At 64.1% G+C, this 57,671-nt stretch carries 45 protein-coding genes, 2 tRNA genes and 1 pseudogene (1 of these 48 cut by a window edge); 29 read left to right on the plus strand and 19 right to left on the minus strand.

The features are described 5' to 3' along the window. On the plus strand, positions 1-599 hold the 3' end of the coding sequence (locus V9L17_RS07240; RefSeq protein WP_337350948.1) for an ATP-dependent helicase. 2,911 nt of this gene lie to the left of the window's left edge; only the last 599 of its 3,510 coding nucleotides appear in the window; its start codon lies off the left edge, out of view; it ends in the stop codon at positions 597-599. Here the strand turns inward: V9L17_RS07240 and V9L17_RS07245 are convergent. Then, positions 586-1,917 carry a macrolide 2'-phosphotransferase gene (locus V9L17_RS07245; RefSeq protein ID WP_337350949.1) on the minus strand — a complete coding sequence of 444 codons (1,332 nt, stop codon included), beginning with the start codon at positions 1,915-1,917 and terminating at the stop codon, positions 586-588. The genes V9L17_RS07240 and V9L17_RS07245 overlap by 14 nt on opposite strands. Positions 1,918-2,065: 148 nt before the next feature. Between V9L17_RS07245 and nudC the strand changes: the two genes are divergently transcribed. From nudC to V9L17_RS07260, 3 genes are all read left to right on the plus strand, one after another. Next, on the plus strand, positions 2,066-3,088 hold the full coding sequence (nudC, locus tag V9L17_RS07250) for an NAD(+) diphosphatase (protein ID WP_337350950.1): 1,023 nt from the start codon (positions 2,066-2,068) through the stop codon (positions 3,086-3,088). Positions 3,089-3,151: 63 nt separating this feature from the next. Further along, complete coding sequence (locus tag V9L17_RS07255; protein ID WP_337350951.1) at positions 3,152-5,299, plus strand: ATP-dependent DNA helicase UvrD2; 2,148 nt, start codon at positions 3,152-3,154, stop codon at positions 5,297-5,299. Continuing rightward, positions 5,296-5,949 (plus strand): M48 family metallopeptidase, encoded by a 654-nt coding sequence (locus V9L17_RS07260; protein ID WP_337345734.1) that lies wholly within the window; start codon positions 5,296-5,298, stop codon positions 5,947-5,949. The genes V9L17_RS07255 and V9L17_RS07260 overlap by 4 nt, the downstream gene beginning before the upstream one ends. A gap of 21 nt (positions 5,950-5,970) precedes the next feature. Here the strand turns inward: V9L17_RS07260 and V9L17_RS07265 are convergent, their stop codons facing one another. Beyond that, entirely contained in the window at positions 5,971-7,437 is a 1,467-nt protein-coding gene (locus tag V9L17_RS07265) for a zinc-dependent metalloprotease (protein ID WP_337345735.1), read from the minus strand. Between the two features lie 135 nt (positions 7,438-7,572). Between V9L17_RS07265 and V9L17_RS07270 the strand changes: the two genes are divergently transcribed. From V9L17_RS07270 to V9L17_RS07280, 3 genes are all read left to right on the plus strand, one after another. After that, positions 7,573-8,781 (plus strand): YlbL family protein, encoded by a 1,209-nt coding sequence (locus V9L17_RS07270; RefSeq protein ID WP_443198015.1) that lies wholly within the window; start codon positions 7,573-7,575, stop codon positions 8,779-8,781. Positions 8,782-8,938: 157 nt separating this feature from the next. Continuing rightward, on the plus strand, positions 8,939-11,923 hold the full coding sequence (locus V9L17_RS07275; protein WP_337351035.1) for a UPF0182 family membrane protein: 2,985 nt from the start codon (positions 8,939-8,941) through the stop codon (positions 11,921-11,923). A 175-nt stretch (positions 11,924-12,098) separates the two neighbouring features. Beyond that, positions 12,099-12,172 (plus strand) — tRNA-Met (locus tag V9L17_RS07280). 91 nt (positions 12,173-12,263) lie between these two features. Here V9L17_RS07280 and V9L17_RS07285 read toward each other — a convergent pair. After that, positions 12,264-13,358: a CobW family GTP-binding protein gene (locus tag V9L17_RS07285; protein WP_337350952.1), complete on the minus strand. Its 1,095-nt coding sequence runs from the start codon at positions 13,356-13,358 to the stop codon at positions 12,264-12,266. Between the two features lie 141 nt (positions 13,359-13,499). Here V9L17_RS07285 and V9L17_RS07290 point away from each other — a divergent pair. Together V9L17_RS07290 and V9L17_RS07295 are read left to right on the plus strand one after the other, a co-directional pair. Further along, positions 13,500-13,576: transfer RNA gene (locus tag V9L17_RS07290), tRNA-Met, on the plus strand. 137 nt (positions 13,577-13,713) lie between these two features. Beyond that, the gene (locus V9L17_RS07295) at positions 13,714-14,646 is read left to right on the plus strand and encodes a cytochrome b/b6 domain-containing protein (protein ID WP_337350953.1); all 933 of its coding nucleotides are present in this window, start codon (positions 13,714-13,716) and stop codon (positions 14,644-14,646) included. Here V9L17_RS07295 and V9L17_RS07300 read toward each other — a convergent pair. The 3 genes from V9L17_RS07300 to V9L17_RS07310 all read right to left on the minus strand — a co-directional run bounded on the left by V9L17_RS07300 (position 14,643) and on the right by V9L17_RS07310 (position 19,182). Further along, positions 14,643-16,082 (minus strand): cryptochrome/photolyase family protein, encoded by a 1,440-nt coding sequence (locus tag V9L17_RS07300; protein ID WP_337350954.1) that lies wholly within the window; start codon positions 16,080-16,082, stop codon positions 14,643-14,645. The two genes, V9L17_RS07295 and V9L17_RS07300, sit on opposite strands and share 4 nt — an antisense overlap. Before the next feature lie 146 nt (positions 16,083-16,228). Then, positions 16,229-17,023 (minus strand): PspA/IM30 family protein, encoded by a 795-nt coding sequence (locus V9L17_RS07305; RefSeq protein ID WP_337350955.1) that lies wholly within the window; start codon positions 17,021-17,023, stop codon positions 16,229-16,231. A 110-nt stretch (positions 17,024-17,133) separates the two neighbouring features. Continuing rightward, positions 17,134-19,182, minus strand: coding sequence for a TPM domain-containing protein (locus tag V9L17_RS07310; RefSeq protein ID WP_337350956.1), 2,049 nt, complete (start codon positions 19,180-19,182; stop codon positions 17,134-17,136). A 288-nt stretch (positions 19,183-19,470) separates the two neighbouring features. On the opposite strand from V9L17_RS07310, the gene V9L17_RS07315 reads away from it, so the two are divergent. From V9L17_RS07315 to V9L17_RS07330, 4 genes are all read left to right on the plus strand, one after another. Further along, positions 19,471-21,165 carry a S1C family serine protease gene (locus V9L17_RS07315; RefSeq protein ID WP_337350957.1) on the plus strand — a complete coding sequence of 565 codons (1,695 nt, stop codon included), beginning with the start codon at positions 19,471-19,473 and terminating at the stop codon, positions 21,163-21,165. A 248-nt stretch (positions 21,166-21,413) separates the two neighbouring features. Further along, complete coding sequence (locus V9L17_RS07320) at positions 21,414-22,214, plus strand: electron transfer flavoprotein subunit beta/FixA family protein (RefSeq protein WP_337351036.1); 801 nt, start codon at positions 21,414-21,416, stop codon at positions 22,212-22,214. A 14-nt stretch (positions 22,215-22,228) separates the two neighbouring features. Further along, positions 22,229-23,182, plus strand: a complete 954-nt coding sequence (locus tag V9L17_RS07325) for an electron transfer flavoprotein subunit alpha/FixB family protein (RefSeq protein WP_337350958.1) — start codon at positions 22,229-22,231, stop codon at positions 23,180-23,182. A gap of 4 nt (positions 23,183-23,186) precedes the next feature. Further along, positions 23,187-23,966, plus strand: coding sequence for a PIG-L deacetylase family protein (locus V9L17_RS07330; protein WP_337350959.1), 780 nt, complete (start codon positions 23,187-23,189; stop codon positions 23,964-23,966). A 76-nt stretch (positions 23,967-24,042) separates the two neighbouring features. Here V9L17_RS07330 and V9L17_RS07335 read toward each other — a convergent pair whose 3' ends face one another. From V9L17_RS07335 to V9L17_RS07350, 4 genes are all read right to left on the minus strand, one after another. Continuing rightward, positions 24,043-24,909: an anti-sigma factor gene (locus V9L17_RS07335; protein ID WP_337345744.1), complete on the minus strand. Its 867-nt coding sequence runs from the start codon at positions 24,907-24,909 to the stop codon at positions 24,043-24,045. A 1-nt stretch (position 24,910) separates the two neighbouring features. Beyond that, on the minus strand, positions 24,911-25,519 hold the full coding sequence (locus tag V9L17_RS07340; RefSeq protein WP_337350960.1) for a sigma-70 family RNA polymerase sigma factor: 609 nt from the start codon (positions 25,517-25,519) through the stop codon (positions 24,911-24,913). A 242-nt stretch (positions 25,520-25,761) separates the two neighbouring features. Next, the gene (locus V9L17_RS07345; protein ID WP_337345935.1) at positions 25,762-26,229 is read right to left on the minus strand and encodes a tRNA (cytidine(34)-2'-O)-methyltransferase; all 468 of its coding nucleotides are present in this window, start codon (positions 26,227-26,229) and stop codon (positions 25,762-25,764) included. Between the two features lie 22 nt (positions 26,230-26,251). Next, positions 26,252-27,214 carry a J domain-containing protein gene (locus V9L17_RS07350; RefSeq protein ID WP_337345745.1) on the minus strand — a complete coding sequence of 321 codons (963 nt, stop codon included), beginning with the start codon at positions 27,212-27,214 and terminating at the stop codon, positions 26,252-26,254. A gap of 314 nt (positions 27,215-27,528) precedes the next feature. Here V9L17_RS07350 and V9L17_RS07355 point away from each other — a divergent pair, with 314 nt between their 5' ends. Next, positions 27,529-28,212 carry a hypothetical protein gene (locus V9L17_RS07355; protein ID WP_337350961.1) on the plus strand — a complete coding sequence of 228 codons (684 nt, stop codon included), beginning with the start codon at positions 27,529-27,531 and terminating at the stop codon, positions 28,210-28,212. Here the strand turns inward: V9L17_RS07355 and V9L17_RS07360 are convergent. Beyond that, entirely contained in the window at positions 28,190-29,119 is a 930-nt protein-coding gene (locus V9L17_RS07360) for a DMT family transporter (protein WP_337350962.1), read from the minus strand. The two genes, V9L17_RS07355 and V9L17_RS07360, sit on opposite strands and share 23 nt — an antisense overlap. A gap of 40 nt (positions 29,120-29,159) precedes the next feature. Between V9L17_RS07360 and V9L17_RS07365 the strand changes: the two genes are divergently transcribed. Further along, complete coding sequence (locus tag V9L17_RS07365) at positions 29,160-30,392, plus strand: cysteine desulfurase family protein (protein ID WP_337350963.1); 1,233 nt, start codon at positions 29,160-29,162, stop codon at positions 30,390-30,392. Here V9L17_RS07365 and V9L17_RS07370 read toward each other — a convergent pair. Continuing rightward, complete coding sequence (locus V9L17_RS07370; protein ID WP_337350964.1) at positions 30,368-31,636, minus strand: NAD(P)/FAD-dependent oxidoreductase; 1,269 nt, start codon at positions 31,634-31,636, stop codon at positions 30,368-30,370. The genes V9L17_RS07365 and V9L17_RS07370 overlap by 25 nt on opposite strands. A 151-nt stretch (positions 31,637-31,787) precedes the next feature. On the opposite strand from V9L17_RS07370, the gene mnmA reads away from it, so the two are divergent. From mnmA to V9L17_RS07405, 7 genes are all read left to right on the plus strand, one after another. Continuing rightward, positions 31,788-32,921 (plus strand): tRNA 2-thiouridine(34) synthase MnmA, encoded by a 1,134-nt coding sequence (gene mnmA / locus V9L17_RS07375; protein WP_337345750.1) that lies wholly within the window; start codon positions 31,788-31,790, stop codon positions 32,919-32,921. A gap of 245 nt (positions 32,922-33,166) precedes the next feature. Continuing rightward, on the plus strand, positions 33,167-34,804 hold the full coding sequence (locus V9L17_RS07380) for an ABC transporter substrate-binding protein (RefSeq protein ID WP_337350965.1): 1,638 nt from the start codon (positions 33,167-33,169) through the stop codon (positions 34,802-34,804). Between the two features lie 96 nt (positions 34,805-34,900). Further along, positions 34,901-35,983: an ABC transporter permease gene (locus V9L17_RS07385; RefSeq protein WP_337350966.1), complete on the plus strand. Its 1,083-nt coding sequence runs from the start codon at positions 34,901-34,903 to the stop codon at positions 35,981-35,983. 17 nt (positions 35,984-36,000) lie between these two features. Next, entirely contained in the window at positions 36,001-36,996 is a 996-nt protein-coding gene (locus V9L17_RS07390; protein ID WP_337350967.1) for an ABC transporter permease, read from the plus strand. Further along, the gene (locus V9L17_RS07395; protein WP_337350968.1) at positions 36,993-38,702 is read left to right on the plus strand and encodes an ABC transporter ATP-binding protein; all 1,710 of its coding nucleotides are present in this window, start codon (positions 36,993-36,995) and stop codon (positions 38,700-38,702) included. Before V9L17_RS07390 ends, V9L17_RS07395 begins: the two co-directional genes overlap by 4 nt. Before the next feature lie 139 nt (positions 38,703-38,841). Next, entirely contained in the window at positions 38,842-39,312 is a 471-nt protein-coding gene (locus tag V9L17_RS07400; RefSeq protein WP_337350969.1) for a chorismate mutase, read from the plus strand. 50 nt (positions 39,313-39,362) lie between these two features. Continuing rightward, positions 39,363-40,412: a hypothetical protein gene (locus V9L17_RS07405; RefSeq protein WP_337345936.1), complete on the plus strand. Its 1,050-nt coding sequence runs from the start codon at positions 39,363-39,365 to the stop codon at positions 40,410-40,412. 40 nt (positions 40,413-40,452) lie between these two features. Here V9L17_RS07405 and V9L17_RS07410 read toward each other — a convergent pair whose 3' ends face one another. From V9L17_RS07410 to V9L17_RS07435, 6 genes are read right to left on the minus strand one after another with little or no spacing between them, the layout of a single operon-like run. Continuing rightward, a complete protein-coding gene (locus V9L17_RS07410) occupies positions 40,453-41,166 on the minus strand; it encodes a DUF4166 domain-containing protein (protein ID WP_337351037.1) in 714 nt (237 codons plus the stop codon). Between the two features lie 45 nt (positions 41,167-41,211). Then, on the minus strand, positions 41,212-42,504 hold the full coding sequence (locus V9L17_RS07415; protein ID WP_337350970.1) for a DUF58 domain-containing protein: 1,293 nt from the start codon (positions 42,502-42,504) through the stop codon (positions 41,212-41,214). Positions 42,505-42,509: 5 nt separating this feature from the next. Continuing rightward, positions 42,510-43,505: an AAA family ATPase gene (locus tag V9L17_RS07420; protein WP_337350971.1), complete on the minus strand. Its 996-nt coding sequence runs from the start codon at positions 43,503-43,505 to the stop codon at positions 42,510-42,512. Then, positions 43,502-44,713: a DUF4350 domain-containing protein gene (locus tag V9L17_RS07425; protein WP_337350972.1), complete on the minus strand. Its 1,212-nt coding sequence runs from the start codon at positions 44,711-44,713 to the stop codon at positions 43,502-43,504. Before V9L17_RS07425 ends, V9L17_RS07420 begins: the two co-directional genes overlap by 4 nt. After that, positions 44,710-45,351: a DUF4129 domain-containing protein gene (locus tag V9L17_RS07430; protein WP_337350973.1), complete on the minus strand. Its 642-nt coding sequence runs from the start codon at positions 45,349-45,351 to the stop codon at positions 44,710-44,712. The genes V9L17_RS07425 and V9L17_RS07430 overlap by 4 nt, the downstream gene beginning before the upstream one ends. After that, the gene (locus V9L17_RS07435; protein WP_337350974.1) at positions 45,341-46,585 is read right to left on the minus strand and encodes a DUF7847 domain-containing protein; all 1,245 of its coding nucleotides are present in this window, start codon (positions 46,583-46,585) and stop codon (positions 45,341-45,343) included. The genes V9L17_RS07430 and V9L17_RS07435 overlap by 11 nt, the downstream gene beginning before the upstream one ends. A gap of 212 nt (positions 46,586-46,797) precedes the next feature. Here V9L17_RS07435 and mtrA point away from each other — a divergent pair, with 212 nt between their 5' ends. The 7 genes and pseudogenes from mtrA to secA all read left to right on the plus strand — a co-directional run bounded on the left by mtrA (position 46,798) and on the right by secA (position 57,093). Further along, positions 46,798-47,472: an MtrAB system response regulator MtrA gene (mtrA, locus tag V9L17_RS07440; protein WP_337345761.1), complete on the plus strand. Its 675-nt coding sequence runs from the start codon at positions 46,798-46,800 to the stop codon at positions 47,470-47,472. 100 nt (positions 47,473-47,572) lie between these two features. Then, positions 47,573-49,399 (plus strand): annotated as a pseudogene (gene mtrB / locus V9L17_RS07445) (MtrAB system histidine kinase MtrB). Then, on the plus strand, positions 49,396-51,114 hold the full coding sequence (locus tag V9L17_RS07450; protein ID WP_337350975.1) for an LpqB family beta-propeller domain-containing protein: 1,719 nt from the start codon (positions 49,396-49,398) through the stop codon (positions 51,112-51,114). Before mtrB ends, V9L17_RS07450 begins: the two are co-directional and overlap by 4 nt. A gap of 214 nt (positions 51,115-51,328) precedes the next feature. Further along, entirely contained in the window at positions 51,329-52,138 is an 810-nt protein-coding gene (locus V9L17_RS07455; protein ID WP_337350976.1) for a ComF family protein, read from the plus strand. Between the two features lie 143 nt (positions 52,139-52,281). After that, positions 52,282-53,007 carry a ribosome hibernation-promoting factor, HPF/YfiA family gene (gene hpf, locus V9L17_RS07460; protein ID WP_337345765.1) on the plus strand — a complete coding sequence of 242 codons (726 nt, stop codon included), beginning with the start codon at positions 52,282-52,284 and terminating at the stop codon, positions 53,005-53,007. A gap of 32 nt (positions 53,008-53,039) precedes the next feature. Further along, positions 53,040-54,308: a winged helix-turn-helix domain-containing protein gene (locus tag V9L17_RS07465; protein WP_337350977.1), complete on the plus strand. Its 1,269-nt coding sequence runs from the start codon at positions 53,040-53,042 to the stop codon at positions 54,306-54,308. A gap of 46 nt (positions 54,309-54,354) precedes the next feature. Further along, on the plus strand, positions 54,355-57,093 hold the full coding sequence (gene secA, locus V9L17_RS07470; protein WP_337350978.1) for a preprotein translocase subunit SecA: 2,739 nt from the start codon (positions 54,355-54,357) through the stop codon (positions 57,091-57,093). A gap of 105 nt (positions 57,094-57,198) precedes the next feature. On the opposite strand, the gene V9L17_RS07475 is transcribed toward secA, so the two are convergent. Beyond that, positions 57,199-57,663 carry an Rv3235 family protein gene (locus tag V9L17_RS07475; RefSeq protein WP_337345768.1) on the minus strand — a complete coding sequence of 155 codons (465 nt, stop codon included), beginning with the start codon at positions 57,661-57,663 and terminating at the stop codon, positions 57,199-57,201. Positions 57,664-57,671: the final 8 nt, after the last annotated feature.

The raw sequence follows: 57,671 nt of genomic DNA on the forward strand, positions 1-57,671 counted from the left end.
CCAGCCACATTTCGGCATCCACGCTCGTCGACCTTGGCGAAGATCCGGCGGCTGTGCTGAAACGCCTTCGGAGGCCCGTTCCCCGGGAACCGGGCATGTCCGCGCGGAAAGGTACCGCCTTCCATTCCTGGGTGGAGGAATACTTCGGTAGCGCCGGAATGCTCGACCTCGGCGACGCACCGGGACCGGACGACCACATTGATGCGGCCTACGACCTCGACGACATGGTGGCCACCTTCCGGGCGTCCGAATGGGCCAACCGTTCCCCGGCATTTGTTGAAGTGCCTGTGGAGACCCGCGTGGGAGACGTGGTGGTCCGCGGCCGGATCGACGCTGTTTTCCGTGACGCGGACGGCCGGTGGGACCTAGTGGACTGGAAGACAGGCCGCCGTCCAGCCGCCGCCCACCTTAAAGCCAGGTCGGTCCAGCTTGCGGCCTACCGTCTTGCCTGGGCAAGGCTGAAGGGCATCGGGGTGGACGAGGTACGGGCAGCGTTCTTCTACGTGGCCGACAACCAGGTGGTCCGCCCGCACGACCTCGCGTCGGCCGCAGAGTTGGAGGCGATGGTGTCGGAGTCCTACTCCGTCACGGCTTCTTGACGTCGATGACGGTGATGGCCGCCGTGGAGGTGTCGTCTGTCGACGGCACCTTTGCCGGCGGTTCAGCCGGGGTAGGCTCCTCGTCCTGCGCGGGTTCGTCCTGCGCGGGTACGTCCTGCTCGGGTACGTCCTGCTCGGGTTCGTCGTCCGGGATCGGTGACACCTGGACGGCAGGCAAGACCGGGGCGGGAATCGGGAGTACCGTCACGGGCTGAACGATCCCAGGCGTTACCCCGGCGACCCCGTGCTGTCCGGCTGCCGGGCCCTGTGCCCTGCAGGGAGCCGCGGCACTGTCCCCGGAGCCGCCGTCGGCCGTGTCCGTCCAGGCTGTAACTGTCCCTGCGGCAGCGGTGCCCGCCGGAGCTGCGGGGGAGGGGAGCGGCTCAACGCTGATGGCCTGCCCACCGTGCTCGGCGATGTCGCTGGCGAGGGTTTCCAGCATGCCCTCCGCCTCGGAAATCATCGCCTCATCGCCAGCCGCGATGCCTTTGACGAGGTACTGCGCCAGGGCGAACTCGGCGGACAGTGCGGCCCTTCGCAGCAGGTGCTTGTCCGGGGCGTCCCGGCGGCTGTCGGTATAGCTGCTCAGGACAGTGTCCACGAAGTCCTGTTCGTTGGAGGCCACCAGCCAGGCGAAGTCATCGGCGGGATCACCGATCCGCAGGTCTGTCCACCCGGTGACGGCTGTTACCCGGTGGCCCTCCACCAGGAGGTTATCTTCGTGCAGGTCGCCGTGGACCACGCAGGGGTTGAAACGCCACAGGGATACATCTTCCAGCGCGTGCTCCCAACGGCGCAGGAGGGACGGCGGGATCTTGCCTGTGGTTGCGGCCTGGTCCAATTCGTTCAGCCTGCGCTGGCGGAATTCGTTGGGTGTGTAGCTGGGCAGGTCCGCATTGCTGACCAGCGCATGGGGCAGGTCGTGGATCGCGGCCAGTGCCACGCCGATTTCACGCGCGAGTTGCTCGGGGCCGGCTGTAAGTTCCTCCACGCTCCGGGTGGAACCGGCCAAGTGGGAGTATACGAAAGTGCTGAGGGCGCCCAAGCGCACGCTACCGGCAACCGTGGGCATGAGAAAGGGCAACTCGGCCCGGATGCCCGGGGCGAACGCGCGCAGGACCAGGAACTCCGTCTCCAGCCGGGCGCTGGCTTCAGCGTGCCGCGGCGACCTCACCCTCCAGCGCTTTCCTTCCGAATCGAGGAGCAGCGCGGTGTCGAAGTCGGCGGCATCATCCGGAGCGGAACTGACCGCAGTTGGAGTCAGCCCGGGGACTGCCGCTGTTGCCACGGCTGCCAGTTCGATCGGTTTTCTTCTCACCGTTCCACGGTAGATTGACACGCGTCCAAGACAACGGTGCGCCAGCGGCGAGTCTCCAGATATGCATCAAATCTCTGCCTGTAGCCACGGGACCTGTCCCTGGCCTCCCTAAATATCAATTGTCGGCCCGAGTCAGTACGGTGGACTCATGAGTCATGCGGAGTCCGCTACACCGGCCTACCGGACACCGGCAGTCCGGTTGCCCGCCAACCACCTGTTCGATACCGTGCTTCCCGTCCGTCCAGCGATGATGGATCGGGGCTCTGCAGCCCGGACACGCCCGGGCATGGTGGATGAGCTGCTTGGCCGAGACGGCACCATGGCGGTGGTTCTGTCGGGTCGGCAGGCCCTCGTGACCGGAAACAGCCTGTACCTGGCTGCCGCCTCCCGGCTGGTAAAGAACCTTGAACACCTTGGAGCCGCGCCGGAGCATGTCATCTATCTGGGCGCCGCCCTGGACGGTTCGGACCTGCCGGAAGGGACCGAGCTTCTCCTGGTGGTGCTGGAAAATGCCGCAGCACCGGGCACTGCGGGAATACCCGCCAATGCCTATTGGGTGGGCTTCCGGGACATTGCTGCCGAACTAAATCCCACGGACACGGCCCTCTTCGTTGAAGCAAGCGCCATCGCCAACTGGCACTCCGGACACACGCACTGTCCGCGGTGCGGCGCTCCCACGGTTGTGGAGTCCGGGGGATGGATGCGCCGCTGCCCGCAAGATAACTCCGAACACTACCCGCGGACGGATCCTGCCATCATCGTCACCGTTGTAGGCCCGGACGGGAGGCTGCTGCTGGGTGGGGGCGGCCCGCTGGATGCCAGGAACTACTCAACCCTCGCCGGGTTCGTTGAACCTGGGGAGTCACTCGAGCAGGCCGTGGTCAGGGAAATCCATGAGGAAGTCGGTGTCAGGGTTTCCGCCTGCCAGTACCTGGGCTCTCAGCCCTGGCCGTTCCCAGCCTCCCTTATGCTTGGATTTACGGCTATCACCGCGGATGCCGAGGCAACGCCCGACGGCGTGGAAGTCACCAGGGCGCGCTGGTTCAGCCGGGAGGAACTCCAGCAAGCAGTGCTTACCGGGGAGATCACCATCTCCAGCCGCCTGTCCATTGCCCGTTCGCTGATTGAGCACTGGTACGGCGGACGAATCCTGGACCGCGCCGACGCCTGAACGCCGGGCAGAATCCACCGACCAGACTCCAGCACCAGGTAGTCGAGACAACAGAGCAGCAGAGTGACTACAGAGAATTTTGACAGTGCAGTGGACAGTTCAGCGTCCCTTGAGGACCGCATCCTGGGTGGCCTGGACGCCGAACAGCGGGAAGTTGCGAGCACACTCAACGGCCCGCTATGTGTGCTGGCCGGCGCCGGTACCGGAAAGACGCGGGCCATCACCCACCGCATCGCCTATGGCGTGCACTCGGGGGTTTACAGCCCGCAACGTCTCCTGGCAGTGACCTTCACCGCCCGCGCCGCCGCCGAAATGCGAAGCAGGCTGCGGGACCTCGGCGTGGGCAATGTGCAGGCCCGGACTTTCCACGCGGCCGCACTCCGGCAATTGCAGTTTTTCTGGCCCCAGGCTGTTGGCGGCACCCTCCCCAATCTCCTGGACCACAAAGCCCAGATGATCGCCGAGGCCGCCCGCCGCCTGCGCCTCAGCACGGACAGGGCTTCGATCCGGGACCTCGCCTCGGAAATCGAGTGGGCGAAAGTTTCCATGCTGACCCCCGCCAACTACTTGGAGAACGCCCAGGACCGGGGTACTCCCGGCGGGTTCGACCTCACCGCCGTGGCCCGGGTCTTCCAGTCCTACGAGGACGTCAAAACCGACCGCAACGTCATCGACTTCGAGGATGTCCTGCTGATCACCGTGGGCATCCTGCAGGAGGACCAGAAAGTGGCCGCCACGGTGCGCGAACAGTACCGCCACTTCGTGGTCGACGAGTACCAGGACGTTTCCCCGCTCCAGCAGCGACTCCTTGAGCTGTGGCTTGGCGGCCGCGACGAACTCTGCGTTGTGGGTGACGCGAGCCAGACCATCTACTCGTTCACTGGCGCGTCCCCGAAACACCTGCTGGGTTTCAAGGCAAGGTATCCGGAGGCCAACGTGGTCAAGCTGATCCGGGACTACCGCTCCACGCCGCAGGTGGTCAAACTTGCAAACGACCTCCTCGCGGGCCGCCGAAGCGGCGGACCCGTGGCGGACGCAGCTTGGGCCGCGCCGCTGCAACTGGTGGCCCAGCGTCCGGCGGGCCCGGTTCCCCAGTTCACGGAGTGCTCCGATGACGAGGCAGAAGCGGCCACGGTGGCGCTTAAGGTGCAGGCACTGCTCGACGCCGGTACGCCGGCAAGCCAGGTAGCTGTCCTCTTCCGCACGAACGGCCAGTCCGAAGCTTACGAGCAGGCACTGGCTGCCGCGGGCATTGGTTATCAGCTGCGCGGCGGTGAACGCTTTTTCGCCCGCAAGGAAGTCAGGGACGCCATCCTCCAGCTGCGGGCTGCAACCAGGGCTGTGGCGGAAACTGGCACTCCGGAACCGTTGGGGCAATTGGTACGGGACATCGTGGCCTCGCTGGGTTATACCGACTCTCCACCGCACAACGGCGGGGCTCTGCGGGAACGCTGGGAGTCATTGGCGGCACTGGTTGCCCTCGCCGACGAACTGGTCCAGGTACGGGGAGACCAATTCAGCCTCGCGGATTTCGTCAATGAACTCCAGGAACGCTCACTCGCACAGCATGCCCCCACCGTTCAGGGCGTCACACTGGCCTCGCTGCACGCCGCCAAAGGCCTGGAGTGGGACGCCGTGTTCCTTGTTGGCCTTTGCGAAGGGCTGATGCCGATCTCCTTTGCGGACACCCCGGAAGCGGTGGATGAGGAACGGCGGCTCCTTTACGTCGGAATCACCCGCGCCCGTGAGCACCTCTTCCTGTCCTGGTCCACGGCGCGGACACCCGGCGGCAGGGCAAACCGGAAGCCGTCCCGTTTCCTTGACGGTCTTCGGCCGGATTCCGTGGCCAGTTCCACCGCCCGCGGCAAGGGAGCTGCGCCCAGCCGGAAAGCTGCCAAGCCTGCCACGTGCCGGGTCTGCGGCAGCATGCTGGCAAGTGGCGCCGAACGCAAGGTGGGGCGCTGCAACGACTGCCCGCCCAGCTACTCGGAACAGACCTTCGACGCCCTCCGGCACTGGCGCAAGGAAGTTGCGCTGTCTGCCGAAGTCCCGGCTTTTGTGGTGTTCACCGACGCCACCCTGACCGCCATTGCCGAGGCCCGGCCGTCGTCGCTGGAGGAACTGGCCTCGCTCGCCGGCGTCGGCCCGTCCAAACTTGAACGCTACGGTGAGGACGTGCTGAAGGTCCTCGTCGAAAGCACCACACTGTGACCCCGCCGTCGAAACACCGAAAGGGACCGCAGCTGACCACGGCGGACGGCGCGCCCGTGGAAGTCCGGCGGTCAGCGCGGCGCACCCGGACCGTCGCTGCATTCTGGGAGAACGGCACAGCTGTGGTGGCAATACCGGCCCGTTTCACGGCTGCCCAGGAATCCGAGTGGGTTCATCGCATGCTGGAGAAGCTGCACCGCCAGGGCACCCGCCGTGCGCAAAAACGCCGGCACCAACCTGCCACGGATGCCGGGCTTGCGGCCCACGCCGCGGACCTGTCCGCCCGCTACTTCGGCGGCCGGGCAGTCCCGACGTCGGTCCGCTGGGTGAGCAACCAGAACTCCCGTTGGGGGTCAGCGACGCCGTCCGAAGGCACCATCCGGCTTTCCGACAAGCTCCGGGCCATGCCACAGTGGGTGATCGACTACGTGCTGCTGCACGAACTGGCCCACCTTCTGGTGGCCGGGCACAATGCCGCCTTCTGGAAGTTGCTGGAGGCTTATCCGGAAACGGCGCGGGCCAAGGCATTCCTGGAGGGCGTCTCGTTCGCCACCTCCCGCGGCCTTGTGGCCGGTCCTGATGGCGGGGTGTCCCACGTGGAGGGCGACACACCAGGCCAGCCCGCCCTGTTGCCGGGCGACGCCGACTAGGTTCGGCCCGGGAGCAGGCTCCTAGCCCTTTGGCTGGTCGCCGCCCTCAGTCTGGCCCTCAGCGTCGTCGCCCTTGCTGCTTTCGTCGCCGGAATCAGTGTCTGTACCACGTCCGGCGTCCTCGCCGCCCTGTTCGGGTGCGGTGTCGAAGCCACCATTGAGCAGCTTCTGCAGGGCATCGTCCACTTCACTGTCGCTGGCTTCGGCCAGCTTGCGACGGCCGCTGAATCCCAGCGGATCGTCGAGGTCCTCGGCAGTGGGCAGGAGGTCGGGGTGGTGCCAGATGGCGTCGCGCCCTTCGATCCCGCGTTCCTTCTTGAGGGCCGCCCACAGAGTTGCGGCCTCGCGCAGCCGGCGCGGACGCAGCTCAAGACCCACCAAGGACGAGAACGCGTGCTCGGCGGGACCGCCGGTGGCGCGGCGCCGACGGACCGTTTCACGAAGCGCGCCCGCTGAGGGCAGGAGCTTCTCGGTAGCTGCGGCGGTGAGTTCATCCACCCAGCCCTCCACAAGGGCGAGGGCAGTTTCAAGCTTTTCCAGTGCCTGCTCCTGGGCCGGCGTCCGTTGCGGCATGAACACGCCTTGCGAGAGTGCCTCCTGGATGCCTTCCGGGTTGCTTGGGTCCAGATCCCGGGCCAGCTCTTCAATCCTGGATGTGTCGATGTGGATGCCGCGGGCGTAGGCCTCGATGGCACCCAGCAGGTGGCCTCGCAGCCAGGGAACCTGGACAAAGAGGCGGGCGTGGGCTGCTTCGCGGACTGCCAGGAACAGCCGAATGTCGTTCTCCGGCAGGCTAAGGCCCTCACCGAACTTGGCCACGTTGGCCGGAAGCAAAGCCATCTCCAGGTCGGCCAGCGGAACGCCGATGTCCGTGGAGCTCACGACTTCGGCTGACAGCGCTCCGATGGCCTGCCCGAGCTGCATGCCGAAGATCGCACCGCCCATGTTCTGCAGCATGGACGAGGCGCCGCCCATCATGGATTTCATCTCTTCGGGCATCTGTTCGGTCATGGCGCTGGACAAGGCGTTGGCGATGCTGTTGGCGACGGGTTCCGTCAGCCGCTTCCACGTTCCCAGGGTTGCCTCCACCCATTCCGCGCGGGACCAGGCGCGGCCGATCAGGCCGGTAGCGGGCAAGTCCGTGACCGGATCCAGCCACAGTTCGGCGAGGCGCAGGGCCTCGTCCACCTCGCGGGACTGCAGTGACGTGACGGACGGGTCAGCGCTGCTCGCTGCAACCCGCCGGGCGTTCTCGTGGGCGAGCTGCCAGTTGACGGGGCCCTCGGAGGGCGCGCTCATCATGGCCTGGACCTGGGAAAACATCTGGGCCAGGAGGTTGGGGTCGTCAGGAAGGCCCGCTGCCTTCGCGAGTTCGGCGGGGTCGATGTTTTCCATGCCCTTGCCGCCCATGAGGTTCTGCAGCATTTCCGTCAACGGATCCTTGGGGGCGTCATCGCCGTTGGACGGATTGAGTGGGTTGGAAGTCATGATTACGCCGATCGTCGGTGTGACTGCTGATCAACTTCACGGTACCCCGGGCGGCGGCGGCTGTCTGCCGGACAGTGCTGACGTTCGCTGTAGGCAAAGAGCTTGCTGCCAGACGGGACGCGTAATGTTGGATGAGTGACTACGACGCGTGGCGACAATCCCCCTGAGGAACGCATAACCGAGCCCGACGCCGGCACAGGACCCTTGGACAAGGGGCCGGATACGTGGCCGGTGGGCGGCGCAACTCCCGGCCCCGTGGAGCCTTACGATAACCCTGCCTCCCGTCGGCCACGGCACGGCAAGAAGGTTTCCCTGATGATGGTCTCGGGAGTGGCTTCCTTGGGGCTCGGCCTTGCAGTGGGAACGCTGCCGGTGCCGTACGTCGTCGAAAAACCCGGTCCCACCTTCAACACGCTGGGCGAGGCCCGCGGTGAACCGGTCATCGGAGTCACCGGGCGAGAGACTTATCCAGCGGCCGGGAACCTGGACCTGACCACTGTTTATGTCGAAGGCGGTCCCAACGGTCCAGTCAGCATCCTGGGCGCCTTCGCGGCCTGGCTGGACCCTTCCAAATCGGTGTATCCCGAAGAGCTGATTTATCCCAAAGGAACTACAAGGGAACAGGCCGACGAACAGAGTTCAGTGGCCATGGCTACTTCCCAGGAGAACGCCGTTGCGTCGGCGCTCAAGGAACTGGAGATCCCATTCGGCCAGGAGCTGCAGGCCGCGGGGCTATCCAACGGTTCTCCCTCAGAAGGGAAAATTGCGCCAGGTGACGTTTTCCGGTCAATCAACGGGAAGGCCGTTACCGCGCTTTCCGTCATCCAGGATGAACTAGCCGCCGGTAAGGGGGCACCAGCCACCGTGGTGCTGGACAGGGAAGGGGAGCAGGTCACCGAGACCATCACACCAATGGACAACGGCGAGGGCCGGTACATCCTCGGGGTGATGCTCAAGTTCAAATTTACTTTTCCTTTTGACGTGAAAATCTCCCTGGACACCGTCGGCGGCCCGAGCGCCGGGATGATGTTCTCCCTGGGCATCATCGACAAGCTGACCCCCGGGGACCTCACGGGTGGCCGGCACGTTGCCGGGACCGGGGAGATCACCCCGGACGGCAAGGTTGGACCCATCGGCGGCGTGGCACAGAAGATGCAGGGTGCCCGGGCTGCTGGAGCCACCCTGTTCCTCGCGCCGGCAGCCAACTGCGATGAAGTTGTTGGCCATATTCCCGACGGCCTGCAGGTGGTAAAGGTGGCGAACCTCGCCGAGGCGCGGGACGCCGTCGAGCTCGCCGCCTCGGGCCAGGACACGTCCGGCCTTGCGGCCTGTACCAGCAACTAGACTGGGGCAGGAACTAAGCTTTACTGCCACTCGTGGCAGATATGACGGACGTTGCCATTCGGTTTGACCGGTACCGGACGTCGCACGCACGCACGCTTCGAATGTTAATCTGACGACCAGCTATGAGGTACCGAGTTTGTCCCGTCCTGCCAGCCCCATCCCGCCCGGAAGACCGCCCTCAAGACGAGGTGCCCTGACACCAACCCTCGTTGTTGTCGCACTCGTGGTGGTAGGTTTCATTTTCTTCGCCAATGTGTGGACTGACGTTTTGTGGTACCGGCAACTTGGCTTCTTCGAAGTCTTCCTGACGGAGAACGTGGCCAGGATCGGTATCTTTGTCGCCGGTTTCGCCATCATGTTTGCCGCGGTCTTTTTCGCGATCCGGATTGCCTACCACGCCCGGCCGGTCTACGCACCGGACTCCGAGATCAGGGACAACCTGAACCGGTACCAGGCGCAGCTTGAGCCGGTCCGCCGCGTGGTTATGCTCGGATTGCCCATCCTCTTCGGGCTTTTTGCCGGCAGCGCCGCGGCAAGCCAGTGGCAGAAGGTCCTGCTGTTCTTCAACCAGGAACCCTTCGGCCAGGCTGATCCGGAGTTCGGAATGGACCTCAGCTTCTACCTGATGACCCTGCCGTTCCTGGGATTCATCACCGGCTTCCTCATCAGCGTGGTTGTGGTGGCCGGCATCGCCGGGATCCTCACCCACTACCTCTATGGCAGTATTCGCCTGATGGAGCGCGGCATTTTTACCAGCCGCGCCGCGCAGATCCACCTTGCCGTTACGGGCGCTGCCTTCCTGCTCCTGCTGGGCACGAATTTCTGGCTGGACAGGTTCGCTGCACTGCAGAGCAACGGCGGACGGTGGGCAGGCGCCCTCTACACCGACGTCAGTGCCGTTATCCCCACCAAGGCCATTCTTGCGGTGGCGGCAGCCCTGGTAGCTATCCTCTTTATCGTCGCGGCGGTCATCGGCCGGTGGCGCCTGCCGGTCATCGGCACGGCCATGCTGATCATCACCTCCATCCTTGCCGGCGGCGTCTACCCCTGGGTGATCCAGCAGTTCCAGGTCCGCCCCTCAGAAGAGACGCTGGAGAAGAAATACATCGAGCGCAATATCCAGATGACCCGTGCCGCCTACGGCCTGGACAAGATCCAGGTGGACCGGTACGACGCCACCAACACCGCCACTACCGGAGCGCTCGCCCCGGACGCGCAGACCACCGCTAATATCAGGCTCCTTGATCCGAACCTGATTTCAGACGCTTTCTCGCAGCTGGAACAGTACCGCCCGTACTACCAGTTCCCCGAAGCCCTGAACGTCGACCGCTATGAAGTGGACGGCAAGATCCAGGACACCGTCATCGCGGTCCGCGAACTGAATCCCCAGAACGTGGCGGAGAACCAGCAGAGCTGGCTCAACCAGCACATTGTGTACACGCACGGTTACGGAGTAGTGGCGGCGAAGGGCAACAAATTCACCGTTGACGGCAAGCCTGAGTTCCTTCAGTCCGGTATTCCGTCCACCGGTGTCCTCGGCGACGATTCCACGTATGAACCGCGCATCTACTTCGGCGAAAGCTCACCCGAGTACTCGATTGTCGGGGCTCCGGACGGCTTCCCGAACCGTGAACAGGACAGGCCGTCAGGTGAGGGAGAGACGCAGTACACGTTCCAAGGCAATGGCGGTCCAAATGTGGGCAGCTTCTTCAACAAGGTGCTGTACTCCATCAAGTTCCAGTCCTCGGATCTGCTGCTCTCTGACGGTGTCAACGAGGAATCCCAGATCCTTTACGACCGCAGCCCGCGTGAGCGGGTGGAGAAGGTCGCGCCCTATCTGACGGTTGATGGAAATTCATATCCTGCCGTGGTGGATGGCCGGGTCAAGTGGATCGTGGATGGTTACACCACCAGCCAGTACTACCCGTACTCGCAGCAGGAACAGCTCTCAGACGCCACCGCCGACACCCAGACCACCTCCGGACGCGCGGTTGCGCTGCCCAACAGCACCGTCAACTACATCCGGAACTCCGTCAAGGCGACAGTGGATGCGTATGACGGCTCAGTCACCCTGTACGCCTGGGATGACCAGGACCCACTGTTGAAGTCCTGGCAGAAGGTCTTCCCGACGTCGCTCAAACCGTACTCGGAGATGTCCGGCGACGTTATGAGCCACGTCCGTTATCCGGAGGACCTCTTCAAGGTCCAGCGTCAGCTTCTGGGCCAGTACCACGTGACCGATCCCTCCAGCTTCTACAAGACGAACGATGCCTGGAGCGTCCCCGCCGACCCCACAGTGGACACGGACGTCAAGCAGCCGCCGTTCTACATGTCGCTGCAGATGCCTGACCAGGACAAGCCGGCCTTCCAGCTGACGTCGTCGTTCATCCCGCAGATCGTTAACGGAAATGCACGAAACGTCCTCTATGGCTTCCTCGCGGCGGATTCCGACGCCGGCAACCAGGCAGGCGTAAGAGCTGACAGTTATGGCAAGCTGCGGCTGCTTCAGATCCCGCCGGAGACCCAGGTCCCGGGACCCGGCCAGGCACAGAACAAGTTCAACTCGGATCCCACCGTGTCCCAGGCCCTGAACCTGCTCCGCCAGGGTGCCTCGGATGTGCTGAACGGCAACCTCCTGACGCTGCCGGTGGGCGGCGGAATCCTGTACGTCCAGCCGGTCTACCTGAAGTCCACGGGTGAAACGTCCTATCCGACGCTGCAGCGGGTGCTGGTGGCCTTCGGTGACAAGGTGGGCTTCGCGCCCACCCTGGATGCGGCCCTCAAGCAGTTGTTCGGCGGGGACTCCGGTGCTTCCGCCGGGGACTCCGACAACAACGGCCAGACTCCGCCGACGCCCGGCACCCCGCCCGTGGCCGGTGCGGATGCCAAGGCCGAACTCAAGGCCGCACTCGAGGAAGCAAGGGCCGCCATCCAGGCGGGCCAGGCAGCCCTCGCAGCAGGTGACTTCGCCGCCTACGGCGAACAGCAGAAGAAGATCGCTGCAGCACTGCAGAAGGCCGTCGACGCGGAAGCCAAGATTCCCGTCATCGTGCCTGAGGCGGTGCCTACTCCCGCGGCCACCCCGACTGAGGGGGCAACGCCAACAGGAACCGCTACGCCGTCGCCCACAGCGAGCAACTGATTGAACCCGCCGGCCTGGCCGCGCTCCGCAAGGAGTGTGGCCAGGCCGACGGCGTTAAGCGGCGCTGGGCGTCACGCCGGCCGCGTTCAAAAGGGAGCATGAGCTCTACGGAGACGCACATCACGCCATCTCGATTTGGCCTCCCGTTCACCCGACGGTAGAGTTGTTCTTGCGACGCGGGGTGGAGCAGTTCGGTAGCTCGCTGGGCTCATAACCCAGAGGTCACAGGTTCAAATCCTGTCCCCGCAACTGACGGAAAGTCCGGAACTGGAAACAGTTCCGGACTTTCCTGTTTTAAGGCTTGTGTGCCCGCCGCCGGGCATCGTTAGGTGGTTCCCGGCTACGTGCTGAGGCGCCGGTAGCGTTGCAGGCGCCGGAACCCGGCCTCCACATCCTGCCCTTGGGTGGGCTCAAGGGCGCTGCGAAGTCGTGCCTGTGTGATCGGCACGTCCACATGCAGGCCCACCGCCACCAGCTGATTCGGTTGCTGGTTCGCGGGGCGTTGGCCGGAAAGCGTGGAAGCGGTAGCGGAGTGAGCTTTGATGTGGATGGATCGCCCTACCAGGTTGACCTGGTAGCGCTGGATTCTGCGTCCGCTGTTGACCAGGACTGCGCCTTTGATCCGATATACGCCCGGTGGCGGTTCTTCGAGGAGATCCAGCAAGCGGCCGGCGTCGATTACTCCGCTATTTTGTGTGGACACAGCTGTCGCGTGCTGGTGTGGCTCGGTGTGGTGCTTCGCGTCGTGTTTGGTGTGGGCATCGAGGAGAAGGGAGCGGAGTGGTAACTCCTCAGCGGGTTCCTCCCGGGTTGCTGCGTCGAACACCAAGGTTGGGTCGATACGGCCATGGTGCGTACGGATGATATGGGCGTAAGGGTTGCGTTCGCGAACACGTTGCTCGATGCGGGCGAGTGTGTCCTCACGAGTCTGTGGATCGAGCCGATCGGTTTTGTTCAAGACAACAAGGGTGGCGGCCGCGAATCGGGTCGGGGGGAGGGACCCGGAATCGATGGTGTGGAAGTACTCCACCGCGTCTACAACGTCGATGGCCCCGCCGGGTCGGACGCGTTTGACACCGTTGAAACGGAGAAGGTGCCGCAGAGTGAGCGGGTCAGCGATCCCGCTGGCTTCGATGAGGATCGCATCGAGGCCCAGTTTCCGGCTCGCCAGTTTCTGGAGCGCCCCTTCGAGACCGTCACTGTCCGACAGGCAGCAAACGCATCCTCCTGCGATGGAAACAGGTTCGTCGATCTGTCCTGTGACGAGGCCGGCGTCAATATTGATGTCGCCAAAGTCATTCACGATGACGCCTATGCGTGCAGTTGGATGGCGTAAAAGGTGGTTGACGAACGTTGTCTTGCCTGCGCCGAGGAAACCGGCAACGGCCACGGCCGGCACGTCTGTGTTCATGGATTCGCCCACTTCAACCGTCATTATTGAGAATCATTTTTATTAACGTAACATGATGGAAGGCTCTGTGATAGTGAAGTGCCCCGAACTGGTTAGGCCTGCCATGCCCCCTTTCGGCGCCGTGGATTTCGTGCCGGCAAAAGTAAGGTAGTGTTGATCAAGCGACGCGGGGTGGAGCAGTTCGGTAGCTCGCTGGGCTCATAACCCAGAGGTCACAGGTTCAAATCCTGTCCCCGCAACCAAGTGAAGGCCCCGGCCGGCAGATATGCCGCCCGGGGTCTTCTTTTTCTTTGATTGCTAGTAGTTCCTAGTATTCTCTTTCGCAGGGCCTCAGATTTTTGGGCCACAGGTCAGTCATTCTCGAGAGGAATGTTGTTCGATGTCCACACCCACCAAAAAGTCCGGTCCTGCGACGGGCAAGCGGAACAAACTCTACTGGGGTGTTCCCGCTGCCTTGGTGGCGCTGGTGCTGGTGGTCTTGCTCGCGAAATGGCTGAGGGAACTCCCGGCCGTCTCTTCGTTCCTTGTGGACTACCCGGGCCATTCCGAGCTCCCGAAGGGCGCTCCGGTGGGATTCCCTGCCTGGCTCGCATGGCAGCATTTCCTCAATGGGTTTTTCCTGCTGCTGATCATCCGGACAGGCTGGCAGGTGCGGACCACCACCCGGCCCAGCGGTCACTGGACGCGCAACAACAAGGGCCTGATCAAAACCAAGACGCCGCCCACAAAGATCACCCTGGAACTGTGGTTCCACCTGACCCTGGACGCGTTGTGGATCCTCAACGGAGTGGTGTTTGCCATCCTCCTCTTTGCCACGGGACAGTGGATGCGGATTGTCCCCACGAGCTGGGATGTCTTCCCGAACGCGTTGTCCGCGGCCCTGCAGTACGCATCGCTGAACTGGCCTACCGAAAACGGTTGGGTCAACTACAACGCCCTGCAGTTACTGACCTACTTCCTCACTGTATTTATCGCAGCGCCCCTGGCCTTTATCTCCGGCATCCGGACCTCCTCGGCCTGGCCTAAGAAGGCAAGCGCCCTGAACAAGGCGTACCCGATCGAACTGGCACGGGCTATCCATTTCCCCGTCATGATCTATTTTGTGGCGTTCATCGTGGTGCACGTGTTCCTGGTGCTCACGACCGGCGCCCTGCGCAACCTGAACCACATGTACGCAGTGTCCGACGGCGACGGCTGGCTCGGTTTCTGGATCTTCCTCGTGTCGGTGGCCGTGATGGTGGCAGCCTGGTTCCTTGCCAGGCCCATCTTCCTGCGGCCCATCGCGTCCCTGATGGGCAAAGTCAGCCGCTAACGGCCGTCCTTCAGCCTCTGATAGGTCTCCAGCGCCCGCTCCCGGGATTCGGCCAAGGAGACCAGCGGCGACGGGTAGCTGCCTGCAGCCTCACTGTTCTTCCACGGCTCATGGATGTCCTTGTCGCTGAGGCCCGCGATTTCCGGGACATACTTTCTTAGGTACCGTCCGCCGGCGTCGAACTTCTTGCTCTGCGTGACCGGATTGAAGATCCGGAAGTAGGGCGACGCGTCCGCCCCTGAACCGGCCACCCACTGCCAGTTCGCCGGGTTGCTGGCGGAGTCAGCGTCGACCAATGTGTCCCAGAACCATTCCTCACCCAGCCGCCAGTCGGCCAGCATGTTCTTGACCAGGAATGAGGCGGCTGCCATCCGGACCCGGTTGTGCATCCAACCGGTCGTCCACAACTGGCGCATGCCGGCGTCCACCAACGGGTAACCTGTGCTGCCTTGCTGCCAGGCTCCGAGCTCGGCCTGGGATGGTTCCTCCCAGGCAAAGTCGTCGAACTCCGGCCGATAATTGCGGGTTGCGAGCTGCGGATTCACATAGAGGAGGTGCCAGCAGAATTCCCTCCAGCCAATCTCGGACCGGAAGATGCCGACGTCGGCCGGCGCCTGGCTCGGAAACCGCTGCCTGAGCGCATGCCACACGCGGAACGGACTGATTTCGCCGAAGCGGAGATAAGGGGACAACCTGCTGGTTCCCTCTATGCCGGGGACGTCCCTGCCGGTTCCGTAGTCGGCCGCCGGGCCGTCCAGGAAATCCTCCAAGCGGCCGTGCGCGCCCGCTTCGCCCGGTTCCCAGGTTTCCGCCAGGCCACCGCTCCAGTCGGGTGATTCCGGCAACAGCGACCACGACTCCAGCGCATCGCTTTTGGCATAGTTGTCCCGGCCCGCCGTGGCGGGGGATGGCAGAGCGTCGGGCGCGTCGAAGGGCAACCGGGGCTCCCCTGAGGCGAGGCAGGCGCGCCAAAATGGCGTAAAGACCTTGTACGGGCCGCCGCTGCCGGTAGTAACGGTCCATGGCTCGAAGAGGAGGGTGGCCTGAAAGCTGGCTGCTTCGATGCCCTCCCCGGCGGCCCATTCCTTGATACTGGTGTCCACAGCCCGTTCCGGACCGCCGTAGCGGCGGTTCCATAGGATATGGCCTGCGCCGGTTTCCTGGACCAGGTCCCGGATGATCCGGGCCGCCGGTCCCCGGCGGAGGACCAAAGTGGATCCGGCGTCCTCGAGATCGGCGGCGAGCGAGGTCAGTGAGTGGTGCAGCCACCAGCGGACTGCTCCTCCGAGAGGCCGGATTCCGGCCGATTCCTCGTCGAGGATGTACAGAACAGTCAGGGGCAGGCCGAGCTCGACGGCCCGCATCAACGCGGGGTTGTCGTCCAGTCGGAGGTCATCACGGAGCCAGACGATGGAGGTTGCGGCGGGGGAGGACATGCCCTCCACGCTACACACCTCCGGGAGCGAGCGGCACGGGCTGAGGCGGGGGTGATGCTGAGTTCAGCGTTCAGGAGACGGCGAAGGCCGGGGTTCGTTGCGAACCCCGGCCTTGAGCCTGCCCGGCGAGCCCGGATACCTGCTGGTTACAGCTTGTCGAAGTCCGCTTCGTCCACCGTGGACTCAGCACCCTGACCGCCGGCCGAGGCACCAATCGCGGGCTTGCTTGTGTTGCCGGATTTCAGCGCGGCAAGGCGCGCTTCGATCTCGACCTGCTCGCCGAGGTCCTCAAGCTGGTTGAACTGGGCGTCCAGGCTGGAGGCGGCAAGTTCCTGCTGGCCCCTGACCTTGGCCTCTTCGCGGCGGATCTTTTCCTCGAACCGGCCTACCTCGGACGTGGGGTCCATGAAGTCGATGCTCTTGATGGCGTCGTGGACCTGCGACTGGGCCGCTGCTGTCTTGGAACGGGCCACGAGCTCATTGCGCTTGCTGGTGAGCTCGTTGAGCTTACCCTTCATCTGGTCCAGGCCGGTCTTAAGCTTGTCCACCACTTCCCGCTGGGAAGAGATGCTGGGCTCTGCGCCCTTGGCTTCGTTCTCGGCAGACATCTGGCGCTGCAGAGCCACCTTGGCCAGGTTGTCGAACTTTTCGGCGTCCGCAGCGTGCCCGCTGCTGCGGTACTCGTCGGCCTTGCGCGACGCAGCGAGGGCCTTGTTGCCCCAGTCGCGGGCATTCTTGACGTCTTCGTTGTAGTCGTCCTCGAGCATGCGCAGGTTGCCGATGGTCTGCGCCACAGCCGATTCGGCCTCGGCGATGTTGTTGGTGTAGTCCCGGACCATCTGGTCCAGCATCTTCTGCGGATCCTCAGCGTTGTCCAGCAAGGAGTTGATATTTGCCTTTGCAAGCTGCGCGATGCGGCCGAAAATGGACTGCTTAACCATGGTGTTACCTTTCGTCCTGCTCAGTGGTGGCCACTGAAATCAGTGAACAGTTGTTGTACCGCTATCTATCCGCCGGGTGGGTCGTTCCGCCCGGCGCCTAGTCCTATGGGTCAGAAGTCTCCGCCGCCGCCGGAATCGCCGCCCCAGCCGCCGCCAGAGTCACCGCCGAAGCCGCCGCCGCCGTCGCCGCCCCATCCGCCGCCGTCGCTGTGGCCGCCGCCCCAACCGCCGCCGCTGCCGCCGTTGAGGATGGAGTTGATGAGGATGCCGCCGAGAATGGCACCGCCGAGGCCACCTCCGCCGCCTCCGCCGAACATGCCTCCACCGCCGTAGCCCTGGTTGGCATAGCCGCCGAAGTTGTCGACGTCGGCCTGGGCCAGCTGGGCGGCCTGGGCTGCGAGGGCGTGCGCCTGCTGGGCGTACGTGAGGGCAGTGACGGGATCATTGCGGGAAATGGAGAGTGCGTAGTCCAGGTTTCGCTGGGATTCAGCCAGTCTGGTGCGGGCCTCCGTGCCGACCCCGCCGCGGCGTGCCGTGATGTAGTCCGACGTGGCACTGATCTGGGCTTGCGCGGACATGATGGTCTGTTGCAACGAGGCCTGTGCCCGGCGAGCCTGTTCCTGCTGGTCGCGGATTCCGGTCAGCGCCTGGTCCAGTGCCTGGTGTGCCGTTTCGACGCGCTGCAGGGTAGCGATGGGATCGATCTTTCCGCCTTGAATTTCAGCCTTGACCTGCCCCAGGGCGGACTCGACGCCTGCCACCGGGCCGGTGAGTTCGGGGTGGGCACCGGACTGGATCATGGCCCGGGCCTGCGCGAGGTCCTGGGAGGTATCCACGACCGCGGCTTCAAGGCCGTTGCGGGCCTCATCCAAGCTGGTGGAGACCTTGGAAATCGCGTCGAGGAGAACGTTGGTCTGGTGGAGGCTCTCTTCGGAGGCGCGGACAGCCACTGCCGCAAGGCTGGCTTCGCCTTCCGCCAGCTTCTGCTCTGCAGTTTCCGTGGCATTCTGGACGAAGGCCAGCCGCTCTTTGGCCTGCGTGATGTTGTCTGCGACCTGGACCAGGGCGCTGTCCGCATATTTGGAGCGGAGAGTCGTCAGCGACTGCTCAGCGTTGGCGATCTTGGCGTCGGCTTCCCGCGCCCCGGCCTTGACCGTGGCGAGTGCCTGTGGCGCGTTCTTCTCCAGCTCGCGCAGTGAATCGAAATCGGCTTTTTGTTCCTGCAGGGAAGCGAGAGCGGCCTCGGAACGGCGGATGATCTCGCCCAGCCAGCTGCGCTGCTGCTCTTCGGTATCGGGAATATGGTCATCCAGCTGCTGCTGGAGTTTGAAGGACTCGGACATATGTCCTTTGGCTTCCTCCAGTGCCTTGGTGAAATTGCCGACGGCGGAATCGCCGTACTGGGCCTGGGCGAACATCAGCTCCTGCTCGCTGGACTTGATCGCGTCATCGGCTTCGATGAGCAGGGATCCGCTCTTGCGTCGGAGTTCCTCCACACTGAGCGAGGCAAGCGGATCGAGTTCGGCGCCCTGGGGACCGTAGCTGGCGCTGGACGCCTGGCCGGCCTTCTTCCGTTTGTTCCTGAGGTACAGGTAGGCGCCGGCACCTCCTGCGGCCAATACTCCGGTGCCTACGAGGATGGCAGTGCCTGCCCCGTTTTCGGACGGGACATTGCCGCTCCCGCCTCCAGCTGCGTCGCCGATGGCAGCGGCAGCATTGATGGCCGCTTTGGCGTAGTCGTTATTCGCCAGCTGCGGGCCGATGGCTTTGCTCTTGATGTTTTCGATTTGGGCGTTGGTGATTTTGCTGCCGCCCTTATTCAGGACGTACTGCCTGGTTTCGGTGGCCACGGCAAAAATCAGCGCATTCGAACCAAGGCTGGCCTTTTCGGCTACCTGGTCTGACCAGGCTTCCCGATCCGTCGGGTTTTCGAACTTCTTGACGGTGACGACGTGGAGCACCATTGCGTGGTCTGTGCCAAGCTTCTTGATGGCTGCCTCAACGTCTGCCTTGCCGCCGCCCAGCACGCCGGCGGAGTCGACAATCTTCGTCGCCGGATCCAGCGTCACCGGATCTTCGGCCCAGGCCGCGCCGGCGGGAGCCGCCAACAAGCCAGTCAGGCCAATCAAGGCGAGGATACGTTTGAACTTTGACCGCATGTGCAACCCTTCAGCACGCCTGACACCGATTCGGGACGAATCAGTCGTCTCAGAATGCAGCAGCGCCCCCACGCGTGGTGTAAAGCCGCAGGTCGCTGTGGCAATTCCTCTTGATTCTATGGTGCACCTATTGGTGCGTCCACAAAGCCGAATATGCCACCAGCGAAACGAAATCGGCGGGCCCGGAGCGGTGGCGTCGAGGCATTCAGGAAGCTCCCAGCCAACGTCCGAATTTGTTCCAGCCAAAAGGTTCATAGTTAATGGCAGACGAGGATGAAAGGAAGTCCAATGACTGAGAACCCAACGCCAGGTGCAGCGCCCGAACCCCGGGATCCGCGGCAGCCCGACGCGCCGCAGCCAGCACCGCCGGCCGCTCGCCACCCGGCACCGCTGCACGATCCCGTGTCAGCGGCCCAGGGGGACCAGCAGCCCAATGGTGACCAGCAGCCCACCGAGGCACGGGCGGGCTCCAGCACCGGAGAAAACCCCACCCAAAGGCTCGACACTGAGCCCACAACCGGCTACCCCACCCAGCAGCTTCCCGGCGCCCCCCGTCCGGTCTACCCGCCACGCGAACCCTTTTACGGGGAGCAGAACCACCAGCCCGGCCAACACCAGCCCGGCCAAATCTTCGGCGCGCACAACGACGCTGGCCACAACCAGGCCGGTCCCCACAGCCAGGGCCAGCAGTACCATCAGCCGCAGTATGGCCAGCACGCTCACTCTGCCGGGCAGGGCGGAGGCGGAGTGCCACTGGCTCCGAACCCTGCCGACGCGCCCCGCCGAAAGGCAAGTTTCGGTGTAGGCACTCTCGTGGCCAGTATCCTCGCGGCCGGACTGGTGGGCGGCGGAGTGGCGACGGTGGGTTCGGGCGACCTCTTCGACGGCGGGAATTCCTCCGCTGTCGGCAGCAGCCAGCCAGAAACGGTCATCGTCAACAATAAAGACGACGTCAACGCAATCACCGCGGCTGCACTGAAGGCTTCCCCGAGCGTGGTGACCATCAGCGCCAGCAGTGGCAGTTCAGGCGGTACGGGCTCGGGCATCATCCTGGACGATGAAGGCCACATCCTGACGAACACCCACGTAGTGACCCTGGATGGAGCGACGGCCAACGCGGCACTTGAGGTCCGTACGAGTGACGGCCGGGTGATCACCGCAAAGCTTGTGGGCACCGACCCGCTCTCCGACCTCGCAGTCATCAAGGTGGACGACGCCTCCGGCCTGAGGCCCGCGACCCTCGGGGACTCCGGCAAGCTCAACGTTGGGGACACGGCCATTGCCATCGGCTCCCCGCTGGGCCTCACCGGAACAGTGACGGACGGAATCGTTTCCACCCTGAACCGGACCATCAGCGTGGCGTCGTCAGCGGCGCCGAAGGACGGGGACGAGTCCGAAGGCGACGACGAGGGCGGCTTCAAGTTTGCGCCACCGGGCGGTGGCCAAAGCCAGCAGCCGACGGACCAGGGCTCCATTTCCATCAATGTGATCCAGACGGATGCGGCCATCAACCCCGGAAACTCCGGCGGCGCGCTGGTCAACAGCAAGGGCGAGATCATTGGCGTCAACGTTGCCATCGCCTCGGCGGGATCCGACTCCTCCTCCAGCGGCAACATTGGTGTGGGCTTCAGCATCCCCATCAACCACGCCAAGCGCGTGGCGCATGAAATCATCGACACCGGTAAGGTTTCCCATGGCCAGCTGGGCGTCAGCGTCAAGGACAAGTCATCCACCTCATCCTCTTCAGGCTTCTCTGTCGGTGCCGACGTCGCTACGGTCGAACCGGGTTCGGCAGCAGCGAATGCCGGCATCAAGGTGGGCGACGTCATCACGCGCTTCAACGACCTGACCATCAGCGAACCCAACCAGCTGACTGCCGCGGTCCGCGAGCAGGCCGCCGGCGCCAAGGTCAAGATCACGGTCCAGAGGAACGGCCAGGAACAGACGCTGGATGTTACGCTCGGCGCCGCAGCCGAGCAGTAAGTCCCCGGCACCTGTTCTGCCAAAAAGTAGTTCCGACGACGGTGGGCCTCCCTGGAAAGGGGGGCCCGCCGTCGTCATTTCTGCTCCATAGGCAAACCGGTTGACACAGGCGTTAACGCGACGTCGCCGGGGTACTTCTATATGGTTAGCTAGGATCTACCCGTACCCCGGGCGTTCCGCGGCCATGACCTCACCCGGCTGGCTATCCACAAGCATGGAAGGCTGCTGTAAATACAGTGGAAGAGACATTGAAGATCATCGTCCTGGTCAAGCATGTACCGGACGCCCAGTTCGACCGGCACCTCAACGGGGAGGGCTACACCACGGACCGTGACGAAAGCATCCTGTCCGAGCTGGACGAATACGCGCTTGAGGCAGCACTGCAGCTGGCCGAGGCCCGGGGCGGCAGCAAAGCCGGAAACCAGGTCATCGCCCTCAGCATGGGACCCTCCGGTGCCGTGAACGCCGTCAAGAAGTCGCTGCAGATGGGCGCCACCGAAGGCGTGCACCTCACCGATGACGCCCTGGCCGGCTCGGATGCCGCCGCCACCTCGCTCGCCCTTGCGGCGGCCATCCGCCACCTCGGCGCAGGAGCCCGCGTGGACCTTGTGCTGACCGGAATGGCCTCCACCGACGGCGAAACCTCCATGGTGCCAGCACAGCTGGCAGAACGGCTGGGCCTGCCGCAGGTTACCTTTGCCTCGTCCCTGGAGGTCGACGGCGGACGGCTCACCGCGCGCCGCGACGCCGACACGTACTCCGAGACCGTCGAAGCGCCGTTGCCGGCGGTGGTGTCGGTAACCGACCAGATCAACGAGCCCCGCTACCCCAACTTCAAGGGCATCATTGCGGCCAAGCGCAAGAGCATCACTACGCTCTCACTCGCGGACATCGGAGTTGATCCCTCGCAGGTGGGTCACGCCGGATCGTGGACCACGGTGACGTCGGCAGAGGAACGCCCGCCCCGCACCGCCGGCACCATCATCACCGACGAAGGCGACGCCGGCATCAAGCTGGTGGACTTCCTGGCCGCCCAGAAGCTGCTCTAAGAGGGATCACAGACATGGCAAACGTACTTATTTTCATTGACAACCCTGGCGCCGCGCTGAAGAAGAGCAGCCTCGAACTGCTCACGTTGGGGCGTTCCCTGGGCGAAACGGCAGTAGCTGTCAACGGCGAGCTCAGCAGCGACGTGGCGGCAGCCTTCGCCGAATACGGCGTCAGTAGCGTCTACCGCCCGTCCGCCCAGGACCTGGACGACTACCTGGTGGCACCGAAGGCCGCCTACCTGACAGCGGCGGCCCAGACGGCCGGAGCCACCACGGTGCTCCTGGACAACTCCCCGGAGGGCAAGGAAATTGCCGCGCGCCTGGGGATCCGGCTCTCGGCGGGCGTCATCACTGATGTAGTGGCCGTGGACCAGGACGGTACAGCACACAAATCGGTCCTCGCTGGTTCCTACAACACCGCCGCGAAGACCACCACGCCGGTCTCGGTGCTCACAGTCAAGGCCAACAACGTCACGCCCGAGCCCGCTGCGGCGCCTACTGCTCCCGAATCGGTCACGCTTGACGTGCCGGCTGACAGCACTGCGGCCGCCGCGCGCATCACGGCCCGTGAGCAGAAGGTTGCCAGTGGCCGGCCCGACCTCACCGATGCGCGCATCGTAGTGGCCGGCGGACGCGGCGTGGACGGCGACTTCGGCCCTGTCGAGCAGTTGGCCGACGCCCTCGGAGCAGCCGTCGGCGCCTCCCGCGCGGCGACCGATGCGGGCTGGATCAGCCATGACGCCCAGGTGGGCCAAACCGGCAAGACGGTATCCCCGCAGTTGTACATTTCTGCGGGAATTTCCGGAGCCATCCAGCAGAAGGCCGGGATGCAGACGGCCAAGGTGATTGTGGCCGTGAACAAGGATGCCGAATCGCCAGTCTTCGAGATCGCCGACTTCGGCATTATCGGGGACCTCTTCGACGTTCTGCCCCAGGCCACGGAAGAAATCAAGAAGCGAAAAGGCTGATTCTTTGACCGATCCTGCTGTTTCAGCACAGAGCCCGTTCAACCCCGCAACGCACCGGGTTGGGCGGGTGCTCTGTTTCGCGGCCCATCCTGACGACATCGACTTCGGCGCCGCTGGCACTATTGCCGCTTGGACTGCAGCGGGGGTGCAGGTGAGCTACTGCATCATGACCGACGGCGATGCCGGCGGCTTCGATCCCGCCCACCGGGCGGACATCATCGCCCTGCGCGCGGCGGAACAACTCCGGGCAGCGGAACTCGTTGGGGTCTCCGATATCCATTACCTCCATCAGCGGGATGGCTACCTGGAGCCCTCACACGAGGTCATGAAGGGCGTGGTCAAGCTCATCAGGGAACTCCGGCCCGACGTTGTGCTCGCCATGCATCCGGAGCGCAACTGGAAACGGATCCAGAAGAGCCACCCGGACCACCTGGCTGTCGGCGAGGCGGTCACGCGCGCCGTCTACCCGGCGCTGGAGAACCCCTTTGCGTACCCGGAACTCGCCGAAGCCGGCCTGGAAGCCTATAAGCTCCCGTGGTTGTGGCTGTACGCGGGCCCGGAAGAACGGGAGAACCACTTCGTGGACGTTACCGACCACGTGGACACGAAGTTGAAGGCGATACACGTCCATGTCAGCCAGCACCCCGACGTTGAGGTCATGGAGGCGGCTGTCCGCACCGGGATGCAGGCAAATGCCGGGCGGGCAGGGCTGCCGGCCGGGCGCAGTGCCGAGGCATTCCACGTGGTGGCAGTCAACGGACCAGGAACGATCGCCGGCTTTTAGAGCCAACTAGGTAGCAGCAGATGTCGTTATGAGCCCTCATAACAGCATCTGCTGCTACCTAGTTGGGCTCGTGGGCTCAAGTGCTGAGAGGTGCGGCAGCAACTGTGGGGAACGTGGGGGAGGACGAGCCTCCCACGGGTTCCACCGTGATGCCAAGGGCCGCCGCCGAAGCGATGCCCTTCACCACGGCAGGCTTGGACAGCGCCGCTTCGTCCATCAGCCCCTGTGAAACCGGCGCCGAACCGTCCTTGGGGATCAGCCACATCTGGTAGACCTTGCCGGCCGGCGGTGCGGGAACCCCGTTCATCTTGACCACGACGGCGTCTTTGGAGGACGAAATCAGGACTGTGGCGGTACCTCCGGCGGAGACCGGCACCGACGCCTCACGGACGTCTTCTGCGCGGATCACCTGGTTGAGCGGATCATTCTGGTCTGCAAGGTAGGCGCCCACGCCCACGCCGCCAAGCGCGATCACGGCCGCTGCGGCAACACCGGCGAGCCAACGGCGGGCACTGCCCGGCCGGCGTCGATCTTCCCTGCGCTGACGGGCTGCGGATAGTTCGTCGCCGTCCACCGCGGCTGCAGGCTGATGCAACGGTACGGCCGGTGTGGCCTCCGGCGCGGCCGCGGCTGCCTGACCGGAACCCTGGGCCGGAAGCTGTGCGATGATACGGGCAAAGAGGTCCGACGGCGGCTCTTCCTCGGCAGTGAACGTCTTCGCCAGCGTTTCCCTGGCTTGGCGCACCCGCTCCTGGAATAATCTCCGTTCAGCCTCGGGGGCTGAGGAGATGTATTGGTCAATCGCCGCGCGCTCGGCGTCGGTCACCGCATCAAGGGCGTACAGTTCCGCCAGGTCGACGGCGCGGCCCGACGCGAGGTCGGCCGGCACGGTCTCGCCGAACGTTCCCCGGCCGCTGCTGCCCTGACTATTCATTTCTGTCATCTCAACTCACCCCCAGACAGGTCTTCAATCGGATCAGTCCATCGCGGATGCGGGACTTGATGGTGGGTACTGCTGCATTGAGCCGTTCCGCGACTTCCCTGTAGGTGAGTCCGCCATAGTAGGCAAGCCGAACAGATTCCTGCTGTGTTTCGGTCAGTGTCTCCAGGCAGCGGACCACGGCCTCGGCCTCGAGTTTGCTGCCCACCTCGTCGGACACGGAATCGTGGTCGATGTCCTGGCTGCTCGCGCCGTACCGGGCTTCGCGGTCTGTTGAGGACTGCGAAGACCGTACTTTGTCCACCGCCCGCCTGTGGGAGATAGTCATCAGCCACGAGAGTGGACTTCCGGCGTCGGGGTTGAACTTCGCGGCGTTCTGCCAGACCTGGATGAAGACCTCCTGGGTGGTGTCCTCACTGAGTTCCGGGTCAATCAGGACCCTCCGGGCCATGCCAAAAACACGGCGGGACGTCAACTGGTAAAACTCCGCGAACGCGTCCTGGTCGCCCTGGGCGATGCGGCCCAGAAGTGTGGCAAGGCGTTGGCTGACGTCGGTCGGTGACTCTGTGACGGCTGCAGGGGCCTCATAATTCGGCGCGTTGGGAGTTTCCATCACTTCCAAGCATAGGTGTCCGGGCATTGGTTCAGGAGCAGCCAGGCCCAGGTTGCCGCAGGTGCCCAGCAGGCCTGGCAGATCCGTGCTCCTTGCGGCCTCCGCTGCCCTCACCTGCCGCTCCTTGTCCACTGTGGAATGTCTCAGGAGTGATTCGTGCCAGGAAGGTGTGTGGATTGGCCGGTTCAGGAAAAATCCGCCAACCTCTGCAGTGGCGCCGCGATCCGCCTTGGGCGGCCTGGTCAGGTTTTGGCTCCGGCGAATCCTTGCTGCCGCCACGCCTCATAGACCGCGATGGAGGCAGCATTCGCGAGGTTAAGCGACCGAAGCGCTGGGAGCATGGGCAGCCGCACCGTGGAGGTCACGTGGGGGTCGTGTTTGATGTGTTCAGGCAAGCCAACGGACTCCTGGCCGAACATCAGGACATCACCGGGCTGGTAGGCGATGTCCGTGTAGCTGGCGGCCCCGTCCGAGGTGAACGCGTACACACGCTCAGGCTCGAGCGCGATCCAGGCGTCTTCGATGCTCTTGTGGACGGTCACCACGGCGAGGTCGTGATAATCCAGGCCGGCGCGGCGGAGCTTGGCATCAGAAAAATCGAACCCCAGGGGTTCCACCAGGTGCAGCTCGGCACCGGTAATGGCTGCGAGCCGGATGGCATTGCCGGTGTTGCCCGGAATTTCGGGGGAGTGGAAGAGGATGCGGAACACCATCCCATCCTAGCCACTGCGGTCAGTGCATGCCCCGCAGAAGCCTGGCAAGCACTGACACATTGACGGTGTTGGGTACCGGGCCTGAGGAGAGGAACTGCTTGAGGCCGCGGACCAGCCCGGCAGCGTTTACTACCTGGACCGTCTCGAGGGCATCCGCGGACCTTCTGTGGCGGTCGATCACGGGCTCATGCAGGTTCCCGTCGGGGCTGTGCACAACGGTCCAGCCGGTGACGTTCATTTCAGGGAAGATGTCCTGCATTGCGCGGACAACGTGCGCCAACTGTGGAGGAGGGATGGAACGCCCACCATGGTTTAGGGTCCTGCCGTCCCAGGCGTACGCGCCTTTGGGCAGAAGCATGGAACCTATAACCGCCAGGCGGTACCCGGACAGCAGCACATGGTCGATGTGGCTGTTGTCAGCCGGTGACTGTAACCCGTTGATCAGCCGTGCGGCCGGTATTGCAGGCAGGATCTGCCTGCTGATGAGCTGAACGGTCCGCATTTCGCGCTGGATGCGGGCATCGGCTCCGAAGATGCCGCGCTTCCTTGGCATGCCGTGCACCTGTTGGCTGGCCTGGACGAGCGGAATGAGCGGGACCGCGCCGGCCCGCTCGAATGCGGCCGGGTCGTAGGGCGGGATGTAGACAGGGGCGTCGCCGGCTGTGTTGCGCGGCGTGTTGGGACGGTGGACCGTGGCTGAAGCGTGGCTTCCGGCGGCCGGCGCGTCAAAGTGCGGACCGGCATCGGCGTTGCCCGAATCGCCCCCGGTCCCGGCAGCGTAGGAGCGGTCGTAGGCGCTTCTGCGCTTGGGATCGATGAGTGTTTCGTAGGCTGCGGTGACGCGGCGGAAGGCGGCAGCGTCACCGCCGTGATCGGGATGAGCCTTGCGGGCCGCACGGCGGTAAGCAACTTTGATCTCTTTATCAGTGGCTGTCACGGCGATACGGAGCACCTGGTAATGGGAGTTGCTGCTCTCGGTCAAGCACTTGTCCTTTTGTTGGTGTGGCCAGTCCACAGCGGCGGGGAGGGCCCATAGTCAGGTAGGCCCAGTTTAACGGCCCATTCTGACAACGTCCGCGCCGGCAGTTGAGGTTCCCGTGGCTGGCATCATCGGCGCCAGTGGATGTGGATTACGCCTGATGCGCGGCCCGACGGCGGATCCTGGCGTAGCTGCCAGGGCCGCAGTCGGGCCTGTTTCCTTTCCGCACTGAAGGACCTCCGCGACGTTTAGACTCTTTGAGGGGCGGAGCGAAGTACGCCCGAGGCGCCGGACAGCCGGCCAGGCATTGGGGTGGAATGAAATCACGGGGGACCACAGCAACGTCCGCGACGACGCTGCTCACCGCATCTTTGTTGGGTGCCGCAGTACTGGGCGGCTGCAGTATTGACATCCAGGACCCGTCCGCCCCCAGGGTGGAACACTCGACCCCCGGACTGGCCACCCCCACCATCACCCCGGGCCATGACGCCGAGGCGGTGGCAGCCAAGGACCTTCCCTTGGCCGCCGGCGGGACACTGGCGCCCGGAACTCCTGTGGGCATTTCCGACGGGCTGAAAGACGCGCCGGGCTGGAAGCCAGTCAAGGAAAACGTCGCGGGGGAGAGCCAGTATGCCAAGAGCGATGGCTGCCTCGTCGCCGCGAAGGTGCGGACGAACCAGACCCCTCTGGTCGCCACTGATGACCGGGCCTCCACAGTTGGCCTCTTCGCCTACCTTGATCCGAGCATCCTCCCTGAATACCTCAAGACGGAAACCCTGCGCTGGGGCGGAGAGCCGGACAAGCCCGGCCCCCGTGTTGAGGTGCTCGTGCTGGAGCAGCCAGTTGCGCCGGGAGCGAAGGCGACGGCCGTCATGGCCCGTTTGTTTAGTATTCCGTCCTCGTCCGTCTACATTTCGGTTTCGTGCCCCGACGCGTCCACGCTGGCAGCGGCGCGACAGGACGTGGCCGCCCGCCTGATCATCGTTCCCCCATCCACTTGAGCCCTCTCTCTTTTCCTGGCTTGATGCCAGGGGATCTTCCGGAGGGACGTGCGCTGGTGAGCATAACGCCGCCGACCACCAGCAGGCCGCCCAGGATTTGGGGCAAACTGATGGCCGCGCCCAACAGGACAGTGATGACGGCCGTAAAAACCACCATGAGGTTGAGGTAGTTGCCCGCCGTCCCAGGGGCAGTCGTCTTGAGGGCCAGGTTCCACAGGAGGTAGGCGCCGAGAGAGGGGAAGACCGCGATGTAAGCCAATGACCAACTGCCGGCTGCCGTCCCGGGCAGCTGTGCTCCTGTTGCCACGGCGACCGGAGCAAGGACCACAGTGGCCATCGCAACCTGAACTGCCGTAGCGGAGATCGCAGGGACCGGCAGGCGGCGGGCGATGATGGTGTAGAAACTCCACACGGCAACAGCGCCCAGCATCAGGAGTTCGCCCAGGTTGAAAGAAAACCTCAGCAACCGCTGGAAGTCACCGCCGGTCAGGACCAGCAGAACCCCGGAAAGCCCCAATCCGATGCCTCCCCAGCCGAGGACGCCGGGCCGGTCGCCGAGCACCACTGCAGCCAGGACAACGATCAGCGCAGGGTTGGCCGCCGTGATGAGCGAGGCATTCAAGGCGGATGTGTGCAGCAGTGCGGTGTAAAGAAGCAGCGTGTAGCCCCCCATGCCAAGGAAGCTAAGGAGCAGCAGCGTGGGCCAGTATCGCAGGACAGCCCGCCAATCGGGGCGGTCCACTATCTGGGCCAAGGCCAATAACGGCAGGGCAGCGAACGCCCAGCGCCAGAAGGTCAGTTCCACTGGAGTCATCGACGTCACCGCTGCCTGTCCCACCACAAAGTTCCCGGACCAGAAGAGCGTGGCCAGGACAAGGAAGATGGAGGCTTTGGGGGACGTTTTCACCGCTCGAATCTATACCAGGGACGGCGGCTAGAATTGATGGGTGCCCGTTTACCTCGATCATGCAGCAACCACGCCCCTCTCCGCAGAGGCGCTGGCTGCCCTGACCCGGGAGCTGGCCCGCACCGGCAACCCGTCTTCCCTCCACGGTTCCGGCCGCCGGGCGCGCAGATCAGTTGAAGACGCCCGGGAAACCCTTGCCGCAGCCGCCGGGGCGCACCCCTCCGAAGTCATTTTCACGTCCGGCGGTACGGAGGCCGACAACCTGGCCGTCAAGGGCCTGTTCTGGTCCCGATCGGGTGAGAACCCCGCCCGGCGGCGCATTCTGTGTTCCGCCGTCGAGCATCATGCCGTGCTGGACACCGTGGAGTGGCTGGAACGGCATGAAGGTGCTGTGGTCACCTGGCTCCCGGTGGACGGCGACGGCGTCGTTGACCTTGCGGTCCTCAAAGCAGAACTGGCGCGGGAACCGGAAACCATTGCGCTGGTGACCGTAATGTGGGCAAACAACGAGGTGGGCAGCATCCAGCCCATCCCGGAAATCGTTGAGCTGGCCCACGCAGCCGGCGTGCCGGTCCATTCGGACGCAGTCCAGGCTTTTGGCTCGCTGCCCATTAATTTCAAGGCGTCAGGGCTGGATGCGATGTCCGTTTCCGGCCATAAGATCGGCGGGCCCGTTGGGGTTGGGGCATTGTTGCTGGGACGTGCAGTCAAGCTGACCCCCGTGCAGCATGGCGGCGGCCAGGAGCGGGACGTCCGCTCCGGAACCCTGGACACTGCTTCCATCGCCGCCTTCGCTGCGGCGGCCGAAGCCGTAACCGTCAGCCTTCCCGAGGAATCAGCCAGGATCACAGCACTCCGCGACCGGCTCATCGACGGCGTCCGGCGGTCCATCCCGGAAGCCGTCCTTCGGGGAGCCCCTGATGGGGGACGGCTACCCGGCAATGCGCATTTCACCTTCCCCGGCTGTGAAGGCGACTCCCTGCTCTTCCTTTTGGACCTCGCCGGGGTGGAATCGTCCACCGGATCTGCCTGCACAGCCGGAGTACCGCGGCCCTCGCACGTGCTCCTCGCCATGGGACTGGACGAGGAAACCGCCCGCGGCGCGCAGCGGTTCAGCCTGGGCCACACGTCAACGGAAGCAGATGTTGACGCGCTGCTTGCGGCACTGCCGGATGCCTATTCCAGGGCTCGGGCGGCCGGGATGGCCGGGCACGAATCCTCCATCCAAACCGCAGGGACAGTGGCTCGTCAGGCCTCCGGCAGGAGCACCTGATCCAGGCCAGTTGAGGCGTCTGCAAGCCGCTCGGGCCCCACGGGGTGGCGGCCCGAGATGAGGGCCTTGATGACCTTCTGCGCGCCGGGGCCCTCCGTGCGGGGCCAGTTGACGCTCATGCCGGCCACCACGCGGGAGTCGCGCTGCCAGAACGCGATGAATTCCTTGTCCTCCAGCGAACCCCGGATCACCGGTTCCGTGCCGGTTGCCAGAGCGGGGAAGCCTGAGTATTCCATGCTGACCTCGAACTGGTCCGTGTAGAAGTACGGGATGGTGCTGTGCGTGGCGTCCTGGCCCAGCATCGCCCGGGCTGCCACCTTGCCGCCGTTCAGGGCGTTGGACCAGTGCTCGCTGCGGTAGTGCTCTCCGGTGAACGGGTGCAGGGCGTTGGCAACGTCTCCTGCCGCGAAGATCCCCGGAACGCTCGTCCGCAGGGACGCGTCGGTGAGGATGCCGTTGTCTACTTTCAGCCCCGCAGTGTGTGCGAGACCGACGGCGGGTTCAACTCCCACGGCAATCACCACAACATCGGCAGGGAGGACTTCCCCGCTGTCTGTGACCACTGCAGAGACGGCGCCGTCGGAACCCCTGAGTTCGTGGGCTGACGCCGGAAGCCTAAAGTCCACGCCGTGGGCTTCATGAAGCGATCGGAAGAACCGGCCCAACTCCGGGCCGATCGCGGCGCCCAGCGGAACGTCCTCCAAGCCGAGCAACGTGACGTTGTTGCCATACGTAGCCGCGGCTGCTGCCAGTTCCATGCCTATCCAGCCGGAGCCGATCATCACTACGTTCTTTCCACCCTGGTCCAGGGACTTCCGCAGCCAGCGGCTGTCATCAAGGGTGCGGAACGTGGTGACCCCTGATAACTCGCTCCCCGGCAGCGGAATGGTGCGCGGTACCGCGCCAGTGGCCAGCAGCAGCGACTGGTACGGCAGTGCCGTTCCGTCGTTCAGCAACACCGTGCCCGCGTCCGGCCGTATACCGGTGACGGACGCGCCAAGGCGGAGGTCGACGTCGTTCTCCTCGTACCAGTCCCGCGGCACCACCGCGGCTTTGTCTTCGCCTTCCTTGCCCAGCAGGTAGTCCTTCGAGAGGGGCGGGCGAATATAGGGGTTGTGGCCTTCGCTGCCAATCAGGATGACGGGGCCGGAGTATCCCTCGGACCGGAGCGTACGCGCAGCAGTGGCACCGGCCAGGCCTGCCCCTACGATCACGATGTTTCCGTCAACCTGTCCTGCTGCCATGGTGCCTGCGCCTCCTGGGTTCGGTAGCTCAACTATGGCCGAACCTTGCAGGCATTAGAATAGGTAAGCGTGCATTGTGTTTCCCAGCGATGCAGCCAGGCTCCCAAAGCCACACAACCCCAAACACACTTCCACCAAACGGAAAGCCAGCATGCGAGTTCTAGCAGCCATGAGCGGCGGAGTCGACTCCGCCGTTGCCGCAGCACGTGCCGTCGAGGCCGGCCACGACGTCGTCGGTGTCCACTTGGCGCTCTCCAGGATGCCCGGCACGCTGCGGACAGGCAGCCGCGGCTGCTGCACCATCGAAGACTCCCGCGACGCCTGGCGGGCGTGCGACGTGCTCGGGATCCCGTACTACGTGTGGGATTTCTCCGAACGTTTCAAGGAGGATGTGGTCCAGGACTTCATCGACGAGTACGCTGCGGGCCGCACCCCAAATCCTTGCATGCGCTGCAATGAGCGCATTAAGTTCGCGGCGTTGCTGGAAAAGGCCATCGCCCTGGGCTTCGATGCCGTCTGCACCGGCCATTACGCCAAAGTCATCGAAGACACTGACGGTAACCCCGAACTGCACCGCGCAGCAGACTGGGCCAAGGACCAGAGCTACGTCCTCGGTGTGCTCACCCATGAGCAGCTCAAGCACTCCATGTTCCCGCTGGCCGACACTCCGTCGAAGGCCGAAGTCCGTGCCGAAGCAGAACGCCGCGGATTGTCCGTGGCAAACAAACCGGACAGCCACGACATCTGCTTCATTCCCGACGGCGACACCGCAGGCTGGCTGGCGGAAAAGATCGAGATGACCACCGGGGACATCGTTGATGAAACCGGCACCAAGGTAGGCCAGCACCCCGGTGCCAACGCCTTTACCGTAGGCCAGCGGAGGGGCTTGAAGTTGGGCACCCCTGCCGCCGACGGGAAGCCGCGCTTTGTGCTGGAGATCCGGCCGAAGGAAAACAAGGTCGTGGTGGGGCCGGAGGCACTCTTGGCCATTGACGAGATCCGTGGAATCAAGGTCTCATGGGCCGGTCTTCCCATCGCGGAAATAGCCACGGGTGAGGACTTCGACTGCTACGCCCAGGTACGCGCGCATGGTGACCCCGTTCCGGCGACCGCCCGGATGGAAGCACCTGGGGCCGGCGAAGTTTCGGGGCAACTGGTAGTGACCCTCACGGAGCCGCTGCGCGGCGTCGCCCCCGGGCAGACGGTAGTCCTGTACCAGGGCACCCGAGTGCTGGGCCAGGCCACCATTGACGCCGCCCGTTCGTTGCAGCGCGCGCAATTGTAGCCTGCCCTAGCCGGCGCAAATCTTCGGTAGAGGCCCCACCCGCCACGCGGGTTGGGGCCTCACACGCATTAAAGTGAGAGCGCGAACCCATTCAGGTAAATTTTGTGTCTCAACTCACAAAATGAATCGATTCACAACAGCTTGGTCTGATTGAATCTAGGCATCAGGACAGCGCGCTGCCCGCTCAAGCAAATACACCCATTAGCGGGCGGCGAGCGCGTACTCATCGAACAGAAAGTTCACAGATGATCAAGAGCACCAAAGCCTTGCGGAGCGCTATCGCGCTCGCGGGTGTTTCCGCTTTCGCATTGACGGCCTGCACGGGTCCCTCAGGTGGTGGCGGCGGCAGCACAGCATCGGAGAATGCAAGCAGCATCATTGCCTACGGCACTACGGACAAAGTCACCTCCCTCGATCCGGCAGGCTCGTACGACAACGGTTCATTTATGGTGATGAACCAGATTTACTCCTTCCTGCTGAACTCCAAGCCCGGTGGCGCCGAGCCGGTGCCGGACCTGGCCGAATCGGCCTCGTTCACCAAGCCCACAGAATTCACGGTCAAGCTTAAGAGCGACCTCAAGTGGGCCAACGGACACGTGCTCGACTCCAAAGACGTCAAATTCTCGTTTGACCGCCAGACGGCCATCAAGGATCCCAACGGGCCCGCCTCACTGTTGACCAACATCGAGTCCATTGCCACCCCTGATGCCACCACCGTGGTGTTCACGTTGAAAAAGGCCAACGACCAGACGTTCCCGCAGATTCTGACCAGCCCGGCCGGTCCGATCGTTGACGATGAAGTCTTCCCGGCGGACAAGCTCCTCGCCGACGAGGAAATTGTCAAGGCCAATGCGTTCCACGGGCAGTACGTCATTGATTCCTTCAATAAGAACACGCTGGTCAGCCTGAAGGCGTGGCCGGATTACGACGGCGTTCTTGGCAAGCCTGCCAACGCAGGGGCCACCATCAAGTACTACACCGACCAGACCAACATGAAGCTGGAGGTCAAGGGCGGGCAGATCGATGTGGCCAACCGCAGCCTCAGCGCCACGGATATCGATGACCTTAAGAAGGACTCCAACGTCAAGGTGCACGTCGGGCCCGGCGGTGAAATGCGGTACATCGTTTTCAACTTCGACACCATGCCGTACGGCACCAAGACCCCGGAAGCGGATCCGAAGAAGGCGCTTGCCGTCCGTCAGGCCGCGGCCAACCTCGTTGACCGCCAGGCCATTTCGGACCAAGTCTACAAAGGTACGTACCTGCCCATGTGGTCCAACGTCCCGTCCGGATTTGCCGGGGCAAACGAGTCCTTCAAGCAGGCCTACGGCGATGGCTCAGGCAAGCCCAGCCTGGACAAGGCCAAGAAGGTCCTGTCCGACGCAGGTGTCACCGGCCCGGTGACCATCAAGCTGCAATACAACCCTGACCACTACGGCAAATCATCCGGTGACGAATACGCCATGGTGAAAGACCAGCTGGAGAAGAGCGGACTATTCAAGGTTGACCTCCAGTCCACGGAGTGGGTGACCTATAACTCAGCCTCGAAGAAGGACAGCTATCCTGTCTTCCAGCTGGGCTGGTTCCCGGACTTCAGCGATGCCGACAACTACCTGACCCCCTTCTTTGTGGGTGGCGGCTTCATGAACAACCACTACTCCAATCCTGAAGTCGAAGCATTGATCGCCAAGCAGCTGGTCACCGCCGACAAGGCAGAGCGTGAGAAGGCGATCCAGGACGTCCAGAACCTGCTTGCCAAGGACATCTCCACCCTGCCGTTGCTGCAAGGCGCACAGGTGGCTGTTTCTGGCACCAGCATCAAGGGCGTGGACTCTACCCTGGACGCGTCGTTCAAGTTTCGGCTCGGCACCGTTTCCAAGTAGCACCCAAAAAATATCCGCGTGAGGAGGTGGGGCCGGACGGCCCTGCCTCCTGCGTGTTGGCTCCACAATTTCTAATCCAGATCAAGCAGGGACAGCATGGCCACAATGATCGATGCGCCGCCGCCAACGGTGGCGCCCGCCAAATCCAAATCCGCGGGAGGTGGCCTCGGGAAATACATCCTGATCCGCTTCCTGCTGATCTTCCCCACGATTTTCATCCTCGTCAGCCTCGTTTTCTTCCTGATGCGGATCACCGGCGATCCCATTACCGCGGCCCAGGGCGGACGCCTGCCGCAGGAACAGATTGACGCGCTGGTCCACGAGGCCGGCTACGACCGGAACCTTTTCATTCAGTACATTGAGTACCTTGGCAGCATCGCCACCGGCAATTTCGGCCGGACTATTTCAGATGGCCGGCCCGTCATCGACATGCTCACCAGGTTTGGTGCCGCCACCCTCGAACTGAGCATCAACGCCGTGGTCGTGGCGTTGCTTGTAGGAATTCCGCTCGGAATGTTCGCCGCCCACAAACGCGACAAGCTTCCGGACGCATTCCTGCGAACGTTCGCCATCCTTTGCTATGCCACCCCGGTCTTCTTCGCAGGCCTGCTGCTGAAGCTGACCTTTTCTGTGGCACTGGGCTGGTTTCCTGTGGCCGGCCGTGCCTCCACCACGACGGAACTGGCGATGAGCAGGCTGGCGGCGCCCACTGGCATCTACTGGCTGGACGCCTTGCGCAGCGGTGACATAGCGGCTTTCTCCGACATCGTCCACCATGCCGTCCTCCCGGCCGTCGCGCTGGGACTCCTGACTGCCGGCGTCTTCCTCCGTCTGGTCCGCACCAACGTCATAGGCACCCTGGGCAGGGACTATGTTGAGGCGGGCCGGTCGCGGGGAGTCAGCGAATACCGGCTCGTGACAAAACACGCCTACAAACCTGCACTGATCCCCATCATCACGGTCATGGGGCTGCAGATTGCGCTGCTGCTCGGCGGTGCAGTGCTGACCGAAACCACCTTCGAGTGGAAGGGCCTGGGGTACCAGCTGGCACAGTACCTCACGGCGCGTGACTTTGTTGCCGTCCAGGGCATCGTCATGCTGCTGGCTGTCATAGTGGCCGTCACCAACTTTGTGGTTGACATCGCCGCGGCATTGATTGATCCGCGGGTGAGGTACTGATGGGCGGAGCTACAACGATGGAACCGAGGAAGAAGCCCCTCCTGGACCGGCTTCCGGTCACTTCCCACATCCGCCAAAGCGTCGGCCTGCAGCGCACCATGCTGCTCATCGGCGTCGTCCTGTGCGCCCTTTTTGCAGTGGCAGCAGTTTTCGCGCCGCTGCTGGCGCCTTATGGATACGCCCAGATTTCCGATGACGCAGGTTCCTTCCCGGCACAGGCCGAACCCGGCGGCAAGCATCTGCTGGGGACAACGGTAGGTGGGTACGACGTCCTGTCCCGGGTGATCTGGGGCTCACAGACGGCGGCGGCGGTGATTGTTGCGGCAGTGCTGATGTCCATCTTCCTGGGGGTTTTCCTGGGACTGGTCAGCGGCTACTTCGGCGGCTGGCTGGACCGTGTGCTGGTGGTGATCGCGGACGCAATCTACGCCTTCCCGACGCTCCTCGTGGCGATCGTGATGTCCATAGCGATAAACAAGGGACAATCCGGTTTCTGGGGAGGCATCCTCGCCTGCGGCTTCGCTATCACCGCAGTGTTTGTCCCGCAGTATTTCAGGGTGATCCGGGCCGAAACCATCCGGCTCAAGGCCGAACCGTTCGTGGAATCCGCCCAGGTTGTTGGCGCCTCCAGTGCGCGGATCATTGGCCGCCACATATTCGCCAACGCCACACGGACGCTGCCCCTGATCTTCACCCTCAACGCGTCCGAGGCCATCCTCACGCTGGCCGGCCTGGGCTTCCTGGGCTTTGGCATCGAGCCGAGCTCGGCAGCTGAATGGGGCTTTGACCTGAACAAAGCGCTCGCCGACGCCTCTTCGGGCATTTGGTGGACAGGGGTGTTCCCTGGCCTCGCCATTGTCCTGACCGTGGTGGGCCTGACCCTGGTAGGCGAAAGCATCAATGACCTGAACGATCCGCGCCTTCGCGGACGCAAGGCGGCCGGCGGCAGGGGCGGACCGGGTTCGACTGCCGCCGCTCAGGCTGCCATCGACGTGGAAGTGAGAGGATCTTGACCATCAACCTTGGATCCGTATCGGACCAGTCCAGGCCGGCAGGCCAGCCGGTCCTGGAAATAGACCACCTCAAAGTCACCTTCGCCACGGACGGCGGTGATGTCTACGCCGTGAAGGACGTCAGCCTTGAGGTAAAGGCCGGAGAGGTCCTGGCCATAGTCGGTGAATCGGGCTCGGGGAAGACGGTGACCGCCAAAACAATTCTTGGGCTGCTCCCGGAAACGGCTACCAGCGGCGGGGCCGTGCTGATCAACGGAAACAACGTCATCAGCGTGAGTGCCTCGAAACTGCGGCAGATCCGTGGGCGCGATGTGGCCATGGTGTTCCAGGAGCCCTCCACAGCCTTGAACCCGGTATTCACTGTGGGCTGGCAGATTGCCGAGGGCATCCGTGCCCATGCCGGCGGAGGGAAACGCGTCTCCGGCAAGGAAGCGAAGGCCCGGGCCATTGAGGCGCTGCGCAAAGTGGGGATCCCGGATCCGGAAAATCGAGTGAACTACTATCCGCACCAGTTTTCCGGCGGCCAGAAGCAGCGCGTTGTTATCGCTGCGGCCCTGGCCTTGAACCCGGGGCTGATCGTGGCCGATGAACCCACCACGGCCCTGGACGTCACGGTGCAGGCGGAGATTCTGCAACTGCTGCGGGACCTGAGGGACAAGTACGGGACCTCCATCGTGCTGATCACACACAACATGGGCGTGGTGGCCGACCTGGCTGACCGCGTGGTGGTGATGTATCAGGGCGACGTGGTGGAGGAGGCAACCTCCCGGGTGCTGTTTGCCGAGCCCAAACAGGATTACACCAAGAAGCTGCTGGCGGCCGTGCCCCACCTGGGGCACAACTCGGCGTCGGAAGGCATGACGGAACGCGCCCACCAAAAGGCCAAGGTTCTCGTGGAGGCGAGGAACCTGACCATCGAGTACCCGGGCCGGCTGGGGACGCCGTCCTTCAAAGCCGTCGACGGCGTCAGCTTCACCGTGTCCGAAGGCGAGGTTTTTGGGCTGGTCGGGGAGTCAGGCTCCGGAAAGACCACTATTGGCCGGGCCATCGCGGGCCTGAATCGGACCACAGGCGGCAGCCTGAAGGTGCTGGGATACGAGATGCTGAACCTGAAGGAACGGACGTTTAAGCCGCTGCGGAAGGACATCGGGTTCGTTTTCCAGGATCCGGCAGCGTCGTTCAATCCCCAGCTGACCATCGGGGACTGCGTCGCGGAGCCGATGATCATCCACACCAACCCGAGCCCGGCGCAGGCACGCAAACGCGTTGGAGAGCTGCTTGAATCAGTCCAGTTGCCGGCGTCGTACGCGGCACGATACCCGCATGAGCTCTCAGGCGGCCAACGCCAGCGGGCCTCGCTGGCCCGGGCCCTCATCCTGAACCCGAAGCTGCTGATCGCGGACGAACCGACGTCGGCCTTGGACGTTTCGGTGCAGGCCAAGGTCCTGGAGTTGTTCAAGGAAATCCAAGCCGAATTCGGTTTCGCGGCACTGTTCATCAGCCACGATCTCGCGGTGGTGGACATCCTGTCCCATTGGGTGGGTGTCCTTTACAAGGGGAAACTCGTGGAACAGGGGATCGGCAGCCAGGTCATGGGGGCGCCGCAGCACGATTACACCAAACGACTCATTGCCTCGCTTCCGGTGCCTGATCCTGAGGAGCAGGCACGGCGCCGGGAAGAACACCGGGCATTGCTGGGAATCTGACCAGCCAGCGGGGATGGACACTCCGGCCGAACGAGGCCAGAGTGTCCATCCCGGGGGCACGGAAGGGACGACGGCGGGATGGCTGCGGCGCGAGCTTAACACCGCAAGGGTTTTCCGCCCCTGCCCATAGACTTGGACCATGACGCAGCACAACCACGACGTTCCTGACTCAGAAACCTACGACGCCGCCGCCAGCTCGCTGGCCGGACAGGTGGATAACTCGGTCATGGCGGAACTGCTGTCCATCCGCTCCAGCATCGACAACATCGATGCCACCTTGGTTTACCTGCTGGCGGAGCGGTTCAAGGCCACCCAGAAAGTGGGTTTCCTGAAGGCTGCCCACCGTCTCCCGGCGGGCGATCCCGGCCGTGAAACAGCCCAGATTGCGCGGTTGAGGCGCTTGGCCGAGGACGCCCATCTCGATCCCGCGTTCGCCGAAAAATTCCTGAATTTCATCATCGGCGAGGTGATCCGCCACCACGAAGCCATCGCCGAGGACCACCAGGCAGCCGCGGAAAACCACGAGACCGCCGGACACACGAACGTCGGCGAGGGGACGGAGCAGCCCTCAGGAATCCCCTCCGGGCCTCAGGCGTCCGTCGTAGCGTGAGGAACGCCAGCCCACAAGAGCCAGGCCGGAACCCACAGGGGCAGGCCAACGTGGCCCTAAACCAGCCCGAGTCACTCCCTGCCGGTCCGCAGGAGGTAACCGCTACGGGTCTTGGTTCCTGGCCGGGGGAGGACCCGGTAGAAGCGGCCCGCATTATCCGCGGCGAACTCGGCAGTCCGCACTTACCATTCCTGGCCGAACTTCCCGACCGCGGAGTGGGCTCGGATGCCCTGGGTCGCACGGCGTCGCTGCTGGTTGAAATGGCAGTGGATGTCCAGCCGTTCGGCTGGCGGCTGGTGGACCGCCCCGGCAAGGACGTTCGCCGGGCCGCGTCGGCGTTGTCAACCGACATCAACGTCCTCGCGGACGTTGCCGGAGCCGAGGATGCCCCCGCCAGGGAGCTGAAGGTACAGCTGGTGGGCCCCATGACGCTTGCAGCAGGTCTCCACCTGCATAACGGCGAACGCGCCCTCCTTGACTACGGTGCCCGCCGGGACGTAGCTGCTTCCTTGGCGGCCGGCGTGGGAAGCTACCTGTCGCGGGTGTCCGCGGCAGTTCCCGGGGCACGCCTCGTGGTCCAGCTCGACGAACCGGACATCGCTGCCGTGCTGGCAGGGACCATTCCGACGTCGAGCGGTTACCGCACGCTGCGTGCAGTGGCGGGGCAGGAGGCCACGGAGTCCTGGAGTGTGGTGACCGCCGCCCTGCGGGAAGCCGGGGCCGCGGAAATCATTATTGCCGTGCCGGAAATCGAAGCCCCCTTTGACCGCATCCTGGCTGCCGGGGCGGACGGCATCGCGGTGCCCCTGAAGGCCCTGACATCACGGCAATGGGAGCAACTGGCGGGCGCCGTCGAGGGCGGCAAACAGCTGTGGGCCGGCGCGCTGGACGTGGGCTCTGGGAACCTGCCAAAAGTGCCCGACGTCGTCGAATCCGTCTGGCGGCCGTGGCACCAGCTCGGGTTGCCGGCGTCGTCCCTGCGTACCTTGCGGGTCACACCCTCCGCAGGCCTCGCCGGACAATCCCCGGCGGTGGCCACGGCAGTGCTTACCAGGCTTACGCAGGTGGCCGACGGGCTGAACCAGCTGGCACTGGGGTAGATACAGTCCGACGTCGCCAGGCAGTGCTGCGGGCCGCCTGTCAGGTCCGGTCCTCCCAGCGGTCCGGATGCGCGTATCGGGGCAGGAAACTCCGGGCCGAACTCCCGCCCGCATAGGGGCGCAGCCGGTAGTCAAAGCTGCCGGCATACACCAGGACCAGCCCGATCTGCGGCTGGAGAACTTTGACCTGGATGCGGTGTTTGCCATGTTCCCCGGCGGCAGGGTCCCACCACTGCTCGGCGTAGGCTTTGGCATCCAGAGCGGGAGGCAGCGGGATCCGGAGCGGGCCGAGGAACAGCCGGGAAGCTTCCGAGACTCCCCGAAGGCGGCCCGATTCCGTGACGCTGAGGTTCAAGTCGGTAACCAGCCGCCGGAACCGGCCCACGTAGTCCACCAGCCGTGGGCCGTCGTTTGATTCAATCACGCTGGTTGTGTCCTGGAAGATCCGGGTCCGGCCAGGGAACCTGATCTCGCGCCGGGCTGTCAGGCTGGAGCGTCCAAAGGGATCTTCGTGGGCGTGGTTTTCGATCCTGAAAGGAATGCGCTCGCCGTACTCGGGGAAGAAGGCCTCCTCCCCGGACGTCAGTTTCAGCAGCGGTTGCAGCCAGCGCTGCCTGCAACCGACGACGTCGAACACGCCTTCGCCGATGCCGTACTGCCCCGAACCCGGCACGAGCGAAAAGTAGTCCTGGAGTTCTGGCTGCAGCCGGTTGAAGTCCGCACCCAGAGCCTGCCGGTATATAGGGATATTCATCATGACCTCCTGGTGGCTAAATGGCCCCGGCGCTTTTCCGTGATCTCACAATCTACCCGCCGCCTTCAGCCGGATATACATGTCTGCCAACCGAGGCGGCAACTGGTGGGGTTCGGCATCCACCACTTCCACCCCGTGCTGGCGGAGTTGGGCGGTAACGGCCTCGCGTTCCAGCAGCGTGCGTTCGGCCGCAGCAGCCCGGAAAACGCCAGCGGCAGTCTCACGTTCCTTGAGCATCTGGCCCAACAGCGGGTCACGCACAGCGGCCACCACCACCACGTGCTGGGCTGCCAGCCGCGTGGCCACAGGGATAAGTCCTTCCTCAGGGGCTCCGCCTTCGAGGGACGTCAGGAGCACCACCAGCGAACGGTGGGCCGATACGGCCCTGATCTGGCCCGGGATCCCCTGCCAGTCCATCTCTATCAGTTCGGCCTCCAAGGGAGCCATGGCCTGAACAAGCTGGCCCAGGAGGTTTCCGGACACTGCCGATCCGGCCCTTGCCCGCGGGCGCCGGTCGAAGGCCAGGAAGTCCACCCTGTCACCCCCGCGTTCGGCCAGGACCGCCAGCAACAGGGCAGCTTCCATGCCGGTGTCCAGGCGCGGCTCATCCTCGATCCGCGCCGCCGACGTCCGTGAAGTGTCCAGCACAATGACCACGCGCCTGTCCCGTTCCGGCCGCCAGGTCCGTACGACGACGGCGGAACGGCGGGCGGTTGCCCGCCAGTCAATCGACCGGACGTCATCACCGCGCACATAGTCCCGCAACGAATCGAACTCCGTGCCCGCCCCGCGGATCTGCACAGCAGCTTTGCCGTCAAGTTCACGCAATTTACGCAGTTTGGACGGCAGATGCCGGCGGGAGTGGAAGGGCGGCAGGACGCGGAGGGACCCCGGGCAGGGGGTGGTGCGCTGCCGGGCCGCAAGCCGCAGCGGCCCGTAGGCGCGGAGCGTGACGTGCGGAGCCAGGAGGACCCCGCGCCGGACGGGGCGGAGCGTAACCTGCACGCGGCGACGCTCACCGGCGGGGATGTCCAACGGCTGGACCGGGTGATGCGCCCCGGCCGAGGGCTGCCAGGCGTCCCGAATGAACCCACGCAGCTGGCGCCTGCCCTGGTTGCGGACCGTCAGGATTGAGTGGGCCACGCCGTTCAGGGTCACCTGGCCCGGATCCTGGCGCTGGACCTCGATGGCGCGCAGGGACGCCGCGAGGCCAAGCTCAAGGCCCAGGATTGCTGCGAGCACAACAATAACGGCCAGTACGGTCCACCATCCGGGCAACAACAGCACCGGCAACAGCCCCAGCAGGGCAAGGACCACAAAGCGCCCGGACAGTGCCATCCCGGTCAGCGGGGAACGGCCACGGAGGCCAGGATGCTGGTCAGCACGTCATCCACCCGGACGCCGTCCATTTGCGCTTCCGGGTGGAGTGCCACCCGGTGCCGGAGGCAGGGCAACGCCAGGGCCTTGACGTCGTCGGGGGTGATGAAGCTCCTGCCGGACATCCACGCCCAGGCCCGCGAGGTGTTTAGGAGCGCTGTGGCTCCCCGGGGAGAAACACCCAGCTGGAATGAGGGTGCCGCCCTGGTGGCGCGGACCAGGTCCACGATGTAGCCGATGATCTCGGGTTCGACGGCGACGTTGGCCACGGCCTGCCGCGCGCGCTCAAGGTCCTGCGCGCCGGCGACTGCCCGGACACCAGCGCCGGCCAGGTCGCGGGGGCTGAATCCGGACGCGTGCCGACGGATCACCTCCATCTCCTCCGTTCGGTTCGGAAGCGGCATGGTGAGCTTGAGCAGGAACCGGTCCAGTTGGGCCTCGGGCAGGGGGTAGGTCCCTTCGTACTCCACCGGGTTCTGCGTTGCTGCCACGAGGAAGGGCGCAGGCAATGGCCGGGAAACTCCGTCCACCGAAACCTGGCGCTCTTCCATTGCTTCCAGCAGCGATGCCTGGGTCTTAGGCGGTGTGCGGTTGATTTCGTCGGCCAGCAGGATATTGGTGAAGACCGGTCCCTCGCGGAAACTGAACTCCGAGGTGTGGGAGTCGTAAACCAAGGATCCCGTCACATCGCCGGGCATCAGGTCAGGAGTGAACTGAACGCGTTTGGTGTCCAGGCTCAACGACGCCGAGAGCGCCCGAACGAGCAGCGTCTTGGCCACGCCCGGTACGCCCTCGAGCAGTACATGCCCCTGGGCGAGGAGCGCGATCAGCATTCCGGTGACGGTCGAGTCCTGGCCCACCACGGCCTTGGCCACCTCGTTCCGGACCTCCAGGAGCGCCTGCCGCGCAGGATCGTGCTGCATAGGGTCCAGGATCTGCGGGCCGCGGAGGTGTTCATTCATCGGGTTCTTACCTCGTTCTCTAGGTTGTCCAGCTCCTGGGACCATCGCACCAGCCTGGCTTCGTTCAGGGGCCGTTCATTGATCAATTCCCGCAGGCTGCCCTCAGGCCGGTCGACAATCTGCGCCACGGCCCGGACAACGTCATCGGCCGAGGCCTCGGGTCCCAGCCGCAGTTCTTTGGCCAGCCTGACCAACGTACCTGCCCGGAGGTTGTCCCGGGCGCGGTCCACTGCATGGGAATCGTGATAGAGGCGCGCCCTGCCCTCCGCGGTTTCCGCGGCCTTAACCACCACAGGTAACGGCTCAAAAACGAGCGGACCAAAGCGCCGGCCACGCCAGAGGATGGCAAGGGCGGCGACGAATACCAGCCACGGACCGAGGAACGCCACCCAGTCAGGAGCGAGCTCGTTGAGCGTTTGCGGGGATCCGGCTCCGCTCACGTCGGCCAGTCCGGGAAGGTACCAGACCAAGTCCCCGGAACCACCGAGGGTGCGGAGTGCAAGGGCCGAATGGCCGCGTTCATCGAGCCCGGCGTTGCTGATCAGCTCAGTGCTTCCCAGGACTGACAGTGTCCCGTCTTTTGTGGTCGCGAGCAGGCCGGCCTCTGAACCGGGCGGGCGGTAGCACACAGTGTTCCCGCCATCGCCCTCAACGCTGTACAGGAATCCGGACTCCCCGGAAACCGTTCCCGCTGTTTCGGCGGCGTCGTTCCAGCACCCGGGCTCCAGCGTGGGGGAGGTTTCAGGCACCACCCCGGCCTGGCTGATTCCTGCGTCCAGCGCCGTCAGGGTACTGAGCCGCGGAGTCACGAGCACCACGCGCGTGGCCTCTACGGTGAGCCGTTCCAGTTGCGATTCGTCAAGGATGCCGTTCCGGTCGTACAGCAGCAGCGTTGAATCCGTGCCGGCCTGCAGGGCAGCCAGTGCCGTGCTGAAGGAGTCGACGCCGGCAACATCCACCCCGTGCCGGCCGAGGATTTCGCTGACTGCCCGTCCGCCGTCGGGCCCTGCATTCCGTATGGACAGGGGAACCGAGTCACCCTTCGGGGCCAGTTGCGTGATGATCGTGACGGCCAGCGCGACGGCGAACACCGCAGCCGCGACTGCCTGGCCGCGGTGGCGCCTGCCCCAGCCCGCCAGCCCGCCAGGGACGGGCTGCGGGGTTGCATCACCGGACACGGCTGGGCGGGCGTCGATGTCCGTTGTCATGGGGCACCCACAGGAGAGGCCGGAGCGTCGCCGGGCCTCAGGGACTGCAGGGAAGCCTCGAGGGCTGTCATGGCTTCGTAGTCAGCACGCTCTGCGGCGCCGTGGCCGTAGCGGATCCGGTCGAAGGTCCTGGCGGCCCGGTCGAGTCGCTGTGCCTCAGGAACAAAGACGCCGGCCAGTTCGCGTGCCACTTCGTCTGCGGTCCTGCCCGGCCTGGCGTCCAGGATGCTTCGGTCTTCGGCGGCCCGGACCAGCGCACGGAATCGGTGTACGACGGCGGCGGCCCAGTCTCCGCGGTCCGCTGCGGCTGCGGCGCTTCCCCGGTAGTCCGAGGCACTGACGGACGTGTCGTCGTCGAACACCTCCTGCGGCTTCTTCGTGCGGGCGTTCAAGCGCGGCCGTGCTACGACAATGGCGGCGGCTATCAGGACTGCTATGACCACCCCCGTCAGCGGCGCCGCAATATTTCCTTCCAAGCCGGAAGGGCCGTCCAGCGAGGCCAGCCAGTCCAGGAAGTCGCGCCACAGTGCATCCAGCCAGCCAGGTTCGGCACTTCTGTACTCAGGTTTGGCCAGTTCCTCCACGGCCCAGCGGCGGGCTTCGTCGGCGTCGGGCAGGACGGGAGGTTCAACGGACATCGGGCCAGGCACGGTACACGGGTCCTGCATTGTTGGAAGGTCCACCCTGTGCCGGCCAGCCGTGTACCGGGATGCCGCGGCCTGGAACGCCGTCGGGATCGGCCCCGGATTCCATGAGGCGCAGAAGTGCGATATCCAGGCCATCCTTCCGCATCCTCAAGTCCAGGTAGAGCAGGGCCATCACCGCCGTCTGGAAGGCGTAACCAACGGCGCCGACAAGCGCGGTGACAATGGCGGTGATGACGGCCACGACCACAGCTGCTGCTATCGCCTGATCCGTGCCGCCATGGGGCGAGACCACAGACGTATAGAACGCCGGAAGCAGGCTCACAGGGATGGTCACCACCTGGGCGATGACGCCCACCATGATGGCCACCACCAAGGTGATTCCCAGGACCCGCCACCAGTTTGCCCGGGTCAGCTGCCATGACCTGCGGAGTCCGTCGATGGCACCCAGCTCCTCGATGACGACGGCGGCAGGGGCCACCAGGATTTTGATATAGATCCAAATGAAAAGAGCGAAGCCGCCGAATCCGAGGGGGACCAGGATGAGCGCGCCAATTCCACCGGCTGCAGCGATCACGGCGACCGCCAGGCCAACAAACAGTGCTGCGCCCAACAGCCAGCCGAGGACTATCAGGCAGGCAAGACGGATGAGCGCGCCGGCATGTGCCTTGGCCAGCGTCCACATTTGCCGGAAGCCCGTGGTGCGGTTGAGGACGGAACGGGCCACGGGCACCACCATGGCCCCTTGGAGGACTGCCGAAAGGAATACCGTCAGGACGACTACGAGCAGGGTTGCGGCCAGGAACGCCAAACCCGCCGCCGCAATGTCTTGATCGTTGAGGCCCTCGATCCAGCTTTCCAGGGAGGCTGCGGAGGCCACCGTGCCTGCCGTCAGGACGGCGGTTAGGACCACTGCCAACGACTGGGCCAGCAGGGCCGCGCCCAACATTGCCTTGGCATTGCGCCTGATGGTCTGGAAGGAGCCGTCAATGATTTCGCCGAACATCAGCGGCCGCAACGGGATAATGCCGGGTTTGGGCGGGGCAACGTATTGCGGCTGGCGGTAGGGCGGCGGACCGCCGTAGGGGTTGTAGGGCGGCTGGCCCCACTGCGTTGGATGCGCCGGGCCAGTGGGTGGTCCCCATGTAGGCTGGCCTCCCCACTGGGGCGGGCCGAAACCAGGTTGCGGCTGCCATGGCGGCCCGCCGCCCCGTGGTGGCTGCTGCACGTTCGGATCCTGCTGTGACAACCTGTTCCTTCCCCCGAGCGGAACCGGACGCTTGCGGGCGGGCGCCTGTTGCCGCAGGTCAGCGGCCAAGGCGTCCGGCGAGGGCCGGCACGATCCCAGCCTATAGTTCCGGCGCCCGGCATCATAGCGTTGCGCCATGCCGTGGCGGCGATCAACAGGACAAAGGGTGGTCTATAAGGGAATATATAACTATGAAGGCACGCATCCTGGTAGTTGACGATGACGAAGCGCTGGCCGAGATGATCGGAATTGTCCTGCGCAATGACGGCTTTGAGCCGGTCTTCTGCGCTGACGGCAGCCAGGCGCTGGATGTGTTCCGTTCATCGAAGCCGGACCTCGTGCTGCTGGACCTGATGCTTCCCGGCGTGGATGGCATTGAGGTCTGCCGGCAGATCCGGTCCGAATCGGACGTGCCCATCGTGATGCTCACTGCCAAGTCAGACACGTCCGACGTCGTCCGCGGACTGGAGTCCGGTGCCGATGATTATGTCCCCAAGCCGTTCAAACCAGCCGAGCTTGTGGCGCGGGTCAGGGCGCGGCTAAGGCCGGGGGACCAGAAGGCTCCCGAAACCCTTCGGATTGCCGATGTCACCATTGATGTGGCGGGCCACACCGTCAACCGCGGAAACGAACGCATTTCCCTCACTCCGCTGGAGTTCGATCTGCTGGTCGCCCTGGCCCGGAAGCCGTGGCAGGTGTTTACCCGGGAACTGCTGCTTGAGCAGGTCTGGGGATACCGCCATGCAGCGGATACGAGGCTGGTCAATGTCCATGTACAGCGCCTCCGGTCAAAGATCGAACGGGACCCGGAGGCCCCGGAAGTAGTATTGACGGTTCGTGGTGTCGGCTACAAAGCAGGTTCCTGACCCAACAGGAGCAGATGGCGGACGCGCTCCGGATGTATCCGCAGAAGACCACCCTGCACGTCCGGAAGAACATCACGCTGCCCCGGAGCACACAGACTCTTTGGCGGCTGGTCTTGAGCAGCTCCCCTTCCGCGCCCGCATCTGGAAACGGCGGGCAGTCATCGTCGGCCTCCGTGTTGCCCGCCTCATCCGCACTGGTATCAGCCGGTTCTTCCCAGCCTTGCGGTACATCGTGCAGTCCCTGCATCGCCGGTGGCGCCGTTCCCTGCAATTCCGGACGGTGCTGACAACACTGCTGCTGGCTGTGACATCGTTTGCCGTGGTGGGTGCCTACCTCTCGAACCAGATCGCCAATAACCTGTTCCAGGAGCGCCTTACCCAGGCCGAGTCCGAGACCCGCTACAACGTCAAACAGGTTCAGGACACCTTTGACGGTGCCCAGGTCACCGACCAGTCCAGCGTCATTACCCTCGTCTACGACACCCTGAACGCGGTCGAGGGCCGGGGTTCGGTGATCCAGCGGCGGTACGTTTTTGAAGCCATGCCGCAGCAGACCAAGCCCCGCAACCGCTGGGTGGAATCCCGGGCCTCCGACCAACTGACGGTCAGTGTCATCCCGCCGGACCTGCGCAAGGCAGTCCAGGAATCCGGCAAGGACCAGTACTGGGCCTCTACCGTCATTCCCGTGGGCACCGAAGACCGGCCCGGCATTGCCGTCGGCAACAAGGTGACCTTCAACGGAACAGTGTATGAGCTCTATCTGATCTACGACCTGAACACCGCGCAGCAAACCCTCGATGAGATCCAGAGCGTACTTTGGGCCGGTGGGGCAGTGCTGGTGTTGATGATCGGCGCCATTGCCTGGTACGTGACACGCAACGTGGTCAGCCCGGTCAGCCATGCCGCCGTCGTCTCGGAAAAACTGGCGGCGGGCCAGTTGCAGGAGCGCATGGTGGTCAAGGGCGAGGACGAGGTGGCCCGCCTTGGAGCGTCGTTTAACCACATGGCCGCCAGCCTGCAGGAGCAGATCACCCAGCTGGCCACGCTGTCGCAAATGCAGCAGCGGTTCGTCTCGGACGTTTCCCATGAACTGCGGACACCGCTGACCACCGTCCGGATGGCGGCGGAAGTGCTCTTCGATGCGCGCCATGATTTCGATCCCATCAACAAACGCTCCGCTGAACTGCTGTACAACCAGGTGGAGAGGTTCCAGTCGCTGTTGTCCGACCTTCTGGAGATCTCGCGCTTTGACGCCGGGGTGGCCATGCTCGACGCCGAGCCGGAGGATATCCTTCAGGTCATCGCCCATGTCATTGAAGGCGCCGCGCCCGTGGCGGCTGAATACGGTTCGGAGATCGTCCTTCGGGCGCCGGCGGGCGGCATCGTGGTGGAGATGGACTCACGCCGGATCGACAGGATTTTGTGAAACCTGATCCTGAACGCAGTGGAACACGGGGAAGGAAAGCCCGTGACAATCACAGTGGCCGCCAACCAGACAGCCGTCGGGGTGGCCGTGCGGGACCAGGGCATTGGCATGACTCCTGCCGAAGCTGCGCGGGTGTTTGACAGGTTCTGGCGAGCAGATCCCGCCCGGGCGCGCACTACTGGCGGCAGCGGGCTGGGGCTGTCCATTGCCATGGAAGACACCAAGCTTCACAACGGCTGGCTGCAGGCATGGGGGAAAAAGGGCAGTGGAGCCAACTTCCGGCTGACTGTCCCCCTCCGGCAGGGTGAAGAAATCGACAAATCGCCGGTGCAGCTTGAACCGGAGGACATCGTGCTGCCGGACGTGCCAGCAAGGTCGAATGATGTCCTGCTCCTGGGTAAGGGCCCGGCGGCCGAGCCGGCTGGGGCTCAAATTGTTCGCAAGGAAGCGCCTCCATCATCAAAGACCGCAGTGCACGTGCCGCCCAAGGAGCCGTCATGACAGGCCCGCAGCCGCCTCGGCGCACCAGGGCAGCTGTCCTGCTGCTGCTGCTGGTTCTATTCATCGCCGGCTGCGCTCGGATCCCGACCGCCGGACCAGTCGGGAAGAGCACCGATGAGAGCGCGGGCAACCTGAACGCCCCGGTCTTCCTGCCGGCCGCGCCGCAGCCCGGCGCTGCCCCCGAAAACATCATTGAAGACTTTTATCGTGCCGGGAGTGGCTATGAGGATGACTACGCTGTTGCCCGCGAATATCTGACCCAGGCCTCCTCGGTGGCCTGGAAACCGGACCAGCGTGCCTTGGTGTACCGCGAGGCACGCGTGGTGCGCACCGCCGTCGAAAACGTCTATAACTACGAACTGGACGTGGCGTATACAGTCGACGCCGACGGGATCGCAACGCAAACCCCGGAGGGTACCAAGGAGAATATTCCCGCCACGGTAACCCAGGTGGACGGTGAGTGGCGGATCTCGGCCATTCCGGACGGGACAGCCATCCCGGAGGAGACCTTTAAGGTCATCTATGGCGCGTATCCGATCTACTTCTACGATCCGAGTTTCACCTACGCCGTTCCCGACGTCCGGTGGTTCATCAAGAACAAAACCGTCAAGGCAATGACCAGCGCCCTGCTCGCCGGTCCCGCCCCCTATCTCCGCGGTGCTGTGGTCAGTGCGTTCCCGTCCGGCATCAAACTTGCCAGGGAATCCGTCCCCGTCGTGTCAGGCGCTGCGCAGGTGGATCTCACAGCCAAGGAACTGTCTGAGGCCTCCACGGAGGACAGGTTGCGGATGCAGACGCAGCTCGCGCTGACTTTCCGCAGCCAGCCGGACGTAGTCAACGTTGAGCTGCGTGCCAATCAGGACCTGGTCCGGGTGGAGGACAACGGTTCGGTGCTGCCGCCTGTCCAGAACAAGGGCGTCCCGGCCCGGCAGATCGCCGTCAGCGGCAACGAGTTGGTGCGCTATGAGAACAACCGTGTTTCCCCGCTGCCGGACATGCAGCCGGTGTCCGCCCTGGGTCCGCGCTACCCGGCGGAATCGCCGGTGTCCCAGAGCGTAGCCTTCCTCAATGAAAGCCGGACGACGCTCTACAGCATGGTCCCGGGCCAGCCCGCGAGGGCACTCACCACCCGCAGCACGCTCACGCATCCGTCCTTCAGTCTCCATGACTGGGTATGGACGGCAGGCCCGGGGGCTGCTGGCGGTACGGAAATCGTGGCCTACCGGCCGGCGGGGGTGGCACAAGGCGCGGACGTGCCGAACGTTACCCTGTCTCCGGCGTGGCTTGCCGGAAGGACGGTGAAGGACCTGAGGGTTTCCCGTGAAGGCGTGCGGGTGCTTGTCATCTCCGAACAAAACGGGAAGACCCGAGTGCAGGTTGCGGGCGTCATCCGTGCGGCCGACGGGACGCCAAAGGAGTTGACGCCGCCCATCACGCTGGCAACCGGCAGCGAACCGGACCAGGGTGTTTGGGTGAGCGACACCGTTGTGGCGGTCATGAAGGGCGCAGCAGCAGCAAATGTGACCCCTGAGCTGTTGTCGCTGACTTCAGGGCAGCCACAGCAGCTCGCGCCGTGGCCCGGCCTGGTGGGGCTCAGTGCGGGCAACGGCCCCGAGGAGATCTTCGGACAATCCGCCGACGGCATCTTCCAGCGGCTGGGGAACGGCTGGTCGCCGCAGCTCAAGGGCCCGGTTGACCCGTCCTTCGCCGGCTGAGCGCAGCGTGCCGGTCTTTTCCACATAGGAGGCGCAGGCCCTTCGCCGGGAGTCTCCGGGCCGGCACGATGAGGGGGTGTCCGCAGCAGCATCCACCGAAAACAAAGGCGGCCCCGCCCGTCTGCTGGCCATTGATTCGTTGCCCGCGGATCCAGACCTTCGGCCGATTTCACTGCAACCGGCCAAACACAGGGGAGTGCACCGCAGGTGGCAGATGCGTGCAGCCGACCTGGGCGCCGCTGCAGTTGCTGAGTTGCTGGCGCTGGCCGTCCCCGTCGACTGCGTCTGCTGCGGCGCTGAAGACCTGGTCCTGTGCGTGGCCTGCGAACGGCGGGTCCGGCACTTGACCCGCCACCCGTTCAGGGCAGAAGCGCAGGCGCCTGCACTCATGGATGTCGACGGCAGCGTGATACTCCCCGTAGTGGCGGCCGGCGCATACCGGGACGAGCTGGCGCAGGCGGTCCTTTCATTCAAGGGCCACGGCCAGCACCAGCTCAGGCGTGTTCTGTCGCGGGCACTGGTCCGCGCAATCGCTGCCGCTGCGCAGCACGAAGACCAGATCGCCCTGGTGCCTGTTCCGAGCAGCGCCGGTGCCTTCGTGCGGAGGGGTTTCAGCCCTGTGCATCTGCTGCTTGGCCCTGCGAGCAGGCTGACGGACACTCCAGTGTTGGATGTGCTGCGGAAGTCGCAGTGGCGAAGGGGACCCGGAGGGCTGCCCGGCGGTCAAAAAGGCCTGGGCCGTGGAGCCCGCGCCAGCCGCGTCCGTGGATCGATGAGGGTTCCGGCGCGGAAGGCCGACGGCGTAGCCGGCCGCCGGTGCATCATCATCGACGACGTGCTGACCACCGGTGCGACACTCGCCGAAGCTGCCCGCGCACTGCACGAAAGCGGGGCCATTGTGGCCGGCGCAGTGGTCCTCGCAGCGACACGCCCGCCCGATTCAGCTGGCGGCGGAACGGTATCGGCGGAAGCTGGCGGAATGGGGCCTGACATAGAAAAAAATAAACGAAGAAAGGATGAATAACCTGTGGCTATGAACTAACGTCGGTTGTGGGTACCAAGAACAGATGTACCTGTCGATAGCGGCTCGGAAAGGGGCTCGACTGTCAAGCAGATCGGCCCTAGGAAGTGCCGCCGTCGTGTCACCGAAGTCATTTGGAGGGCACCATGGAGTTTATGATCAGCGGACGAAATCTGACGGTCTCAGACCGCTTCCGCGAATACGCCGGTGAAAAGATCTCGAAGATCGAATCGCTCGGCGACAAGGTCCAGCGGGTGGATGCGAAGGTCTCGAAAGAAACCAATGCCCGCCAGGCCGGCGACCAGCTCACCGTTGAAGTGACTGTCCTGGGACGCGGGCCCGTAATCCGTGCCGAAGCCAGCGCCGCAGACAAATTCGCTGCCTTCGACCTCGCCTACAACAAGCTGCTTGAACGTCTTCGCCGCGCAAAGGACCGCAAGAAGGTCCACCACGGACGCCACACGCCCAAGGCGGTCCGCGAAGCCACCGCGTCATTGGAGCCAGCAAGTGCCCATGAGCCCATTTATGTCGAGGCAAGCCACCGTAACGAACCGGCGGCCGTGGCAGCCGAAAAATCGCCGTACGACGTTGAGAACGACATTCCGGCTGGGGATTCGCCCGTACTGATCAGGCGCAAGGTCTTCCCCGCAGCATCCCTCTCACTTGACGATGCCGTGGACAACATGGAACTGGTGGGTCACGATTTCTACCTGTTTGTGGACAAAGCCACGAACACACCTTCCGTCGTTTACCGCCGCCGCGGCTGGACATACGGCGTCATTACCCTGGACCATGAGTGCGAACCGGGCGAACAGGTTGTTGAAGAAAAGATCCTTGCCTACCGCTCGGATGACGAGGCTGCCAGGATCTAGGGTGGTGTACACCATCCATCGAAAGGACTGATGTGGCGGCGACGCTGAGCCTTGAACAGGCACGGCGGATCGCACTGGCAGCCCAAGGCCTGGACAAAGGACGGCCCTCCGGACCCGTGACTTCACGGACGGTGGGCCGTACCTTTGCCCAGCTGCAGCTGGTCCAGATCGATTCCGTAAATGTGGTCTCGCGGAGCCACTTTCTTCCTTTTTTCTCGCGCTTGGGCAACTACGACCGCAGCATTCTGCAGCGGATGTCCAGCACGCACCCGCGGCGAATGATGGAGTACTGGGCACATGAAGCCAGTTACATCCGGCCAGAGCATTACCAAGACCTGGTGCAGTGGCAGAAGCGTAAGTGGGTTGGGGCCGCGGCCATGGACCCGGTGCTGCGCGAAGCCGTGGCCGGAAAGATCCTGGACGTTCTGGCCCGCGGACGTGCCATGACGGCGGCAGAACTGACGGTGGAAATCGGGCATGTAGAGGACCGCCGGGATGACAACTGGGGGTGGAACTGGAATGCCGTCAAAAGGGTTCTGGAACATCTGTTTGAAGCCGGCCTCGTTTCCGCGGCGTCGCGAACGGAACAGTTCGAGCGCAGATATACGCTCACCGCGAGGGTTGTCCCGGATCGGCAAGCCCCGGCGGAGGGCCCGCGGGACCCTGACGAGTCCATGTATCGGCTGATCGATGCGGCAGCCCAGGCCCACGGCATCGGAACACTGAGATGTTTCGCTGACTATTTCCGCATGCCGATCAAGCCCGCTGCCGCTGCAGTAGAACGTCTGGTGGGTTCCGGACGGCTGGAGCCAGTGACCGTTACCGGCTGGAACAGAAAGGTCTACCGACACGCTGAAGCCAGGATGCCGCGTCGGGCCGCAGGCCGGGCCCTCTTGAGTCCCTTTGACTCGCTGGTCTTTGAACGCCGTCGACTTGAGGAACTGTTTGGCTTCCACTACCGCATCGAGATTTACACCCCCGAGCACCGGCGGCGCTTCGGATACTACGTGCTCCCGTTCCTGCTGGGCGAAACCTTGGTGGCACGGGTCGACCTCAAGGCCGACCGTGCGGCCGGAAAGCTGTTGGTCAGGTCCGCCTACGGAGAGCCGGACGCCCCGCCGGAGACCGCCGTCGAACTTGCAGCCGAGTTGGAACTGATGGCTGAATGGCTGGGGCTGGGGGACGTTCTGGTCAGCCCGACAGGAGACCTGGCGGGGGACCTGGCTGCAGCCGTCGGAGCGGCTGGAAGTGCTATCCGCTCTCAGGGAACACAGGCATCGCGGCCGGTGTCTCTCCCGTAGACTAAAAACGCCAGAATTCGGCGGCAGAGACTGGGAGCATCTTCACGTGGCATCACTTATCGAAAAACTTCTCCGTACGGGTGACAAAAAAACCCTGCGTCAACTGCGGAACTATGCCGATTCCATTAATGCTCTCGAAGACTCGTTCAAGACGTTTACTGATGCCGAACTCCGGGAAGAAACCGACCGCCTGCGGGCGCGCCACCAGGACGGCGAGAAGCTGGATGACCTCCTGCCAGAGGCCTTTGCCGCAGTGCGGGAGGCCTCATCCAGAACCTTGGGCATGCGCCACTTTGATGTCCAGATGATGGGCGGCGCCGCCCTCCATCTGGGCAATATCGCCGAAATGAAGACTGGTGAAGGTAAAACCCTGGTGGCCACTGCTCCGGCCTACCTCAACGCCCTGACCGGCAACGGCGTCCATGTCATCACGGTTAACGACTACCTGGCTGAATACCAGTCAGACCTGATGGGCCGCGTTTACCGGTTCCTCGGCCTGACCAGCGGATGCATCCTGTCCAACCAGGATCCGTCCGTTCGCCGGGAGCAGTACGCCGCGGACATCACCTACGGCACTAACAACGAATTCGGTTTCGACTACCTGCGCGACAACATGGCTTGGGACAAGTCCGAACTGGTCCAGCGTGGGCATCACTTCGCCATCGTGGATGAGGTCGACTCCATCCTGATCGACGAGGCCCGCACGCCGCTGATTATCTCCGGGCCCGCCCAAGGTGACACCAACCGCTGGTACAGCGAGTTCGCCAAGGTAGTTCTCCGCCTGCAGCCTGAACACGACTACGAGGTCGACGAGAAGAAGCGCACGGTTGGCGTCCTGGAAAGCGGTATTGAAAAAGTCGAGGACTACCTTGGTATCCAGAACCTCTACGAGTCTGCCAACACACCGCTCATCGGCTTCCTGAACAACGCCATCAAGGCCAAGGAACTGTTCAAGCGCGACAAGGACTACGTCATCCTGGACGGCGAAGTCCTGATTGTCGACGAACATACCGGCCGCATCCTTGCCGGCCGGCGCTACAACGAGGGGATGCACCAGGCAATCGAGGCCAAGGAAGGCGTCGAGATCAAGGCTGAGAACCAGACCCTTGCTACGGTGACACTTCAGAACTACTTCCGCATGTACGGCAAACTCTCCGGCATGACGGGCACCGCGGAGACCGAGGCCGCAGAGTTCATGGGAACCTACAAGCTCGGCGTTGTGGCTATTCCCACCAACCGCGACATGCAGCGGATCGACCAGTCCGACCTCGTGTTCAAGAACGAAAAAGTGAAATTCGACGCCGTGGTCAAGGATATTGCTGAGCGCCACGAAAAGGGCCAGCCCGTCCTTGTGGGTACCACGAGCGTCGAGAAGAGCGAATACCTTTCCGGGCTGCTCGCCAAGGAGGGCATCAGGCACGAAGTCCTGAACGCCAAGAACCATGCCCGCGAGGCTGCCATTGTGGCCCAGGCTGGCCGCAAGGGTGCTGTCACCGTCGCAACCAACATGGCCGGCCGTGGCACCGACATCATGTTGGGCGGCAATGCCGAATTCACGGCTGTCGCTGAGCTCGCCAAGCGCGGACTGGACCCCGAAGAGAACTCCGAGGAGTACGAGGCCGCGTGGCCCGCTGCCTTCGAAGCGGCCAAGCAGTCGGTCAAAGACGAGCACGAGGAAGTGCTGAGCCTCGGCGGCCTCTATGTCCTGGGCACCGAACGGCACGAGTCCCGCCGCATTGACAACCAGCTCAGAGGCCGCTCCGGCCGTCAGGGTGATCCTGGCGAATCGCGGTTCTACCTTTCCCTGACCGATGACCTGATGCGGCTCTTCAACTCAGGGGCAGCAGAGCGCCTGATGAACAGTTCGGTGCCGGACGACGTCGCGCTTGAATCCAAGCTGGTGTCCCGGGCCATCGCCTCTGCCCAGGGGCAGGTGGAGGGCCGCAATGCCGAACAGCGCAAGAACGTCCTGAAGTACGACGACGTCCTGAATCGGCAGCGCGAAGCCATATACGGCGACCGTCGGCGGATCCTTGAAGGCGACGACCTGCATGAAAAGGTGCAGTTCTTTATCGAAGACACCATCACTGCTCTTATCGACGCCGCCACCGCCGAAGGCAACGGCGACGACTGGGACTACAACCAGCTCTGGACCAACCTGAAAACGCTCTACCCGGTGAGCGTTACCGCAGAGGACATCATCGAAGAGGCCGGCGGAAAGTCCCGGCTCACCGTGGAGTTCCTCAAGGAAGAGCTTCTTTCCGACGCCAAGCTGGTGTACCAGGCGCGTGAGGAGGCCATCGGCTCGGACAGCATGCGCGAGCTGGAGCGCAGGGTGGTGCTCTCCGTCATCGGGCGCAAGTGGCAGGAACATCTTTATGAGATGGACTACCTTAAGGAAGGCATTGGCTTGCGTGCCATGGCTCAGCGTGACCCGCTCGTGGAGTACCAGCGCGAGGGTTTCACAATGTTCCAGAGCATGATGGAAGCCATCCGTGAGGAGAGCGTGGGTTTCCTGTTCAACCTTGAAGTGGAGGTAACCCCGGCACAGGACGTTGTGGTTGTCGATGCCTCAGGCGGGCACACCGAGCACGTTGAGCCACAGATCCATGCTGCTGGCCTGGAAGCACCGGAGAAGCCTGCGCAGCTGCAATACACGGCACCGGGTGAAGACGGCGCAAGCCAGACACGCGTAGAAAGCCGTTCATCCGGACGGTCGGGCAACCCGGCTAAGGCGGCCGTGCAGGATGCCAGCAAGAAGCCTGCCAAGAAGAAGCGCCGCTGATCACTGGCAAATGACCGATGACGTCTGACCCAAGACGTGAGAACCACAGGGAAGGGCCCGGAACCAGAGTTCCGGGCCCTTCCCTGTGATTCCGGCTGCGAGGGATCAACCAATCACGAGTTCAGTGACGCGCCACAGCTCCTTGCTTTGTTCCAGCCGGACGGCCACTGCACGTGCCCGCACGTCGTCAACGACGACGGCGCTAGCTTCGTAGATGCCCGGAGCGGCCTCGCACAGCCGGACGGACCTCACCACGGAGTTTTTGTGCAGCCTCGCCAACGACGGCGACGATGAGCGGGCAAGCTCGCGCCGGATCAGCGACGCGCGGTGTTGCAGAGCCGAAAGGCAGCGCGGGTCCAGCCGGCGGGCAAGCTGATGGACCGGGCGAATTCCTGCCAAGACCTCCATTGAAGCCTGGACCGTGCTCCGTATGATTGCCAGGACCTCCGCCTTTTCATCGACGGCCCTGAGCGGACGCGGGGCACGTCCCGTCCTGTCAGGCACCAGCCGCACGGCTGGAGATAGCTTTGAAACAGGCGCTGCTGGGCGGATCGGCGTTACTGCACTCATGGTTTCCC

The organism is Pseudarthrobacter sp. CCNWLW207 (genome assembly GCF_037203945.1).
Classification (GTDB): domain Bacteria; phylum Actinomycetota; class Actinomycetes; order Actinomycetales; family Micrococcaceae; genus Arthrobacter.

Bases quoted from the DNA above. Each gene is read 5' to 3' on its own strand.
- mnmA (WP_337345750.1), top strand. From the start codon at position 31,788: ATGCGAGTTCTAGCAGCCATGAGCGGCGGAGTCGACTCCGCCGTTGCC.
- V9L17_RS07310 (WP_337350956.1), bottom strand. From the start codon at position 19,182: ATGCGGTCAAAGTTCAAACGTATCCTCGCCTTGATTGGCCTGACTGGC.
- V9L17_RS07430 (WP_337350973.1), bottom strand. From the start codon at position 45,351: ATGTCCGTTGAACCTCCCGTCCTGCCCGACGCCGACGAAGCCCGCCGC.
- V9L17_RS07380 (WP_337350965.1), top strand. From the start codon at position 33,167: ATGATCAAGAGCACCAAAGCCTTGCGGAGCGCTATCGCGCTCGCGGGT.
- V9L17_RS07390 (WP_337350967.1), top strand. From the start codon at position 36,001: ATGGAACCGAGGAAGAAGCCCCTCCTGGACCGGCTTCCGGTCACTTCC.
- V9L17_RS07335 (WP_337345744.1), bottom strand. From the start codon at position 24,909: ATGACAGAAATGAATAGTCAGGGCAGCAGCGGCCGGGGAACGTTCGGC.
- V9L17_RS07415 (WP_337350970.1), bottom strand. From the start codon at position 42,504: ATGGCACTGTCCGGGCGCTTTGTGGTCCTTGCCCTGCTGGGGCTGTTG.
- V9L17_RS07455 (WP_337350976.1), top strand. From the start codon at position 51,329: ATGCGTGCAGCCGACCTGGGCGCCGCTGCAGTTGCTGAGTTGCTGGCG.
- V9L17_RS07265 (WP_337345735.1), bottom strand. From the start codon at position 7,437: ATGACTTCCAACCCACTCAATCCGTCCAACGGCGATGACGCCCCCAAG.
- V9L17_RS07370 (WP_337350964.1), bottom strand. From the start codon at position 31,636: ATGGCAGCAGGACAGGTTGACGGAAACATCGTGATCGTAGGGGCAGGC.
- V9L17_RS07355 (WP_337350961.1), top strand. From the start codon at position 27,529: ATGAAATCACGGGGGACCACAGCAACGTCCGCGACGACGCTGCTCACC.
- V9L17_RS07410 (WP_337351037.1), bottom strand. From the start codon at position 41,166: ATGAATATCCCTATATACCGGCAGGCTCTGGGTGCGGACTTCAACCGG.
- hpf (WP_337345765.1), top strand. From the start codon at position 52,282: ATGGAGTTTATGATCAGCGGACGAAATCTGACGGTCTCAGACCGCTTC.
- V9L17_RS07425 (WP_337350972.1), bottom strand. From the start codon at position 44,713: ATGACAACGGACATCGACGCCCGCCCAGCCGTGTCCGGTGATGCAACC.
- V9L17_RS07340 (WP_337350960.1), bottom strand. From the start codon at position 25,519: ATGGAAACTCCCAACGCGCCGAATTATGAGGCCCCTGCAGCCGTCACA.
- V9L17_RS07400 (WP_337350969.1), top strand. From the start codon at position 38,842: ATGACGCAGCACAACCACGACGTTCCTGACTCAGAAACCTACGACGCC.
- V9L17_RS07475 (WP_337345768.1), bottom strand. From the start codon at position 57,663: ATGAGTGCAGTAACGCCGATCCGCCCAGCAGCGCCTGTTTCAAAGCTA.
- V9L17_RS07300 (WP_337350954.1), bottom strand. From the start codon at position 16,082: ATGTCCTCCCCCGCCGCAACCTCCATCGTCTGGCTCCGTGATGACCTC.
- V9L17_RS07385 (WP_337350966.1), top strand. From the start codon at position 34,901: ATGGCCACAATGATCGATGCGCCGCCGCCAACGGTGGCGCCCGCCAAA.
- V9L17_RS07295 (WP_337350953.1), top strand. From the start codon at position 13,714: ATGTCCACACCCACCAAAAAGTCCGGTCCTGCGACGGGCAAGCGGAAC.
- V9L17_RS07315 (WP_337350957.1), top strand. From the start codon at position 19,471: ATGACTGAGAACCCAACGCCAGGTGCAGCGCCCGAACCCCGGGATCCG.
- mtrA (WP_337345761.1), top strand. From the start codon at position 46,798: ATGAAGGCACGCATCCTGGTAGTTGACGATGACGAAGCGCTGGCCGAG.
- V9L17_RS07325 (WP_337350958.1), top strand. From the start codon at position 22,229: ATGGCAAACGTACTTATTTTCATTGACAACCCTGGCGCCGCGCTGAAG.
- V9L17_RS07450 (WP_337350975.1), top strand. From the start codon at position 49,396: ATGACAGGCCCGCAGCCGCCTCGGCGCACCAGGGCAGCTGTCCTGCTG.
- V9L17_RS07285 (WP_337350952.1), bottom strand. From the start codon at position 13,358: ATGACGGTTGAAGTGGGCGAATCCATGAACACAGACGTGCCGGCCGTG.
- nudC (WP_337350950.1), top strand. From the start codon at position 2,066: ATGAGTCATGCGGAGTCCGCTACACCGGCCTACCGGACACCGGCAGTC.
- V9L17_RS07305 (WP_337350955.1), bottom strand. From the start codon at position 17,023: ATGGTTAAGCAGTCCATTTTCGGCCGCATCGCGCAGCTTGCAAAGGCA.
- V9L17_RS07420 (WP_337350971.1), bottom strand. From the start codon at position 43,505: ATGAATGAACACCTCCGCGGCCCGCAGATCCTGGACCCTATGCAGCAC.